Genomic DNA, 56,071 nt, shown 5'->3' on the forward strand with positions numbered 1-56,071 from the left:
GCGAAAGCGCGCTGGCGCGACCCGATGGTGCGCGCCGCGGTACCGACGGCGGCATAGCCGAACAGCCAGCCGAGCGCCCAGCCGAAGGCGGGCAGGGTGGTGGTGTCGATGCCGCGCCCCTGGAACCAGAAGGGGACGACGACGAAAAAGGCCATCTGGACGAGGAAGGCGAGCGCCACCCAGCGCGCGCGCACATCGATCAGGCTGGTCAGCCCGCCCGCCAGCACGACGAGCAGGGCGAGCGCCCACAGCAGCGCGCCCGGGATCGGCGTCGTCCACGCCCCGTCGAGCTGCTGCGCGAGCATATGCGCGTGCACCTCCAGCCCGATCATCGTTTCGTGCAGCCCGGTCAGCGGGTCGGTGAAGCGGCTCATCGGCGTATTGAACTGATCGTTGTCGATGATGTCGCCGCCGATCAGCACATAGCGTCCGCGCACCAGCTCCGACAGGCTGGCGCGCAGGTCGGCGTCCATGGGCATAGCGAAGGTGTCGATGGGCAGGTTGGCGAACACCGGCTCTTCCTGCCCCGCGGTCGCGCGCGCCGGGGTCAGGAAGCGGATATTGCCCTGGAAATCGGCATGCGCCGCGTCGACCGGCGCCAGCGCGTTCGCCATCAGCGGCGGCAGCGTCTTCGGCCGGTCGGGCCAGGTGCGGATCACCCCGTCGCCGTCGGTGCGGAACAGCACGCTCGTCGGCTTCGTCGTCGCGGTGGCGACGTCGGCGATGAAGGCCTGAAGGAACCTCTGCTGTTCGTAGAAGATCGTGTTCGGATTGCTCGCCTGCTCGGCATAGGCGAGCCACGTCGGCGTCCGCATCGCGCGAAGCTGGCTTTTCAGCAGCGGATCGTCGGGGCGCGGCGAATCGAAGGCGATGTCGATGCCGATCGCCTTCGCCCCCATCTGGTCGATGTTGGCGAGCGCGCGCGCGAGCAGGGTGCGGTCGAGCGGCGAGCGGATGCCGGTGTTGAACAGCGTCTCGTCATTGTAGGTGATCAGGACGATGCGCTTGTCCTGCGCGACCTTCGGCGCCATCAGCGTCGCGCGCGCATCGTAGAGCGCTCGCTCGGCATCGTTGATCAGCGGAATCTGCCAGCTCGTCCGCGCGATCAGCACGGCGAGCAACAGGAACAGCAGGGTCGCCGCCATGCGCGACGGCCCAAGCTGCGTCGCCAGCCGCCGCAGGCGCTTGCCCAGCGGAACGGTGGCGGGCCGTTCGGCCGCGTCGGGGGATGCCTGCGGTCGCGTCATCGGTTCAGCGCGCGGCGCGGCCTGCCGGGACGATCGGTGCCGGCGTCGGTGCCGCGCCATCGTGCAGCAGCGGCTGGCCGCCGTCGCCGACGATCGCGAAACCCGCCCAATAATAGGGGTGCGAGGTCTGTTTGTCGTCCATCAGCCGCATCTGCGTGGCGGCGAGCGCGTCGGCGATGCTTTCGCCCTGCGGTGCGGCGAACAGCCCGCCGATCAGCCGCTTGGTCGCGTCGAAATCGTCGGGCGCGGGCCAATGGCTCGCGATCACCGAACGGCCGCCGGCGCCGATGAAGGCGCGCACCAGCCCGTCGAGCGCGTTGCCGCCGCCGCTCGCGACCCCTGCCTCGCGCGTCGCCGACACCGACGCCGCGCCCGCGGTGTCGCAGGCCGACAGGATGACGAGGTCGGCGTCGAGCTTGAGGTCGAAAATCTCCTGAAAGGTCAGCAGCCCGTCCGAATCGCCGTCGCCGAACGAGGTCACCAGCGCCGGCCGCGCGGGGCAGGAGGGGCGCGGCGCCGTCACCAGCCCGTGGGTGGCGAAATGGATGATGCGATAATCGCCGAGATCGGTGCGGGTCTTGACCGCGGTGTCGGTGAAGGCGCTGCCGGTCAGCAGCATCGCCGCCTCGGGGCTCATCCGGCTTTTCGCGGCGACCAGTTCGTCGGCGGAGATCGGGCGGCCCCATTGGCCGATGTCCCAGCGGCACTCGGCGTCGCTGCCGATGGCGCCGCCTGCGCCGCGGGTGCCGAGCGACGGCAGCAGGCCGGCGACGGGCGCATTGTGGCCGAGCCCGAAATATTGCTTGGCGGCGCTCGACGGCGCGGTCTGGCGCGCATTGTGGAAGGCGAGAGCGGAGACGGCGGTGCTCGGCCGGACGGTGCGGCCCAGCCAGGCGATCCGGCGCATGTCGAACGCATCGGCATTGGGGTCGAGCAGTCGCTGTTCATAGTCGGCGAGCCCGGTGTCGGCGGTGACGAGCAGGGTGATCGGCAGGCGCAGCATCGCGCCGTCGGGTTCGAAGATCAGATGCGGGATTCCCGGCAGGCGATCCGCTACCGGTCCGAACAGCTGCGCATAAAGCTTGCGCGCCGTCGCGGCGTCGAAGGGATAGGTGACGCGGCGCCCGTTCTCGACCGTCGAGATGGTCGACCGGATCGCGTCGACCGCGCTTTCCAGTCCCCCGGCGCCGATATCGGCCTGCCACAGCCGCGCCGCGCCGCGATCGATCAGCATGGCATAGACGGCATCGCCGACGACGAGCATCTTCAGATAGGCCTCGTCGGACCGCAGCGTGCCTTGCAGGTCGGCGAGGTCGATCTTGCCCGGTGTCACCGCGCGATATTGCGGAAAGGCCGACAGGCGCGTGACCGTTTCGGCCTGCTGGGTCGACAGATTGTCGAGCTGGGTGCGCAGGTCGGCGCGCAGTGCGCCGATTTCCGGCGTTGCGGGCATCTGCGCGAGCCGCGCATCCTCGATCCGCGCGCGTTCGATATCGCGGCTTAGCGTCGTCGCCTGGCGGAACAGCGCCGCGCCCTCGTCGCTGCCGCTCGACAATTCGCGCGCCAGCACCGCCTGCGTATCGGCGACGCCGGGACGGACCTGGAGCTGGCTGGCGACGAAGAAATCGCCGACCGCCGCGGGATTGCTCGCGGCGCGCTCGGTTAGCAGCCGGTAATAGGGGGCCATCATATTGGCCATTCCCGCCGTCGAACGCTGCGAATTCGCCAGCGACGCCACCACGTCGCGATAGATGCCGAGCGCTTTGTCCGGTTGGCCGTTGCGCGTCAGGAAGGCAGCGTAGCGCGCGCGCGCCGAAGCGAGCGCGGTGGTTTCGGGATATTCGACCGCGAGCGCCTGCACCGATTGCTGGAAACGCGCGTCGGCGTCCGCGATCTCGCCCATCGCCTCTTCGCTCAGCGCCAGTTCGCCGAGCATCTGCGAGCGCAGGCGGACGATCGAGGTCACGCGGCCTTCGCGCACCGCGAGCGCCTCGTCGAGGCCGCGGAGCTGCGCGGTCTTCGCAGCGGCGGCATTGCCGCGCAGCCGCTCGACGGTGCCCAGCAGGTGCGTCGCCTGCGCGTCGATGATCCGCGCGCGCTCTGCCGGGGTCAGCCGTTCGCGGTCGGAGGTCTGGCGGATCGCGCGCGCGCTCGCGCCGCTGTTGATGCCGGCGGCGACCTCCGGAGTCAGCGTCACCGTGCCGTCGGCGGCCGCCGCGGCGGTGGCGAACGACGGCAACGGCGCCTGCAGCAATTCGGCGGCAGCGTCATACTGGTGGCGGTTGAGCGCGTCGATCGCGCGGAAATTGCGACGCAGGCGAAGCTGGACCGGGTCGCTGGTCGGGATCGCCTCGACCTCTGAGAACAGCCGCTCGGCCTCCGCGAATTCGCCGAGGTTCGATTTCTGCAGCGCGCGGTTCAGGATGAATTCGGTGGGATCGAGGTCGGCCGCCGCCTGTTCCTCCGCGGTGCGGCGCGACAGCGCCTCGAAGAATTCGGCCGCCTCGGCATAGTCGCCGCTGTGGTTGCGGCGGTATCCCTCGGCAAGAGCCTTGTCGATGTCGATCGCTCCCGCCAGCGTGCGCGCGAAGCCGTCGTTGCCGCCGATCGATGTCGTCGCGGCCCTGATGACCCCCGGGACGATCCGGCGGGTGCGGATCGATTCGAGCGCCAGCGTCAACGCGTCGTCATAGGCGGCGAAGCCCTCGACGGCATAGGCGGTGTTGCCGTCGGCCTCGATCCGCGTCCGCCACGCGATGGCGCTGTCCTTGACGGTACAAGCGTCGGGGGCGGTGCAGGCGATCGTCCCCGCGCGCGCCTTCTCGATTCGCGCCAGCGCTTCGGCGGGGGTGGCGCGCAGCATGCGGACATGGCCGACGGGCTGGCTCGCGTCGCGGCACAGGATCGTCCACGCGCGGTCGAACATGCCGTCGATCACCGGGTCGCGGACCGTCGCCTGCACCTCGCACAGCGACCCGCCCTGGCTGCCGATCGAGAAACTGTCGCGCAGCGTCGGATCGTCGCCCTGCGCCGCGACCGCGCACGGCGCCGCAAGCGTCGCGAGGGCGAGCGCCGGCAAGAGGTTGGAACGTCGCGCGGTCATGGTCAAATCCCCCATACAGGCCGGTTGTGCCCGGCCGTCGCTTTGCGACGAGGCGCAGTCTTCATCGCTGCGGTACGACCCCATTCCCGTCGCCGCGGACCCTAAACCCTTCGTTCGAAAAAAGGAAGTGATCTGCCGCACAGTCCGGCGGGGCGGGATAACCGTTCGTTGCCGCACAGGCGGCTTGCGCCCGGCACGGGGGCGACCTATCTGGGGCCGACAGGCTCTCAGGCTCTTTTCGTGAGGACAAGATGACGCAATTCGATGATCGCAAGCGTGCCTTTGAAGCGAAGTTCGCGCGCGACCAGGAAGTCCAGTTCCGCATCACCGCCCGCCGCAACCGGCTGGTCGGCGAATGGGCGGCCGAACGCATGGGGCTGACCCCCGAAGAGACCGACGCCTATGCGAAGGCGGTCGTGCAGGCCGATTTCGAGGAAGCGGGCGACGAGGACGTGATCCGCAAGCTCGCGGGCGATCTCACCGCCGCGGCGGTCGAGATCAGCGATGCGGAGATCCGTGCCGTGCTCAACGACAAGACGGCCGAGGCGCGCCGCCAGTTCATGGACAGTCTGGACGGCAGCCAGGGCTGAGGAGGGGCAGCGCGATGGCGATGCACGAGGCGGATTTGCGGGCGGCGATCACGACGGCCTTTCCGGGTGCCGAGGTGACGATCACCGACCTTGCCGGCGACGGCGATCATTTCGCGGCGCATGTCGTGTGCGAATCCTTTCGCGGCATGACGCGCGTCGCGCAGCACAAGGCCGTCTATGCCGCGCTCGGCGGCCGCATGGGCGGCGAACTTCATGCCTTGCAATTGACCACCGCCATCCCTTCATAAGGGGTATCCCGCGTATTTTTCGGCGCACCCGCGCCATCGGAGGCATATCATGAGCGACCCCACCGTCCACGACCGCATCGCGAAGCTGGTCGCCGATCATCCCGTGCTGCTGTTCATGAAGGGGACGCCGCTGTTTCCGCAGTGCGGCTTTTCCTCGCGGGCGGTCGCGATGCTCGACCGGCTCGGCGTCGCCTACGACTCGGTCGACGTGCTGCAGGACATGGAAATTCGCCAGGGCATCAAGGAATTCTCCGACTGGCCGACGATTCCGCAGCTTTATGTGAAGGGCGAATTCGTCGGCGGCAGCGACATCATGATGGAGATGTGGGAGGCCGGCGAACTGCATCAGCTGATGGACGACATCCCGGCGCGTGCGGAATAGGCGGCATCCGGGTCGGTGCGGCTTTCCCGGCTGGAAGGATCCGGCTAACGCATAGGTGACTCCATGCAGGCAGCGGAAGGTCGCTCCGTCGCCATTGACGAGATGGATCGCGAAATGGAGCGCGGGCTGCGGCGCCTGCGTTTTTCCGATCCCGTCGAAGCGGTCTTCCTGCGCGAATATCTGAAAAGCCGCGCCCGCATGGTGCCGCTGTGGGCCTTCCTCGGCACTCTGCTCTATCTGGTGGCGATCCTCGGCGACCTCAGCATGATGCCCGACGTCGCGCCGACGGTCATCGCCCTGCGCCTCGGCCTGTTCCTGCCCTACGCCGTCGCGGTGGTCTGGATCATGCGGAGGTGGCCTTCGCCCGCGACCTACGACCGGCTGGCGCTGGGGGTCGGCCTGCTCGGCCTGTCGCTGCCGATGGCGATGCTGGTCTTTTCGCGGAGCGACCATCTCTTCGTCTATCAGACGGGCAGCGTCGGCACGCTCGCCTTCTTCGTCATCGTGCTCCGCCCGCGCTTTCCGACCGTCCTCGCGGGGCTGGCGGCGATGGTCGCGATCCAGATCGCAACGACGGGCCTCAACGGCAGCTTCGACGCCGTGACCTATTCGGGTATCGTGTCCTTCCACATCACGCTCGGCATCTTCCTCGCGCTGTCGGCCTATTTCGCCGAGCGGGTCGACCGCCAGAATTTCCTCAACCGCCTGCGCGGGGAAGCGTTGCAGGCGCAGTTGACCGCCCTGTCGGAACGCGACCCGATGACCGGGCTTTACAACCGCCATTCGCTGCGCCGGTCGCGCCACGCGATCTGGGCGCCGGGGACGGCGCGTACCATCTCGCTGCTGATGCTCGATATCGACAGCTTCAAGCTCTACAACGACGTCCACGGCCACGTCGACGGCGATGCCTGCATCCAGCGGGTGAGCGACATCGTGCGCAAGCAGGTGGACGAACAGGGCACGGTGTTCCGCTATGGCGGAGAGGAGATACTGATCCTTCTGCCCGATACCGGCCAGGCGCCCGCCCTGTCGGTGGCCGAGGCCATTCGCCAGGCGATCGAGGGTGCGGCGATCCGTCACGATGGCTTGCCTGGCGGCGGGGTCGTCACGGTCAGCCTGGGCGTCGCGACGGGCCGCACCGACGCGGACGATCTGGAGGAGCTGCTGCGGCGCGCCGACACTGCACTCTATGCGGCGAAGGGGGCGGGGCGGAACCGGGTGCGCCTCGCCGATCCGGAAGCGCTGCTGCCCGCATCGGCGATCGGGCGGCCGTCGCCCTGAACGGTTCCGAAAAGCAACCGGGGGGCGGGGCCGTTCGGCCGCTCCGCCCCCCTTTTGCCTTTGGGGGTAAGTGGGGATGTCCCGGTGGGGGCAGGGGGTAGCGGGGACCAGACCGATACCCCCTGCCGCTCCATTGAGCGGAACACTCGGGAACGGAATATGCCATACAAGCGTCGTGCCAGATCGGCGAGTGCGCGGATTTGCAGGGGTTACGCTGGTTAGCGAAACCTTGCCGGCGTGCCGACCTGTCAAATTTTCCGACAGGCCTCGCGGCCGTGGGCGCCGCCGGGCGAGGGTGTCGCGCCCCCCTTTCTGTCGCCCCGGCCCTTTTCCTTTCGGTCCGGCGATGCCACATGGGCGCCGTGACCGACGAAAAGCCCTGGCCCGACACGATCCACGCCGGCGAGTGCGAGCAGCACGAGCCGCTGGTCCGGCGCGTGCTCGCGCCCAATCCCTCGCCCTATACCTTCACCGGCACCCAGACCTGGCTGGTCGGGGCGGGCCGCGACGTCGCGGTGATCGACCCCGGCCCGACCGGATCGGGAATGAGCATCGGCGATCCGCCCGACGCCAACGGCGCCGGTCATGTCGACGCGATCCTGCGCGCGGTGGAGGGGCGGCGCGTCGCCGCGATCCTGTGCACCCACACGCACCGCGACCACAGCCCGGCGGCGCGTCCGCTGAAGGAGGCGACCGGCGCGCCGATCGTCGGCTGCGCCCCGCTCGCGCTGTCCGACGACGGGCCGCGCGCCGATTCGGCCTTCGACCCCGATTATGCCCCCGACCGCGTCCTTGCCGACGGCGAGCGCGTGGCCGGCGACGGCTGGACGCTCGAAGCGGTGGCGACGCCGGGGCATACCTCCAACCATCTCTGCTTCGCGCTCGTCGAAAGCGGGGCGCTGTTCACCGGCGATCATGTCATGGCCTGGTCGACCAGCGTCGTCAGCCCGCCCGATGGCGACATGGCGGCCTATATGGCGAGCCTGCAGAAGCTCTACGAGCGCGATGACCGCGTCTATTATCCCGCGCACGGCCCCGCGGTTGCGAAGCCGAAGCAGCTTGTTCGCGGCATGCTCGGCCACCGCCGCCAGCGCGAGCGGCAGATATTGCGGGAACTCGAACAGGGCGTGCGCGTGGTGCCCGACATGGTGAGCCATATGTACAAGGGTCTCGACCCGCGCCTGACCGGCGCCGCCGGCCGTTCGGTGCTCGCGCACCTGCTCGACCTCGAGGCGCGCGGCCGCGTGCTGCGCGACGGCGACGTCTGGAGCCTCGCGGCATGAGCCGGGGCGCCTTCCGCATCCTGATCGTCGTCCTGCTGGCGGCCGCGATCTTCCTCGGCTGGCGCGCGTGGGACGGCTGGCAGAAGAGCTATGATCCCGAAACGGTCGTCGCGGCGAGCCTGCAAGGGCTTCAGGAACAGAATGTGCTGGTGCCCTTCACCGCGCGCTATGTAGCGGTGGTGACCTCGACACAAAGCCGCCTCGGGCTCAGCGCGAAGAAGACGCTGATCATGCCCGGCACGGTACGCTACGAGCTCGACCTCGGTAAACTCAAGCCGTCGGACCTCGACTGGGACGCGGCGGCCGGTACGCTCACCGTCGCGCTGCCACCGCTGCGCCTCGCGGGGCCGGAGATCGACATCGACGCAATCAGCGAGTTTCGCGACGGCGCGATCCTGCTGACGCTCACCGATGCCGAGGCGGTGCTCGACGCCGCCAACCGCAAGGCGGCACAGGAAGAATTGATCAAGCAGGCGAAGGGATCGACCCCGATGCGCCTCGCCGAAGGCGCGGCGCGCGCCGCGATCGAGCAGAGCTTCGCGATGCCGCTCAAGGCCGCGGGGATCGACGCGAAAGTGACGGCGCGCTTCGCCAATTGATCTCCCCTCCCGCTTGCGGGAGGGGCAGCGAGACTTGCGAGCTGGCTCGTTAGTCGCAGCGGGGTGGGTTAACCGCATCGCCGCCGGCACACCCCCGACCCCTCCCGCAAGCGGGAGGGGAGATATTGTGTCGACCGATCGCATGAATTGCCCTGTCGCGGGGCAGCGTGTAGGGGAACGCGGCCCCCGATGGCGAGGGGGCCAGGACCAGATAAGGATAAAGCCATGACTGCTCCCATCCGCGAAAATCTTTCGGGTCTCGACCTGCGTGCCGAGATCGACCGGCTGCGCAAGGAACGCAATGCCGTGATCCTCGCGCATTATTACCAGAAGCCCGAGATTCAGGATCTTGCTGATTTTGTGGGTGATTCGCTGGAATTGTCGCGCAAGGCCGCCGAGACCGACGCCGACGTCATCGCCTTTTGCGGCGTCAAGTTCATGGCGGAGACGGCGAAGATATTGTCGCCCGAAAAGATCGTCGTGCTGCCCGACATGGATGCGGGATGCAGTCTCGAGGACAGCTGTCCGCCCGAGCAGTTCGCGCGTTTCCGCGCCGCGCACCCCGACCATATCGCGCTGACCTACATCAACTGCTCGGCGGCGGTGAAGGCGCTCAGCGACATCATCGTCACTTCGTCGAGCGCCGAGACGATCATCGGCCAGCTTCCGCCCGAGCAGAAGATCATCTTCGGACCCGACCGGCACCTCGGCGGCTATATGAACCGCAAGTTCGGGCGCGACATGCTGCTGTGGCCGGGCGTGTGCATCGTCCACGAGGCGTTCAGCGAGACCGAACTGCTCAAGCTGAAGGCGCAGCACCCCGACGCGCCGGTCGCGGCGCACCCCGAATGCCCGCCCTATATCGTCGACCATGCCGATTATGTCGGATCGACGAGCGGCATCCTGCAATTCGCCAAGACCTTCCCCGGCGACACGCTGATCGTCGCGACCGAACCGCACATCATCCACCAGATGGAAAAGGCGCTGCCCGAAAAGAATTTCATCGGCGCGCCGGGCGCCGACGGCAATTGCAACTGCAACATCTGTCCGTACATGGCGCTCAACACGATGGAGAAGCTCTACCTCGCGCTGCGCGACCTTCAGCCGCGGATCGAGCTGGACGAGGAATTGCGCCTGGGCGCGAAGAAGAGCCTCGACCGCATGCTCGAAATGGCGTCGGGCACCATCGGCAAGGGGGATTTGGGGCGGGCGTAAGCCGTGAGGGCTACCCCGCCACCGCCCGCTTCGTCATCTCCGGTTCCGCCGCAATCACCTTGAGGTAGGCGCGTACCGCCGGGGGCGGCATGTGGCGGCCGATCTCATATTGGCGGATATTGGCGACCGGAATGCCATAGGCTTGCGCGAACTCGTCCTGGCTCATGCCCAGGCGATTGCGGAGCATGCGGATGCGGCGGCCCATCAATCCGCGTTCGAGCCCCGCAACGCTGACGTCGCGGTCTTCCGGGTCATTTCGATCCGCCGGGATCGCTATGATAGTCTCTTTGTTCACGTGCATTGCTCCGTCTGACCGAAATCAGCCTGACCACACCGCCGCGCCATACATGGACTGCGGTATGGAGTTTGCCGTCGACAAGACCGATTGCCTTGTACCGTTCTTCCTCATCCCGATTCGTATCGTGGGGACGATGACATGCGCCGGATCGTCGAAAATGCGCTTGCCGAACAGGAGCGGCAGTCGATGCTTGAATCGCTTTATGCTGTCCTTGTCGACGTCATAATCGAAATCCATGCGATACTATATGTGTTTTACACAGTGAAAGCAAGCGAGTCGCGTCGATCGAGTCGGGCTACGACATGAAACCCAAGGCGATCCGAATCCGAAAATGCTGCGCTCTTGTTACAAAAATGCTGCGCAGCAAAGCCAAGTTGCTAATGCCGGACTTATCCACAGGCGCGGGCGCTCGAAAGGGCGATTCCGCGCTTTTTCTGTTGGCGGCGGCGGCGCTTCGTGACAGCTTCCAATCATCGGACGACAGAGACGTCGGACCGCCGGGACGGAAAGACTGGTTGCAAGACCAGTCGGACGGAAACGGAAGGGTCGGACGACGAAACGACCGATAGCCCGATCACGGAACGCGGATATTCCCACGAGTTGAAGCGAACCCGATCAGGCGATTGGAAGGCAGACCATCGCTCGGGAAAGGCGACTGCTTCGGCAGATGCCGGACGAGATGACGAAGGGCCTTCCGGTGAGGCCGGCCCCCGCAAGGGGGCCGACCGAACCGTCGCCGGATTGTTCCGGCGCGCGTCACGGCGCCTCGTTTGGCGGTTTGCTGATCGCAAGACAGCGGACCGGGATGGGGCAGGCGGCAGCGCAGGACAAAACCGGATAGTGGGGGCTGGCAGCGATGCCGGCCCCCATTTCGTTTCGTCGCCGGCGTTGCGGCGGCATTTTCCATTCCTGTTCCGCGGGCGATCAGGCCTACCGCGACAAAGCGGAGTTGGAGGCGATGGAAACGCGCGATCCTGAGGCGATCGCGGCGCAGAGGCTTCTCGAAAGAGGTGTGGAACAGCATCGGCTCGACCAGATCCGGGCCGAGGAGGCAAAGGCGATGGAACGCGCTGTCGAGCATGCGTTATCGGCCACCAAGCCCGGGCCCGAGCGAATCTTCGAAGGACTGTTGAGCGCGGGAGGCGCTGCATGAGCGATCGGCCGGCCAATGGCGTGCGTACGCTGAGTTACCGCGCGGCGCTGCGCGAGGCGCTGATCGAGGAGATGCAGCGCGACGAGCGCGTTTTCATGATAGGGCAAGATTTGTCGTCACCCGCGAGCGGCGAAGCCGCGCGGCAATCCGGAGCGTGGGCGGGCCGCGCTGGATTGCTGCGCGCGGTTTAGGGTCAGGGCCCATTAATTTGCCGTTCGAGGTTTGAAGCGATTTTGCTCAGGGCGAGGAAGCAAGACGCGGGAATATGTCGATATTTCAAGACTTGCCGACGAAGCCATGGGCAAAATCGGTCAAATCCCGCAGGGACGCCGAAATGGCTTCGATCTCAGGCTCGTGCGGCCTTGCGGGTAGCGATGCTACCCGCTGCGTCCGCCCAAGCCCGATATCTTCGCCATTTCGACGCCTCGAACGGCAAATTAATGGGCCCTGACCCTAAGACCCGTGGGGATTCGGATTTCGGCACGGTTTCTCTTTTCCGTCACCCGAACTTGTCTGGCAATGATCCCTCGACAAGGAACTGTTCCCCGGCGAAAGCCGGGGTCCAGATGGCACAGCGCTGCCCCGCATGGACCCCGGCTTTCGCCGGGGAACAGTTCCTGACTTGCCTGAAGGACATATGTGCCAACCTGTTTCAGAGCCTGCCCCGGAGCCGATCCGGGGGGCCATGGTCCGCCCTCGTCCGAAAGGCGGCGGAAAAGGGAAGGTCCGGCCATGGATGCTGAAACGCGTTCAGCATGACGAACCGATGAGGCAGCGTGACCCATCGTCCCGTTCGTGTCGAGAGCAGTCGAGACACCTGTCAGCGCGGCGCAAGGCCGATGGGTGTCTCGACTGCGCTCGGCACGAACGGATATGGGGGGCGTCGCGGGTTTATGGCACGCCGCTCTATCCTGAGCGTCTGCAAGACAGTCGAAGGCTCGCGATGACCGGGGGCGGGGGGCGGACGCGGCCTGCACCGTGATGCCGCGTCGAACGGGCGATCCGCCCAACTGCGGCGTCGCGGTGTGATGGCTGTCACAACGCCGTCGCCATTCCTCCCCTATGCCTGCTCCTGCGACCCAGATCAGTTCCCCGATCCGGAATTGATCTCCCTTTCCCGGCCGGGCCTTTCGCGGTCCGGCCGGGAACCTTTTTCGCCCTTCTCGCATTATGTCCGCATCGTCGGGACGATGCCCGGATCGCCGGGCATCGGCATCATCTGCCGCCGTCGGCGGCTTCCCGAACCGACAGAGAAAGGGACGGACATGGGTATCATCATCACGTTGATCGTCGGCGGCATCATCGGCTGGCTGGCCAGCATCGTCATGCGGACCGATGCGCAACAGGGCATCCTCCTCAACATCGTCGTCGGCGTCGTCGGCGCATTCCTCGGCAACATCCTCGGCGGGATGTTCGGCATGGGCGCCTCGCTCGACGCGTTCAGCCCGATCGGCCTGCTGTGGTCGTTCATCGGCGCGGTCGTGCTGCTCGGCCTGATCAACCTCGTCCGCCGCGGCAGCGTTCGCTGATCCGAAACGGGGCTTTGTCCGGCGGCTGCCATTTCGCTAGAGCGGCGAGCATGAAATCTGCATCATCCACACGCGTTCGTGCTGAGCTTGTCGAAGCACCGTCCTTCTTCTTACGGCGCTGAAAGCAAGAACGACCCTTCGACAAGCTCAGGGCAAACGGTGCAGATTTGAAGCACGGCGCTCTAGGACATTGTTTTTCCGTGTTTTCCGAGGCGTCGGGCGAGTCCGCCCGACTGGAAAGCACTTCTAGGCGGCCGCGGATATTTACGTTACCACCATGTGCCTGCTGCGTCGGGCAGACCAATGATCGTAGGGGGTCAAATCATGATTGATTTCATCATTGCACTTGTCATGGGCGGCATCATCGGCTGGCTGGCCAGCATCGTGATGCGGACCGATGCCCAACAGGGCATCTTCCTGAATATCGTTGTCGGTTGTATCGGTTCGATCCTCGGTCGGCTGCTGCTGGGCGGCCTGATCGGCGGCGGGCATCTGCGCGGCGACGCGTTCGACTGGCGGACGCTGCTGACCGCGTTCGTCGGTGCGGTGATCCTGCTTGCGATCGTCAACCTCGTCCGGCGCGGCCGCGTGCGCTGAAATCCCGTGGCGGCCGGGCGCGACGCCCGGCCGACGCAAGGGCGGCCACCCGCAGGGGTGCGCCGCCCTTTCCGTTGTCCGAAGCCGCTGGAATCGGCCGTCCATCCCGTCTATGAGCGGGCGGCGGACGGAGCGATGGCGGCCGGCGTTTGCCTCTTGCCACTAGTGATGTAATACGGTAATACACCTACGAGGATTTGGGTCCTGTCATGCGGGCGGGGGCGTATCGCTGTCGGCGGTCGTCGCGTCGGCTGCCATGGGCAGCGGATGGGGATTTCGGCGTGAACTACGAGCGGAAAGTGGAAGCGATGGACAGCCTGGCGGGATCGACCCCGAGCTTTTATGACGAGGGCGAGAGCCGCCGCAAGCGCACGCGGCTGATCGTCGCGCTGGTGCTGATCGGGTTCGCGCTGGCCGCGACCTGGTATGCCTTCACGCACCGGGGCACCGGCGCCGCGACCGCCGAAGGGGCGGACGGCGCCGCCGCGCAGAGCGTCCCCAACGTCACCGTGGTGATCCCCGGGCGGGTGTCGGTGCAGGCGGCGATCGCCGCGAACGGCACGATTGCCGCGCGCCGCGAAATGCCCGTCGGGGTCGCGGGCGAGGGCGGCCAGGTGATCCGCGTCCTCGTCGAGCCCGGCCAGTGGGTCGGCGCCGGCCAGACGCTCGCGGTCATCGACCGTTCGGTGCAGACGCAGCAGGCGGCCAGCCTCTCCGCCTCGATCCGCGTCGCGCAGGCCGACGCGAGCCTCGCGCAGGCCGAACTCGAGCGTGCCGAGGCGCTGGTGTCGCGCGGCTTCATCTCGAAGGCCGACCTCGACCGCAAGCGCGCGACCCGCGACGCCGCCAACGCGCGCGTCCGCGTCGCGCAGGCGCAATATCAGGAAGCCGTCGCGCGCAACGGCCGCCTCAACATCGTCGCGCCCGCCGCGGGGCTGGTGCTGACGCGCGAGGTCGAACCCGGCCAGGTGGTCGGCGCGGGCAGCGGCGTGCTGTTCCGCATGGCGAAGGGCGGCGAGATGGAAATGCTCGCCCAGCTCGCCGAGGCCGACCTCCAGCGCGTCCGCGTCGGCACGCGCGCGACGATCACCCCGGTCGGCACCGACCTGCAGATCGCGGGGCAGGTGTGGCAGGTGTCGCCGATCGTCGACATGAACACGCGGCAGGGCACCGCGCGCATCGCCATCCCCTACAGCAGCGCGCTGCGCCCCGGCGGCTTTGCCGACGCGCGGCTGGTGTCGGGCACGGCGGAGGCCCCGCTGCTCCCCGAAAGCGCGGTGCAGAGCAGCGCCGACGGCAATTTCGTGCTGATCGTCGGCAAGGACGACAAGATCGAGCGGCGCGCCGTGAAGGTCGGGACCGTGACCGACGGCGGCGTATCGATCGCCTCCGGCCTGTCGGGCACCGAAAAGGTGGTCGTGCTTGCCGGCGCCTTCCTCAACCCCGGCGAAAAGGTGAAGCCGGTGATCCAGAAATCGGCGCAATAAGCGCACCCGGACCAGCACGTAAGGCGTTTGAATCATGAGCTTTCGCAACATCTCCGCCTGGTGCATCCGCAATCCGGTGCCGCCGGTCGTGCTGTTCATCCTGTTGCTGCTGGCGGGCCTCGTCAGCTTCAATCGGATGGACGTGAACGACAATCCGGACGTCGAGTTCCCGCTGGTCCAGGTCATCGTCGTGCAGCCCGGCGCCGCGCCGGCGGAGCTGGAGACGCAGGTGACGCAGCGCGTCGAGGCGGCGGTCCGCGGGGTCAGCGGCGTCGACGAAATGTCCTCCTATGTCAGCGAGGGCAACAGCCGGACGATGGTGCAGTTCGCGATCGGAACGCCGATCGACCGCGCCTATAACGACGTCAACCAGGCGGTTCAGCAGATCCGCAGCGACCTGCCCGACGGCATCCTCGAACCGCAGGTGGTGCGTATCGACGCGGCGGGCGGGCCGATCACCTATTTCGCGGTCGAGGCGACCGACATGACGCTGGAACAGCTCAGCTGGTTCGTCGACAACACGGTCGCCAAGGAACTGCTGTCGATCCCCGGCATGGCCAAGGTCAGCCGCGCCGGCGGCGTCGATCGCGAGATTCGCGTCATCCTCGATCCCGCGCGCATGCAAAGCTATGGCCTGACCGCGAGCCAGGTGAACCAGGAACTGCGGCAGGTGAACCTGAACGCCGCGGGCGGGCGGACCGAGATCGCGGGGGCCGAACAGGCGGTGCGCGTGCTCGGCAACGCCGCCAATGCCTTCCAGCTCGGCGAGACGCGCATCGCGATCGGCAACGGCCGCACCGTCCGCCTGGCCGACATCGCCAAGGTGACGGACGGCTATGCCGAACAGCGCAACCTCGCGATGATCCGCGGCAAGCAGGTGCTGTCCTTCTCGATCGAGAAGGCGAAGGGATCGTCGGACGTCACCGTCCACGACGAGACGATGAAGAAGCTCGCCGAGATCAAGAAGAACAACCCCAAGGTCGACTTCAAGATCCTCTTCACCAAGACCGAATATGTGAAGGAGCAGTATCGCAGCTCGATGGCCGCGATGATCGAGGGCGCGGTGCTCGCCGTCGTCGTCGTCTTCCTGTTCCTGCGCGACTGGCGCGCGACGCTGATCAGCGCGATGGCGATCCCGCTGTCGGCGATCCCGACCTTCTGGTTCATGGACATGATGGGCTTTTCGCTGAACAGCCTGTCGCTGCTCGCGCTCAGCCTCGTCGCCGGGGTGCTCGTCGACGACGCGATCGTCGAGATCGAGAATATCGTCCGACACATGCGAATGGGCAAGACGGCCTATCAGGCCGCGATCGACGCCGCCGACGAGATCGGCCTCGCCGTCGTCGCGACGACGTCGTCGATCGTCGCGGTCTTCCTGCCGGTGGCGCTGATGCCCGGCATATCCGGGCAGTTCTTCATCCAGTTCGGCATGACCGTCGTCTTCGCGGTGCTCGTCAGCCTGGCCGTCGCGCGCATGATCACGCCGATGATCGCCGCCTATTTCCTGTCGGCGCAAGGCGAGCAGGAGCATGCCGGCGGCCCGTGGATCGACCGCTACGAACGCATCCTTGCCTGGACGCTCGACAACAGCAAGCATCACGCGGTTCGCGCGCGTTACGACGCCATCGCGACGCGGCCGGCCTTCCTGTCGGTGCCGCTGATCGCCGCCGGCCTCGCCGTGCTGTTCATGGCCTTGCGCTATTTCCAGCCGGTGCCGGTGGGACAGGACGCGCCGAATCCCGCGATCCATTTCCTGCTGCTGACGCCGATCAGCTTCGTCGCCGCCTATCTGCTCGTCGGGCTGGTGCAGATCGTCGTGGGGGCGCTCGCCTATGCGGCGGGGATGCGGCAATGGGCCTTCACCCACTGGGCCATGTTCATGGCGCGGCGCTTCTGGGCGCGATTGTTCGACCATCGCGTGTGGATCGTCGGGATCGGCCTGTTCGCCTTCCTCGGCAGCATCCTGCTGTTCACGCAGCTGCCGAACCAGTTCCAGCCGACGATCAACAGCGATTACAGCCAGATCAAATATGAGCTGCCGCCGGGGTCGACGCTGGCGCAGAGCACGCATGTCTCGAACGAGATCAACGCGATCCTCGCGGACGACAAGGCGGTGGAGAATGCCTTCTACGACGTTCAGGTGGGCAGCGGCGGGGTCTATATCACGCTGAAGAAGCATCGCGAGGTCACCAGCGTCGAATGGGAACGCGGCCTGCAGCCGAAGCTGGCGGCGATCCCCGACGCGCGCGTCTCGTTCCAGAGCCAGGCGGGCGGCTTCTCGGGCCGCGACATCACCTTCATCATCGGCGGCGACGATCCGGTGCTGCTCGAACGCCATGCGCAGAAGATCGTCGCGGAGATGGGCAAGCTCAAGGAACTGCGCTCGGTGCGGATCGAGGGCGACATTCCGCGGCCGGAGATCATCGTGAAGCCGCGGCTCGACCTCGCGGCGGAACTCGGCGTCACCACCGCGGCGCTCAGCCAGACGATCCGCATCGCGACGATCGGCGACATCGACCAGAATGCCGCGAAATTCTCGCTGTCGGACCGCCAGATTCCGATCCGCGTCCTGCTGTCGGAGGATTCGCGCCGCAGCCTGGCGACGATCGAGACGCTGCCCGTGCCGACCTCGCGCGGGACCACCGTGCCGCTGAAGGCGGTGGCGGAAATCGGCTTCGGGGCCGGCCCGACCGAATTGCGCCGCTACAACCAGACGCGACGCATCGTGATCGGCGCCGACCTCGCGCCGGGGCTGGTGACGAGCGACGCGCAGACCAAGATCGACGCGCTGCCGGCGGTCAAGTCGATGCCGCAGGGCGTGCGCAAGATCATCCAGGGCGACGCCAAGTGGCAGGCCGAGCTGGCGACTAACTTCATGATCGCCGTGGTGGCGGGGCTGATGCTGGTCTTCTCGACGCTGGTGCTGCTCTATCGCCGCTTCCTGTCGCCGCTGGTCAACATGTCGTCGCTGCTGCTCGCGCCGCTCGGCGGTCTGCTGGGCCTGTGGATCACGGGCATGGAAATCTCCATGCCGGTCTATATCGGCCTGCTGATGCTGCTCGGCATCGTCGCGAAGAACTCGATCCTGCTCGTCGACTTCGCGATCGAGGAGATGGACCATGGCGTCGACAAGCTCGCGGCGCTCAAGGATGCGGGCCGCAAGCGCGCGCAGCCGATCGTGATGACGACGGTGGCGATGATCGCCGGCATGGTGCCGACCGCGCTGTCGCTGTCGGGCGACGGGGCGTGGCGCGCGCCGATGGGCGTCGTCGTGATCGGCGGGCTGGCGCTGTCGACGCTGCTCACGCTGCTGATCGTCCCGGCGGGCTTCAGCCTGGCCGACAGCATCGAAAAGCGCCTGGGCCGCTTCTTCTCGGCCAACCTGCTCACCTATCGCAAGGGCGACGACACGCGTCCGCACGGCGACCCGGCGCCGTCGCCGGCGGAGTGACGCGGGGGCGGCATCGGCGCGAGCGGACGCCGCGCCGGTTGCAACCTTTGGCGCGCTTCGCCATTTGTTGGGCATGACCGAGCCGACCCCAGCCCGCCCGAGCGCGCCCTCCGACCATTGGGGCGTCGCGGTTCCGACGGGCGGGCTCAACATCCGGGTCGTGGCGACCGGGCTGCTCGTCGTGATGGCGCTGATCTTCGTCAGCGCCAAATATTATCAGGACGTGCACCCCGCGATCGGCTTCGTGCGCGCCTTTGCGGAGGCGGCGATGGTCGGCGGGCTCGCCGACTGGTTCGCGGTCACCGCGCTGTTCCGCCACCCGATGGGGCTGCCGATCCCGCACACCGCGATCGTGCCGCGCAACAAGGACCGCATCGGCGACACGCTGGCGCGGTTCCTGCTCACCAATTTCCTGCTGCCGCGCCTGATCGCGCGCAAGATGCAGACGGTCGACGTCGCGGGCGCGGTCGGCAAGTTCCTGTCGGAACCGGCCGAGGGCGGCGGGCGGCTGAAGCTCGGTGCGTCGCGGATCATCGCCGACGCGCTCGGCGCGCTCGACCAGCAGCGGCTGGGCGGGATGGTCAAGTCGGCGATCGCCGACCGGCTGCGCGAACTCGACGTCGCGCCGCTGCTCGGCCAGGCGTTGCAGGCCGCGCTGGCGGAGGGGCGGCACCAGCCGCTGCTCGATGCGATGGTCGGGTGGGGATCGAAGACGCTCGAACTCAACGAGCATCTGATCCACCAGATGGTCCACGACAACAGCAACGCGATCGTCCGCTTCACCGGGCTCGACGAAAGCATCGCGAACCGCATCGTCGCCGGCCTGTCGAAGCTGCTCGCCGAGATGGCGGTCGACGAGACGCACCCGCTGCGCATCCGCGTCGAGGAGGGGCTCGCCAAGATGGCGCTCGACCTCCAGCACGACCCGGAGGTCAAGGCGAAGGTCGCGCGCGTGCGCGACGAACTGCTCGAGAACAAGGCGGTCAAGCGCTGGCTCGACGGCCTGTGGGAACAGGGCCGCGCTGCGCTGCTCAAGGCGGCGCGCGATCCCGAAACCATGCTCGCGGGGCGCATCGGCGAACTCATCACCCAGTTCGGCGCGATGCTCGGCGAGGACGAGGCGATCCGGCGCACGCTCAACCGCTACGCGCGCCGCGCGGTCGTCGGCACGGTCGACAGCTATGGCGAAACGGCGCTGCGGCTGGTGTCCGACACGATCCGCGGCTGGGACGCCAAGACGATCACCGACCGGCTGGAAAGCGCGGTCGGCGACGACCTGCAATATATCCGCATCAACGGCACGCTGGTCGGCGGGCTGGTCGGGGTGCTGATCCACGCGGTGGATGTGTTGCTGTAGCTGGGGCGGGTTTTCGGAAAAACTCACGCAAAGGCGCGAAGGCGCGAAGAAGATAATCCGGCGCGGCGTAGCGACAATCTCACACAAAGACACAAAGAGGGCGGAGGAAATATCGACCTCCGTTCATCATCCTGTCGAGTGCATGGAAAAGGACCGGACAAAGTCCGGTCAATTTATCTGCTGTGGCTGCGGATCAAAGGAGAGGTGGCGATATAGGCCGCCCTCTTTGTGTCTTTGTGTGAGATATTTTTCTTCGCGCCTTCGCGCCTTTGCGTGAGATCAATCGAGCATTGCCCTCAACCCCTCGCGCCACGTCGGATAGGTCGGCGCCCATCCCAGCAGCCGCTTCGCCTTGCCGTTCGCGACGCGCCGGTTCTCGGCATAGAAGGCGCGCGCGGCGGGCGACAGGGCCGCGTCGTCCAGCGATTGCAGCCGCGGCAGCGGCGCCCCCAGTATCGCGCAGCCCCATTCGACGAGTTGGTTCTGCGAACAGGGTTCTTCGTCGGCGAGGTTGTAGACGCCCGCCGGCCCGCGGAACGACGCGATGACGCCGCCTGCGATGTCGTCGACATGGATGCGACTGAAAACCTGTCCGGGCAGCGCGATGCGATGCGCGCGCCCGTCTCGTATCCGGTCGAGGATCGACCGGCCGGGGCCATAGATGCCGGGCAGGCGCAGGACGCGCACGTCGCCGCGCAGCGCCTGCCACGCGGCGTCGGCGGCGTTGCGGTCGGCGCGGCGGCCGTGGACGGGGGCGCTCTCGTCGACCCACGCGCCGCGCGCGTCGCCATAGACGCCGGTCGAGGACAGATACCCGACCCAGCGGGCGGGCGCGACGGCGATCGCCTCGCCATAGCGGGCGAGCACCGGATCGCCCCCGTCCGCCGGGGGCACCGACGACAGGATATGCGTCGCGTCGCGCAGCGCCGCCAGCACCGCCGGCGCGTCGGCGAAGGCGGTGCTGCCGCCGCGCCCGTCGCGCGTGGTGCCGATGACCTCCCACCCGCGCGCGCGCAGCCGTGCCGCGAGGTGCCCGGCCGCATAGCCCATTCCGAAAATCAGCATGTTGCTCATGGGTCGCCTTATTGCGCGGCGCAGCCGCCAAGCCTAGGACAATGACCGACAGTTTTTCCCGTTCGTGCCGAGCGTGTCGAAGCATCGTCCTTTCTTTCGGCGCCGAAACGAAGGACGGCCCTTTGGCAAGCCCAGGGCGAACGATTCCCGTTCGAGGTTTCTCCCGCACATGACCGACGCGTCCTCCTCTCCCGTCCCCCCCGTCACCATCCATCGCACCGCCTATCGCCCGCCCGAATGGCGGGTGCCGGAAGTGGCGCTCGATTTCGCGCTCGGGCTCGAAGAGACGCGTGTGACGGCGGCGCTGTCGGTGGTGCGCGATGCCGATGCCGCGGCGCCGCTCGTGCTGCGCGGCGACGCGCTGACGGCAGAAGCGGTGCGCGTCGACGGCGAGGCGTGGAACGGCTGGCGGATGGACGGGCCGGACCTGGTCGTCGACCTGGGCGACCGGACCGCCGCGGTGGTCGAGGTCGATACGCGGATCGACCCCGCCGCCAACAGCCAGCTGATGGGGCTCTATGCCTCGAACTCCATGCTCTGCACGCAGTGCGAGGCGGAAGGGTTCCGCCGCATCACCTTCCACCCCGACCGTCCCGACGTGCTCAGCCGCTACCGGGTGCGGATGGAGGGCGACAAGGCCGGCTTCCCGATCCTGCTGTCGAACGGCAATTGCGTCGCGACCGGCGAGGGAGAAGGCGGAACGCACTGGGCATTGTGGGAAGACCCGTGGCCGAAGCCTTCCTATCTGTTCGCGCTCGTCGCCGGCGACCTCGTCGTCAACCGCGATCATTTCACCACCCTGTCGGGACGCCGCGTCGAACTCGGCATCTGGGTGCGCGCGGGCGATCAGGACCGCACCCACCATGCGATGGCTTCGCTCAAGCACAGCATGGCGTGGGACGAACAGGTCTATGGCCGCGAATATGACCTCGACCTGTTCAACATCGTCGCGGTCAGCGATTTCAACATGGGGGCGATGGAGAACAAGGGGCTGAACGTCTTCAACACCCGCTATATCCTCGCCGACCCCGACACCGCGACCGATGCCGATTACGACGGGGTCGAGGGGGTCGTCGCGCACGAATATTTCCACAACTGGTCGGGCAACCGCGTCACCTGCCGCGACTGGTTCCAGCTCAGCCTGAAAGAGGGCTTCACCGTCTATCGCGACCAGAGCTTTTCGGCCGCGATGGGATCGGCGGCGGTCAAGCGGATCGAGGATGTGCGCGTGCTGCGCGCCGCGCAGTTCCCCGAGGACGCCGGACCGCTCGCGCACCCGATCCGCCCCGACAGCTATCAGGAAATCTCGAACTTCTATACGGCCACCGTCTATAACAAGGGGGCGGAGATCATCCGCATGATGGCGACGATGGTCGGCCCCGAACGCTTTCGGCGGGGCACCGACCTCTATTTCGACCGCCACGACGGCGAGGCGGCGACGTGCGAGGATTTCGTCCGCGCGATCGAGGACGGCGCCGGCATCGACCTGACGCAATTCCGCCTGTGGTACAGCCAGGCCGGAACGCCGCGGATCGCCGCGCGCCTCGAAGGCGACGCGGCGAGCGGCGAATGGGTGCTGCACCTCGCGCAGACCATCCCGCCGACGCCGGGGCAGCCCGACAAGGCGCCGATGCTGATCCCGCTGCGGATCAAGGCGTTCGACCGCGACGGCGCGGTACAGGACGCGGCGGAGCAACTCGTGCTGCTCGACCGCGCCGCCGCGACGGTGCCGCTCGGCCGTTGCGCCGGCCGGCCGATGCTGTCGATCAACCGCGGCTTCTCCGCCCCGGTGATCGTCGATTGCGCGCGCGCGCCAGACGAACTCGCGTGGCTCGCGGCGCACGACGACGATCCCTTTGCGCGCTACGAAGCGTTGCAGCAGCTGATGCTCGACACGCTCGTCGCGGCGGTGTCGGGGGAGGCGGCCGAGCGCGGCGCGGTGGTCGATGCGGTGCGCGAGACGCTGGCGGGCGCCGCCGCCGATCCCGCCTTCGTCGCGGAAGCGGTGCTGCTGCCGAGCGAGGCCTTCATCGGCGACCAGATGGTAACGGTCGATCCCGATGCGATCCGCCGCGAACGACTCGCGCTGCAGGCCGCGATCGGCGAGGCGCTCGAAAGCGAATGGCGCGCGATCCTGGCCGATCCCGCGCCGCCCGCGACCGACCTCTCTCCCGCCGCCAAGGGACGCCGCCGGCTGCGCGGGGTCGCGCTCGCCTATCTGGCGGCGACGGCAAGGGACGACGCGCCCGCGCTGGCCTTCGCCATCTTCTCCGACGCCGACGGCATGACCGAGCGGCAGGCGGCGCTCGCGACGCTCGCGCACGGCGACAGCGATGAGCGCGCCCATGCGCTCGACATCTTCTACCAGCGCTACCGCGACAATCCGCTCGTGCTCGACAAATGGTTCCAGGTGCAGGCGTGGTCGCTGCGCCCCGACACCGTCGATGCGGTGCGCGACCTCGCGCGCCATCCCGATTTCACGCTGGCGAACCCCAATCGCGTGCGCGCGCTCTATGGCGCCTTCACCGCCAATCAGGCGGCGTTCCACCGCGCCGACGGCGCCGGCTATCGCCTGCTCGCCGACCTCGTCATCGCGCTCGACCCGAAGAACCCGCAGACCGCCGCGCGCCTGATCCCGCCGCTCGGCCGCTGGAAGCGCTTCGACGAGGCGCGGGCGGCGCTGATGAAGGCGGAACTGGATCGCATCCTGGCGCAACCGGGCCTGTCGCGCGACGCGACCGAGCAGGCGAGCAAGAGTTTGCTGGGGTAGGGGTAGAAAGCCGTCGTTTGTGTCACATACCGGTTCCCCTCCCGCCTGCGGGAGGGGCAGCGAGACTTACGAACTTGTTCGTTAGTCGCAGCGGGGTGGGCCTTTGCGCCGCTGCTGCCCACCCCCGACCCCTCCCGCAAGCGGGAGGGGAGACAAATGGCGCCTTTCGGCCATTTCCCCGCTCTTCGTCACCCGGCCGAAAACAGCTTGGTGCCCACCACCCCGATCACGATCAGCGCCATGAAGCCGACCTGCACCGCGCCGACCTTTTCGCCGAACAGAAGGATGCCGCCGATGATCACGCCGACCGCGCCCAGCCCGGTCCAGATCGCATAGGCGGTCCCGGCCGAAATCTCGCGCATCGCGAAGGCGAGCAGCGCCATGTTGACGAAGCTCAGCGTCACCGGCACCGCCGACGCCTGCCACGTGCCGACCGTCGCCGCCCATTTCAGACTGAGCGCCCAGCAGATTTCGGTGAAAACGGCGATGGCGAGGATGATCCATCCCATGAAGAGTCCTTTCCGGTCGGCGGGCTCGGGGGAAGGGCGCGCGCCGGAAACCCGAAAGAGGCGCGCAAGCCGCAGCATGACTGCGCGGCGCGCTTAGATCGGAATGCCGTGAATTGGAACCGTCATTGCGAGCGAGGCGAACCGGAGCGGTGTACGTCAGAGCGGCGCGCCCTTGATCTGACCGATCTTCAGGTTCCACCTTCTACTCGGGTTGCTTCGTTTTGCCCGCGATGACGAGGCGGGATATCTCAGTTCCCCAGCCACCCCGCGACGTCGCTCGCGACCTTGTTCGCGGCGCGGGTCAGCGCTTCGCCCACCGGCTTGGCCTCGATCCGGCCGCCGACCGGCTCGCGCGCCTCAAAGCGGCGCTGGGTGACGGTCTTGCCGCCCGCGCCGACGCGCATCGCCTGATAGACGACGATCGCCTCGTTCGACCGCGCATCGACCCCGAACTCCATGAGCTGCCCGGCAAGCTGCTCGCCCGGCGCGGTCAGATACTGGCCTTCGTCGATCACCACGCGGTTCGTGCGCGCGGCGACGGTTTCGGACAGCAGGCGCTGGAACAGCCGCTGCGGCGCCTCGACCCATTGCGCGTCCTTGACATAGGCGACGCTGGCATCGTCCTGCTGCACCGGGATGCGCGTCGTGCGCAGCTTCTGCGGCGCGGCGGGAATCAGGATGGTCAGCGTCGCGGCGTCGCTGGCGGTGCGCGCCTCGCCCGCCGCCGGGGCGGCGTCGGCATCGAGCGTTAGCAGGAAGGGCGGCACCTTGCCGCCGAAACTGACGCACCCCGAAAGCAGCAGGGCGCCGAGCGCGAGGGTCAGGGGGGTACGAAGGCGGCTGGGCATCGGACGGGTCCTCATTTCTTGTAGTCGGGCAGCTTGCTGCCGCCGATCACGGCGCTGGCGCCCTGCTGGTCGAGCTTGTCGGTCAGGCTGGAGAGCGACGAGGAGGTGCGGCGCAGGTCGCGGATCAGCGCATTGGCTTCGGGAACGGTCGTCTCGCTGAAGGTGCGAAGGCCCGGCCGCGCGTCCGAGATCGCCTGTTCGAGCGTCTGCATCGACTGGTTGGCGGAGGCGAGCGTGTCGCGCAGATTGCGCATCGCCGGGTCGACGTTGCGGTCGATCGTGCCCTGCGTCGCGGCGGCGAGATTGCCGATCTGCTCGGCGGCGTTGCCCGTCTGCTGGATCGCGATGCGCGTGTCGGCGAGCGCCTTTTCGAGCGCGGGGCCGTTGCGCGCGAGGATCGCGGTCGATTGCTCGACATTGTTGAGGATGCCCTTGATGCTCGCCTGATTCTCGTCATCGACCAGTTCGGCGAGCCGTTCGGACAGCGTCGACAGGCGCTGGAGAAGCTGCGGCGCGGTGTTCAGCAGCTCGCCCAGCCCGCCGACGCGCGTCGGGATCACCGGCTTGCCCGCCGGCCCCTTGTCGCTGATCGGCGGCGCCCCCTTTACCGCGCCGTCGAGCGCGATCTGCGACACGCCGGTGAAGCCGACGCCCTCCAGCGCGGCGGTGGTGCCCTGCAGGATCGGCACGCTTTCCTCCACCTCAATGCGGACGCGGACGAACTGCGGATCGTCGGGCCACAGCGCGATCTGGCGCACCTGTCCCACCGGCACGCCGGAGAATTGCACCTGCGCGCCCTTGTTCAGCCCGTCGACCGACTGTTTGAAGAAGATGTCATATTCGCGCTTCGCGCCGCCGCTGTCGTTCGCCAGCCAGACCACGAAAAAGGCCAGCGCGACGGTGAAGAAGAGGACGAAGGCGCCCACCAGCACATTGTTCGAGCGTGTTTCCATCAGCTTTTCCTATCGCGCGGGACGCGCTCGTGCGATTCCGTCGCGGCGCGGCCGCGCGGTCCGTTGAAATAATCCTGTATCCAGGGGTGTTCGGTGGCAAGCAGTTCCGGGATCGTCCCGACAGCGATCACCGTCTTTTCGGCCAGCACCGCGACGCGGTCGCAGGTCGCATAGAGCGTGTCGAGGTCGTGGGTGATCAGGAAGACGGTCAGCCCCATCGTGTCGGCAAGCTCGCGGATCAGCGCGTCGAACTTGGCGGCGCCGATCGGGTCGAGCCCGGCGGTCGGCTCGTCGAGGAACAGCAGCGCCGGGTCGAGCGCGAGCGCGCGTGCCAGCCCGGCGCGCTTGACCATGCCCCCCGACAGCTCGGCCGGATATTTGGGCCCGGCATCGGGCGGCAGGCCGACCATCGCGACCTTGTAGGCGGCGATCTCGTCGAGAAGCTGCTGGTCGATGCGCGGATAATATTCGCGCAGCGGCACCTGGATATTCTCCGCAACGCTGAGCGTCGAGAAGAGCGCGCCGCCCTGGAACATCACCCCCCAGCGGCGGCGCAGGTCGCGCGATTCCTCTTCGTTGGCGATGGTGTCGAGCGAGGTGCCATAGACCTCGATCTCGCCCGCGGTCGGAATCTGCAGGCCGACGATCGACCGCATCAGCACCGACTTGCCGGTGCCCGACCCGCCGACCACCCCCAATATCTCGCCCGACCGCACGTCGAGGTCGAGGCCGTCGTGGACCACCGCGTCGCCGAACCGGTTGACGAGGCCGCGGACGCGGATCGCATATTCGAACTGCTCGGGCCGCACCGCCTCGGCAGCCGCGATCTCCTGCCGGATCTCCTCTTCCTGCTCGCCGGTGCTCATCAGTTCCACCCGATCGTCGAGAAGAAGACGGCGAAGAAGGCGTCGAGGACGATGACGAGGAAGATGGCGGCGACGACCGCAGAGGTCGTGCGGCGCCCGACCTCCTCGGCATTCTGGCGCACCTGCATCCCCTCGTAGCAGCCGGTGACGCCGATCAGGATGCCGAACACCGGCGCCTTGATCAGCATGATCCAGAAATCGGTCATCGGGATGATCTCGCGCAGCCGCTGGATATAGGTGAGCGGCGGCAGGTCGAGCCCGACCCAGCAGAAGGCGCCGCCGCCGACGATCGCGCAAATGCTGGCATAGAAGGCGAGCAGCGGCATGGTGATCGTCGACGCGGCGACGCGCGGCAGGATGATCGCCTCCATCGGGGAGACGCCGATCGTGCGCATCGCGTCGACCTCTTCGGTCAGCTTCATCGTGCCGATCTGCGCCGCGAAGGCGGAGCCCGACCGGCCCGCGACCATGATCGCGGTCATCAGCAGCCCCAGCTCGCGGATCGAGGCGCGGCCGACGAGGTTGATCGTGAACACCTCCAACCCGAACTGGCGCAACTGCACCGCGCCCTGCTGCGCGATGACGATGCCGATCAGGAAGCTCATCAGCCCGATGATCGGCAGCGCGTCGACGCCGACGGTCTGGAAGCGGGTGACGATCGCGTGCCAGCGGATGCGGCGCCGCGCGCGAATCTGGATGAACAGCGCGATGATCATCGCGCCGAAGAAATCGACGATGCCGACCAGCTCGCGCCATATGCTGACGCTCGCGGTGCCGATCTGCTCGAGCATGCGCGCCCACATCGGCCGCCGGTCGCGGTGGACGCGATATTCGCTCTTGTCGTCGGCCAGCGCCTTCAGCAGTCGCTGCGCCTCCTCACTGGCGCCGACCACCTTCGCGTCGTGCGCCTGCGCGGTGCGCGTCACGATCCAGGCGCCGACGGTGTCGATTCGCTCGATCGCGGAAAGGTCGAGCGTCGCGACCGGTCCCAGCGCGTCGAGCCGGGCGGGCAGGTCGCCGAGCCGCGCGAGCGTCAGACGCCCGGTAAAGCGCACATCGACGCCATCGGCTCCTTCGTCCGTCTCGAAATCCGCCCTGGCCGCCATCGTGCGGACGACCTTGGATTATTTGCCGAATGACGGCAAGCGAATCCGTGGCGCGGGCCGGGCTTGGCCGACGATGGCGGCGGGGGTAAGGAAGGCGCATGGATCGCCCGGCCGCCCCCGATTACGCCCACCGCATCGCGATGTACGACATGGATCGCACGATCACGCGCGCGGGCACCTACAGCGGCTTCCTGATGCACGTCGCGCGGCGGCGCCAGCCGTGGCGGCTGCTGCTGCTGCCGCTCGTCGCGCTTGCGGGGCTGGCCTATGCGCTGCGGCTGATCGACCGGTCGCGGCTCAAGGCGATCAACCTGCGGCTGCTGGTCGGCAAAAGCTTTCGCCGGTCGGAGATCGCGCCGCTCGCCGAAAGCTACGCCGACAAGGTCGTCGCGCGCGGGCTGCATCCGGCGGCGCTCGACCAGATCGCGGCCGACCGCGCGGCGGGCTATCGCCTGCTGCTCGCGACCGCTTCCTTCCACCTCTATGTCGATGCGATCGCGCGGCGGCTGGGGATCGACGACGTCCTCGCGACGCGGCTCGACGAACCCGACGGCGCCGATCATGTCCACGCCCGGCTGGCGGGCGACAATTGCTATGGCGAGGCGAAGTTCGCGCGCATCGGCGAATGGCTCGCCGACAACGCCATCACGCGCGAGGCGGCGCATATCCGCGCCTATTCGGACCATGTGTCCGACCGGCCGATGCTGCATTTCGCCGATCAGGCGGTGGCGACGACCCCGTCGCGCCGGCTGAAGAAGCTCGCGCCGACGATGGGCTGGCAGGTCGTCGACTGGCGGCGGAAATAGGGTGTCGACGTCGCCGCTGCGAATGCAGGGGCCGCTGTCGTCCTCCCGCCGTGAGTCATGAATTTTCGCGCAGAGGCGCAGAGTTCGCAGAGAAACATAGCTTTCGCGTTCGTGCTGAGCTTGTCGAAGCACCGTTCCTGACCTCTCGACCCCCAAAAGCAAGAGCGGCCCTTCGACAAGCTCAGGGCGAACGGCAGAAAACCTTTGTGAACGCTGCGAACTCTGCGCCTCTGCGCGAATATATCCTACGCTGCCTTTGCGGCTCAAACCGCCGCCAGCGCCTGGTCGAAATCGGCGATCAGGTCGTCGGCGTCCTCGATGCCGATCGACACGCGCACCAGATTGTCGGTGATGCCCAGCGCCTTCTTGCGCTCGTCGGGAACCGACAGGTGGGTCATCGCCGCGGGGTGACTGGCGAGCGTTTCGGTGCCGCCGAGGCTGACGGCGAGTTTTGCGATCTTCAGGGCGTCGAGGAAGCGGAAGCTTTCGGCCTCGCCGCCGCGGATGAACAGCGAGAAGGTCGACCCCGCGCCCGAACAGTGCCGGTCGAAGATGTCCTTCTGCCGCGGGTCGGCGATGAAGCCGAGGTAGCCGAGCCCCTCGACCTTCGGATGATCCTTCAGGAAGGTGCAGACCTTCAGCGCATTCTCCCCCGCGCGGCTCATCCTGAGTTCGAGCGTTTCGAGGCTGCGCAGCAACATCCACGCGGTGTTCGGGTCGCAGATGGTGCCGATGGTGTTGCGCATCGGTCGGATGATGTCGATCAGCCGCTGGTCGCCCGACACGCCCCCGGCGACGAGGTCCGAATGGCCCCCGGCATATTTGGTGAGGCTGTAGACGACGAGTTCGGCGCCCTGTTTCTGCGGCTGCTGCCACAGCGGGCCGAGGAAGGTGTTGTCGATCGCGATCGCGGGCTTCTGATCACCGGGGAAGGCGGCGTCGCGCGCCGCGCGCACCGCCTCGACATCGACCAGCGCATTGGTCGGGTTCGCCGGGCTTTCGAGATAGACGAGCGCGACCTTGCCGCCCTTTTCGTCGGCCAGCGCCCTGGCGCGCGCGAGCAGCGCGTCGAGCTCCTCGCGCGTCGCGCCGGCGGGGAAATCGACGAAGCTGACCCCGAAGCGCGACAGGATGCGCGCGATCAGCGTCTCGGTCGCGGCATAGAGCGGGCCCGAATGGACGACGACATCATTCTGGTTGACCAGCGACAGGAGCAGCGTGGCGATCGCCGACATGCCGCTGGAAAAGACGAGGCTGTCGTCGGCGCCGTCCCATATCGCGAGGCGGTCTTCGAGGATTTCCTGGTTCGGCCCGTTGAAGCGCGAATAGACGAGGCCGTCGGCCGGCCCCTGCCGCTTGCCGGTGATATGTTCGAAGAAGCGCTTGCCCGCCGCCGCATTCTCGAAGGCGAAGGTCGAGGTGAGGAAGATCGGCGGCTTCAGCGATCCTTCGGACAGCACCGGGTCGTAGCCATGCCCCATCATCAGCGTCGCGGGATTGAGCGTCCGGCCGCCGATCGTCTTGATGTCCGCCTTGGGTTTGCCGCGCATGGCCATGAAATGCTCCTTTGGATGAGGTGTTCCGTCTACAACAGCGCCGGTTGCAATTGAAACGAAATCCGCGCGCGGCGCGTGCCACGGCCGCCCCGCCCTACACCAGCATCGCGACGGTCCAGATCACCCCGATCAGCAGCGGCGCGCCGATGATGTCGAGGACCAGCCCGGCCTTCAGCATGCGCGGCAGCGCGATGTGGCCGGTCGACCAGGCGAGCGCGCTCGGCCCGGTGCCCGACGGCAGCATGAAGCCCCAGCTCGCCGCCATTGCGACGGGCAGGGCGAGCAGGATCGGATCGGCCCCCGTCGCCGCGATCAGCGCGGTCAGCACGGGCATGATGCCGCTCGCGGTCGCGACATTGCTCGCGAACTCGGTGACGAGGATGGTCAGCGCGACGATGATCAGCGCCAGCAGGATCGCGGGCATCGCGCCGAGCGGGGCGAGGATGGTGCCGAGCCACGCCGCGAGCCCGCTCTCGGTCATCGCCGCCGCCAGCGCCAGTCCGCCGCCGAACAGCATGATGACGCCCCACGGCGCCCGGTCGGCTTCCTTCCAGACCAGCAGCGGACGGCCCGTCCCGTCGGGAACGACGAACAGCAGCAGGCTGCCCGCCACCGCGATCGTGCCGTCGGTCAGCGCGCCCTTCGGAAACAGCGGCGCCAGCAGCGGCTGCGCGATCCACGCCGCGACGACCAGCAGCGCGACGGGCACGACGCGGCGCTCGGCGCGGCTCCACGTTGTCGCCTCGCCCAGCGCGCTCGCCGCGGCGGCGGCGTCGAAGGGATGGTCCTTCAATCGCTGGACGCGCGCGAGGACGAAGGTGACGATCGGCACGCTCAGGATCACGACCGGCAGGCCGAACATCAGCCAGTCGAGGAAGGAGATGTGCACGCCCAGCGTCCGCTCGATCAGCCCGGCGGCGATCGCGTTCGTCGGCGTCGCGACCAGCGTCCCGAACCCGCTGATCGTCGCGCCGAAGGCGGTGCCCATGATCACCGCACCGGCGAAACCCTCTGTCTCTCCTTCCGGGATGCCCGCCGCCTCGATCACCGCGAGCGCGATCGGGATCATGATCAGCGCGGTCGAGGTGTTGGAGACGAGCAGGCCGATCGCCGCGGTCGCCGCCATGAAGGCGAAGAGCAGCCCGGTCGCGGTCGGCGGCGCGCGCTTGAGCAGCGCCAGCGCGACCCGGCGGTGCAGGCCGACGCGCTCGATCGCCAGCGCCAGAAAGGCGCCGCCCAGGATCAGGAACAGGATCGGCGAATAATATTCCTTGGCGATGGCGTTGGAATCCATCACCCCGAAGCTGGGCACGAGCAGGAAGGGCAGCAGCGCGGTGACCGTCAGCGGCATCGCCTCGGTCATCCACCACACCGCCATCAGCAGCGTCATCGCCGCGACCGCCCAGGCGCCCGGCTCCATTCCCGCGGGCGCCGGCAGCATCCGCATCAGGGCGAACGCCAGCAGCCCGCCGACCAGCCCGAACAGCCGTGCCCCCGTCATCGCACCTCCCTCATCGCGTTCCCCTCATCGCGCCGCGATGCCGATCAGCGCCATCTGGCGTCCATAGCTGTCCTCGCCCCGGTGGCAGGCGCGGCGATAGCTGAAATACTCCGCGGCCTCGGCATAGGTGTCCTGCCCGTCGATCGCGATCCGCGCCACCCCCGCCGCGGCAAGGCGCGCGGCGACATAGGCGGCGATGTCGAACATCGCGTGGCCGGCGCGCGCGGCGGCGAAGAAGCGCTCGTTTTCGGGGTCATCGTCGACGAAGCGCTGCACGAAAGCCTCGTCGACCTCATAGGAGGCGCGGCCGATGCACGGGCCGATCGCGGCGGTGATGCGCGAGGCGTCGGCGCCCAGTCCCTGCATCGCGTCGAGCGTCGCGTCGGTGACGCCCGCGAGCGCGCCTTTCCACCCGGCATGTGCGGCGCCGACGACGCCGGCCTCGCGGTCGGCGAACAGCACCGGCACGCAGTCGGCGGTCAGGATCGACAGCAGGATGCCCGGGGTGCGGGTCGCAAGCGCGTCCGCCTCCGGCCGCGCGGCGGGGTCGCTTGCCGCATCGACGACGACGCAGCGGTTGCCGTGGACCTGATAGAGGCCGGCCAGCGCCGCGCCGGGCAACAGCGCGTCGGCGGCGCGGCGGCGGTTCTCGGCGATCAGCGCGGGATCGTCGCCCGACCCGAGCCCGCAGTTGAGCGAAGCGAGGTCGCCGCCCGACACCCCGCCGCGGCGTCCGAAGAAACCGTGCGGGACGCCCTCCAGCGGCGCGGCGGTGCGAAAGGGCGGGGTCACAGGTCGAGCCTCCAGATGCGATCTTCGTCGATATGGTTGCCGACCCGGAAAGCGTTGCGGCCGACGTCGACGAAACCATAGCGGCGATAGAAGGCCTGCGCGCGCGGATTTTCGGTGAACACCGACAGATAGAGGATGGCGGCGCGCTCGCGGGCCCAGGCGATGCTCCATTGCATCAGCGCGGCGGCGACCCCGGTGCCCTTCGCCGCCTCGCCGACATAGAGTTGGTGCAGTTCGGTCGCATCGTCGGCGGGCTGGCCTTCGGGCAGCGCGAAGTCGATCGGGCCGAGCTTCGCAAAGCCCGCGATCGCGCCCCCTGCATCGCGCACCAGCCCGATCGTCCAGGCGGGGTCGGCGATCTGCGCGCGGATGCGCGCGGGCGGGTTCCAGTCGGCGAGGAAGGCCGCGAGGTCGGCGGGGTCGTAGAGAGGGCCGAAGGTGTCGACGAAGGCCGCTTCGGCAAAGCGCGACAGCGCCTCGGCATCGTCGGCGCGGGCGGGGACGACGGCGGCGGTCATGCGGTCACTCCGGAAAGCCGGCGGGGCGCGGCCAGCCGGCCGCCGACACCGCGAGGCACTGGAACAGCTCGCCCATCTGGCCGGGCTCGACCAGCCGGTCGCGCTGGCCGCGCAGTTCGGCGGCGCGCGCGGGCGCCGCGGCGCTCAGCGTTTCGAGCCGCGCGTCGATTCCCATCGCGCTCAGCCAGATGCCCTGTCCGACGGGGCCGAGGACGTGGGTCGAGGGGCGCCGCGCGGCATGGGCGAGCGCGGCGAAATCGACATGCGCGGTCAGGTCGGCCTCGCCCGGATCGGCGAAGGGATCGGCGAAGCGATGCGCCTTCACCGCCTGCAGCGTGTCGCCCGCCGCCGGGCCGCTGTAGCCATAGTCGACGGCCAGCATCGCGCCGCCCTGCCGCGCGAGGCGGGCGCTGCACTTGTGCATGACCGCCGCCGCCGCCGGGGCGGTCTCGACGATCGTGCCCTCGCCGCGCACGCGCAGCGCCGGGGGGATGATCTCGTCCACCGGCGTGTCGCCGGGGACCGCGACGAGGCGGCCGTCGCGGCGCTCGACCATGCGCTCGCGCCAGCCGTCCGCCGTCCGCACATATTGATGGATCGGCAGCGCGTCGAAGAATTCATTGGCGACGACGATCAGCGGCAGGTCGTCGGGCAGGGCGTCGACCGCGTCGTGATGCTCGGCCGACGACAGGCGCGCCGCCTGCGCCGCGCGCAGCACCGGGCTCGCCTCGACCAGATGGATGCCCTGCGGCGCGCAGCCGAAGCGCGCGAGCGTGCGCAGCGCGTCGGCGGCCAGCGTGCCGCGGCCGGGGCCGATCTCGACATAGCGAATCGCGGGGCTGCCCGCGCGCCGCCACAGGTCGGCGATCCAGATGCCGATCATCTCGCCGAACATCTGGCTGATCTCGGGCGCGGTGGTGAAGTCGCCGGCGGTCCCCAGCGGGTCGCGCGTCGCATAATAATGCGCGTTGGCGGCCGCCATATAGTCGGCGACCGTCATCGGCCGTCCCGCCGCCACTTCCCTGATCAGCTGCGCCGGCGTGGGCGGGCCGTCACGCAATGCTGTCGGGCCCCGCGATCGGCTCGACGCGCTGGCGGCGGCCCCTGGCGGTCGCGACCAGCCAGATTCCGGCGATCAGCATCGGCACCGTCAGCGTCTGCCCCATCGTCAGCCCCCACGGCAGCGTGCCGAGCTGGACGTCGGGTTCGCGGACGAATTCGAGCGCGAAGCGGCTGAGGCCATAGAGGATCGCCGCCATGCCGAACAGGAAGCCGGGCTTGTAGCGCGCATCGGTGCGCCAGAAGATGAAGGCGAGGACGAGGAAGGTCACGACGCCCTCCAGCCCCGCCTCGTAGAGCTGGCTCGGGTGGCGCGGGTCCATCGTGCCGCTGCCCGGAAAGATGATCGCCCAGGGCACCGTCGTCGGGCGTCCCCACAGCTCGCCGTTGACGAAATTGGCGACGCGGCCGAAGAAGAGGCCGAAAGGCACGACGCACGCGATATAGTCGCAGAAGCGCAGGAAGCTCAGCTTTTCCTTGCGCGTGACGTACCAGATGGCGATCAGCACGCCGACCACGCCGCCGTGCAGCGACATGCCGCCGTCCCACAGGCGGAAGATGGCGATCGGGTCGGCCAGATAGGCGCCGAGATTGTAGAAGAGGACATAGCCGATGCGGCCGCCGAGGATGATGCCGAGCATTGCATAGAAGATCATGTCGTCGGCGTGGCGACGCGCCATCGGGGCGCCCGGCTGCGCGATTAGCCTCAGCAGATACCAATAGCCGACGAAGATGCCGGCGAGATAGGCGAGCGCGTACCAGCGGATCGGCAGGCCGAAGACGTGGAAGGCGATTTCGCTGTTTTCGCCCATCAGATCATGGAAGTTCAAATATTGCGTTGCTTCGGCTAGAAGCGCAGGAAATGTCATAAAGGCTCGGCCCTTCCCCAGGAGAGGCCTTTCCCCATAAGGGGTAAGCGCACCGAGACCAAGAGGAGAGATACTGATGCCATCCGCGCTCGACCTGCGCCTGGACGCCGCTTACGAACAGATCACCGGCCCCGGAGGGCTCATCCAGGTCGGATCGGTCGAACGCTTCGGGCGGGACCTGCCGTTCATCACCAATGCGCCGACCAACCTCGCCGACTATGTCGCCTTCTTCTGCGCGCAGCACGGCGACGCGACCTTCCTGGTCGAGGGCGACGAGCGCCTGTCGTTCCGGCAGACCTATGCGGCCGCGCGGCGGGTCGCGGCGGCGCTGGTCGAAGGGCACGGGGTGCAGCGCGGTGACCGCGTCGCGATCGCGATGCGCAACGCCAACGCCTGGTGCGTCGTCTATATCGGCGTGCTGCTGGCGGGCGGCTGTGCGACGCTGCTCAACGGCTGGTGGCAGGGCGGCGAGCTGGCGGCGGGGATCGCCGACAGCGAGGCGAAGCTGGTCATCGCCGACCCGCAGCGCGCCGAACGGCTCGCCGGAACCGCGCACGGCGCGACGGTGATCACGCTCGACATCGCCAGGCCGATCGACGAGGCGATCGCGCCGATCACCGACGCGGGCGGCAGCGCGGAGACCGAATTGCCGCGGCTGACCGGGCAGGACCTTGCGACCATCCTTTTCACCTCGGGATCGACCGGCCAGTCGAAGGGCGCCTATTCGCGGCACGAGGCGGTGGTGCAGGCGGTCTTCAACTATGTGACCCAGACCGCCAGCATCGTCCATCTGCTGACCCAGGACGGGCTGATGTCGGACATCCAGCCCGCGACGCTGATCTGCACGCCGCTGTTCCACGTCACCGCCGAGATTCCGGTGTTCCTGCAAAGCTTCGCGCTGGGGCGCAAGCTGGTGCTGATGCCGAAATGGAACGCCGAAGAGGCGATGCGGCTGATCCAGGACGAACAGGTCAATTATTTCGTCGGCGTGCCGCTGATGAGCTACGAGATCCTCGTCCATCCGAACCGGTCGAAATACGACCTGTCGACCTGCAAGAGCTATGCGGGCGGCGGTTCGCCGCGTCCGCCCGAGCACGTCAAGCGCCTCGCCACCGAGATGGGCGACGGCAAGCCGCTGCTCGGCTACGGCCTGACCGAGACCAACGCCGTCGGCTGCGGCATCATCAACGAGAATTATCTCGAAAAGCCGCTGTCGACCGGCCCGGCGTCGAAGCCGCTCGTCGACCTCGCGATCCTCGACGACGACGGCAACGCGCTGCCGCAGGGACAGGTCGGCGAAATCTGCATCCGCTCGGTCTGCAATTTCGAAGGCTATTGGAACAATCCCGAGGCGACGAAGGCGGCGATCTTCGCCAACGGCTATTTCCGCTCGGGCGACCTCGGCTATCTCGACGCGGACGGCTATCTGTTCATCGTCGACCGCAAGAAGGACATCATCATCCGCGGCGGCGAGAACATCAGCTGCCAGGAGGTCGAGGCGGCGATCTACGAACATGACGACGTGAACGAATGCGCGGTGTTCGGCCTGCCCGACGAGCGGCTGGGCGAGGTGCCGGGCGCCGTGTTGTGGACGAAGCCGGGCAGCGCGCTCGATGCCGCGGGGCTGGCCGATTTCCTGAAGGCGCGCCTCGCGCCCTTCAAGGTGCCGCAGCGCATCTGGATCGCGCGCGATCCGCTGCCCAAGCTCGGCACCGAAAAGATCGACAAGGTGACGCTGCGCACCCGCTACCGCGAGGAATATGCGGCGGAGGCGGCCGCCTAAGGTCTGTGGGATTCAGATTGCGGCTTGTTCCGGGTCGTGTGTCCCCGCGAAGGCGGGGACCCATCTCCGGTCGGCGCAAGATGGAACCGGTGGGAGATGGACCCCCGCCTTCGCGGGGGAACACGACTTTTACAAATCAACGCGATATGATCTGAATTCCCGCAGTTCTTAGACTGTCCCGCCGTAGCGCTTCGAGGTCGTCCGGCCCCGAACGTCGTGCCGGCTTTCGCTGGGATGACGGACAATCGGGCATTGCGTGCACGACGCGGGCTCCGCGCCGCGACCGGGACGACATCGGCGATCCTGCATGCTATGCCGGCAACCGAGCGCAACCAAATGCCGCCACGGGGGTTCTGAACCGAGACCTATGTCGATCCTGCGTCCCTTCCTTACCCGCGTCGTGCGCCGCGGCAGGTTGACCGTCGTCATGCCCGACGGTCGCGAAGAGCGTTTCGGCGAGCCCGAATCCGGTTTTCCGGAGGTCACCGTCCGCTTCCGGAACCGGCGCGCGATGCGCCGGATCATCTTCGATCCGCGCCTCGGCGCCGGCGAAACCTTCATGGACGGCGACCTCCAGATCGTCGAGGGCGACATCATGGAGCTGATCGCGCTGCTGCGCATGAACACGCCGTGGGACCGCGGGGCGAAGCTCAAGGACAAGACCGTCTTCGGCGAATGGCTGGAAGGGGTGCGGACGCGATTCAACTCGATCAACCGCCGCCGCAGCGCGCGCGCCCACGTCCATCATCACTACGACATCGGCAACGATCTCTATCGCCTCTTCCTCGACGACGACATGCAATATAGCTGCGCCTACTGGCCGCGGCCGGACATGACGCTGGAGCAGGCGCAGGCGGCGAAGAAGGCGCATATCGCGGCAAAGCTCGCGCTCGCGCCCGGGCAGCGCGTGCTCGACATCGGCTGCGGCTGGGGCGGGATGGCGATCACGCTGGCGAAGCTGGAGCAGGTCGAGGTGCTGGGCATCACCCTGTCGGACGAGCAGCTCGCCCTCGCGCGCCAGCGTGCGGAGGCGGCGGGGGTCGCCGACCGCGTGCGCTTCGAACTGATCGATTATCGCGACCTTGCGGCGCGCGAGCCGGGGCGCTTCGACCGCATCGTTTCGGTCGGCATGTTCGAACATGTCGGCGCGCGCAATTTCGAGGCCTTCTTCCGCGCCTGCGCGAACCTGATGACGGCGGACGGGGTGATGCTGCTCCACACCATCGGCCGCTTCGGGGGGGCGGGATCGACCGACGCCTTCACGCGCAAATATATCTTCCCCGGAGGCTATATCCCCGCGCTCAGCGAGACGGTGGCGGCGAGCGAGAAATGCCGGCTGATCGCCACCGACGTCGAGACGCTGCGCCTCCACTATGCGCTGACGCTGCGCCAATGGTATGCGCGCACCGTCGCGCACGAGGCACAGATCGTGGCGATGATGGGCGAGCGCTTCTTTCGCATGTGGACCTTCTACCTCGCCGGCGCGACCGCGGCGTTCGAGAGCGGCAGCATGGGCAATTACCAGATCCAGTTCGCCCGCAGCCGCCGCGCGCTGCCGCTGACGCGGGATTATATGGGCGAGGCGGAAGCGCAATATGGCGCGATGTAATCCGTAGTTGACACGTCTGACCGTGTAATCTATAGTTCACATATGATCGAAATTCGGCGCACGGACGATTTCATCCAGTGGATTGCCGGACTTCCGGGACGTTGCAGCACGCGCTCGTATCGCAAAGCGCCTCAATCGTCTTGCGACGGGTAACTCGGGGGATGTCAAATCGGTCGGCGGCGGAGTCAGCGAACTGCGCTTCACGTTCGGGCCCGGATATCGCGTTTATTTTACGAGGCGGGGCGATGTCGTGGTGATCCTGCTGTGCGGTGGCGACAAGGGATCGCAATCGCGCGACATCGAAAAGGCCAAGGCGATGGCGAAGGAGATCGAATGATGGCTATTGAAACCAAAATCTGGGATCCGGCAGAACTTCTTCGCACGCCCGAGGATATCGCCGCCTATCTCGACACCTATCTGGAAGACGGCGACAGCGAGGAAATCCGCGAGGCGTTGAGGACCATCGCTCGCTCGCAAGGCATGACGGCGCTGGCCCGCAAGACCGGTCTGACGCGGGAAGCCCTCTACAAGGCGCTGGGTGAGAACGGCAATCCGACCCTCGATACGCTGGTCAGGATATGCAGGGCATTGGGGCTGCGACTCTCGCTGGCGGCGTGAAAAGGCGGAAACGGGTTCGGCATGGCGAGGGCGTAGGTCAGCCTGCGGAAGTCGGCGGAATTTGACACCGGCGCGCGGGGCGTGCGATGTTTTGATATCCCGTCCATAGCCAAAGGAGACAGGCCTGCGCGCCAGCAGGCACGATGTCATGCATTCCATCACGACCGAAACCCTCTCGATCGCTGCTGTTTTTCCCTTCCTTGCCGACCTGCCGCCCTGGGCCGAGACCTTGATCGGCCTGGGCCTGCTCCTCACCATCGCCTGGGTCGTCAACTTCATCGTCAAGCATGTCGTGTTGCGCGTCGCGCTGCGCTGGCTGCCGCAGGGCGGGCCGACGCCGGTTCCCGTCGCGGCAAGGCTTGCCAATGTCTTTCCCGCGCTTGTCATCTCGTCGGGCATCGGAGCGGTGCCGCATTTGCCCGCGGGCGTCGTCACCGTGGTCGGCAATGTCGTCGCCGCCTCCATCATCCTCTTCATCGCCATGGCGATCAGCCGGGCCTTCAGCCTGGGGAACGAGATATACGAGCGGCGGCCCGACGCCGCGAGCCGGCCGATCAAGGGCTATATGCAGGTGCTGAAGATCATCCTCTATGCCGGGGCGGCGATCCTGATCGTCGCGGCATTGATGGAGCAATCGCCCCTGCTGCTGCTGTCCGGCCTCGGCGCGATGGCCGCGGTGCTGATGCTGGTGTTCAAGGATACGATACTCTCGCTCGTCGCGTCGGTGCAGCTCACCTCGAACGACATGCTGCGCGTCGGCGACTGGATCGAAATGCCGCAGCTCAACGCCGATGGCGACGTGATCGACATCGCGCTGCACACGATCAAGGTGCAGAATTGGGACAAGACGATCACCACCATCCCGACGCATCGCCTGATCGCGGAGAGCTTCAAGAACTGGCGCGGCATGTCGGAATCGGGCGGGCGCCGGATCAAGCGGTCGCTGCTGATCGACCAGAACTGCATCCGTTTTCTGACCGCGGACGAAAAGCAGCAATTGCGCCGCCTGCGGCTGATCGACGATTATCTGGAGAGCAAGCAGGGCGAGCTGGGCGAATGGAATGCCCGGGTCGAACGGGCCGGGCACGATCCGGTCAACAGCCGCCGCGTCACCAACGTCGGCACCTTCCGCGCCTATGTCCTCGCCTATCTGCGGGCGAACGGTCGCATATCGAAGGACATGACGTTGCTGGTCCGGCAGCTGGCGCCGACGGCGCAGGGCCTTCCCATCGAAATCTATTGTTTCACCAGCACGACCGCGTGGGCGGAATATGAGGATATCCAGTCGGATATCTTCGATCATCTGTTCGCGATCATGCCCGAATTCGGACTGCGGCCCTTTCAGGACCCGAGCGGCGTCGACTTCCGGCTTCTGCGCGCCGCCTGACGTGCTGTTCCTACGCTCCGTGCGCTCGCGGTACGGTCAGAGCGCGATGACATCGAATGGACTCGTCATTGCGGGCGGCGAAGCCGCGCGGCAATCCAGAGCTTGCGTAAACCGCCCTGGATTGCTTTCCCCGGATCAGGTCCATCCTTCGTCATGCTGAACTTGTTTCAGCATCCATGGCCGGACCCTCCCTTTTACGCCGCTTTTCATTCGAGGGCAGGCTATGGACCCCCGGATCGGGTCCGGGGCAGGCTCTGAAACAGGTTGGCGTTTATACCCTTGAGACAGGGACGCTGGTGATCCCCGGCGAAAGCCGGGGTCCATGCGAGGCAGGCGCACGTAGCTGGACCCCGGCTTTCGCCGGGGAACGCTCACCTGTCGGAAGGGGATAATTGCCAAACAAGTTCAGGGTGACGAAAGGGAAAGTTCCGCATGACGAAGGATGTGGCCGCGCCCTTTTCCGCCCCTTCGCCCGATCAGGCCGTTGCGCCGCGCGGGCTGGCCTGCTAGCCGCGCCCGCGTCGTTTCCCGCCAGAAGGTGCCATCATGTCCGAGTCCATCAAGCGCGTCGTCCTCGCCTATTCGGGGGGGCTCGACACCAGCGTCATCCTCAAGTGGCTGCAGACCCGCTATGGCTGCGAGGTCGTGACCTTCACCGCCGATCTGGGGCAGGGCGAGGAACTGGAGCCCGCGCGCGCCAAGGCCGAGCTGATGGGGATCAAGCCCGAGCATATCTTCATCGACGACCTGCGCGAGGAGTTCGTCCGCGACTTCGTCTTCCCGATGATGCGCGCCAACGCCCGCTACGAGGGCGACTATCTGCTCGGCACCTCGATCGCGCGGCCGCTGATCTCGAAGCGGCTGGTCGAGATCGCGAAGCAGACCGGCGCCGACGCGGTCGCGCACGGGGCGACGGGCAAGGGCAACGACCAGGTGCGCTTCGAGTTGTCCTGCTATGCGCTGAATCCCGACATCAAGGTGATCGCGCCGTGGCGCGAGTGGGACCTGACAAGCCGCACCGCGCTGATCGACTTCGCCGAAAAGCATCAGATTCCGGTGCCGAAGGACAAGCGCGGCGAAAGCCCCTTCTCGACCGACGCGAACCTCCTCCACACCTCGTCGGAGGGCAAGGTGCTCGAGGACCCGTGGGAAGAGACCCCCGACTATGTCTATTCGCGCACGGTGAACCCCGAGGATGCGCCCGACGCGCCCGAATATGTCACCATCGATTTCGAGCGCGGCGACGGCGTCGCGCTGAACGGGCAGGCGATGTCGCCCGCCACGCTGCTCGCGGCGCTCAACGACCTCGGCCGCAAGCATGGCATCGGCCGCCTCGACCTCGTCGAGAACCGCTTCGTCGGCATGAAGTCGCGCGGCATGTACGAGACGCCGGGCGGCGAAATCTATGCCCGCGCGCATCGCGGGATCGAAAGCATCACGCTCGACCGCGGCGCGGCGCACCTGAAGGACGAGCTGATGCCGAAATATGCCGAGCTCATCTACAACGGCTTCTGGTTCGCGCCCGAGCGCGAGATGCTGCAGGCGGCGATCGACCACAGCCAGGAAAAGGTGTCGGGCACGGTGCGGATCAAGCTCTACAAGGGCAGTGCCGCCGTTGTCGGCCGCAAGTCGCCGCACAGCCTGTACAGCGAGCGCCACGTCACCTTCGAGGACGACGCCGGCGCCTATGACCAGAAGGACGCGGCGGGCTTCATCAAGCTGAACGCGCTGCGGCTCAAGCTGCTGGCGAAGCGCGACCGCTGATCACGCGGCGCGGCGCGGTTTTCGGCTGGCCGCGCTCGCGCGGCCGAAGCCGGTCGGTCCGGTCGTTTCATGCGCCGTGCCGTCCGCCCCTGCCACCACCATGCAACCGAATCGCGGTAAGGACGTTCCGGGTCCGATGGAGTCTCCCGCCATCGGAACGGGGCGATTTTGCTCGGGAGCGGAGTGGTCCGCCATGGAGAATCCTGCCGCGCCGAACGACGGCGTCTACGAATGGCACAGCCGTTCGATCCTGCTGCCCCGTTTCGGTCTGCTGCTCGACCGCAACGGCACGCACTTCCGCCTGCTGATGCCGGGCGAATATCTGGTGCGCCGGTCGCGGACCAAGGGCAAATGGCTCTACCGTCCGCGCTCGCCCGACCGGGACGGCGCGCCGGACGCGTGGAGCAAATAACGGCTTAGCAGGATGCCCGTCCTGCGCTAAGGGCGGCGGCATGACCGCCCTGCGCTTCTTTTCCGACAATGCCGCCGCGGTCCATCCCGCGGTCATGAACGCCTTGGCCGCGGCGAACCATGTCGACACCGCCTATGACGGCGACGCGCTCAGCCGGTCGCTCGACGCGGCCTTTTCGGACCTGTTCGAAACGGAGTGCGAGGTCGTCTGGATTTCGACCGGAACCGCGGCGAACAGCATCATCCTCGCCCATTTCGTGCGGCCGTGGCAGGGCATCCTCTGCTATGAGGAAGCGCATATAGAGGTCGACGAATGCGGCGCCCCGACCTTCTATTCGGGCGGGGCCAAGCTGATGCCGCTGCCCGGCACGGGGGCGAAGATCGACGCCGACGCGCTGAAGGCGCGAATCGCCGGCATCCGCGCCGACGTCCACCAGGTCCAGCCGGCGGCGATCAGCATCACCAACGCGACCGAATACGGCCTGTCCTGGCGTCCCGACGAGGTCGCCGAGATCAGCGAGATCGCGAAGGCCAGCGGCATGAAGCTGCACATGGACGGCGCGCGCTTCGCCAATGCGGTCGCCTTTCTCGGCTGCACGCCGGCCGACGTCACCTGGCGCGCCGGGGTCGACGCGCTGTCGTTCGGCTTCACCAAGAACGGCGCGATGATAGCCGAGGCGCTGGTGTTCTTCGGCGGCAGCGGCGGCGCGGGCGTGCGCGAACTCAAGAAGCGCGGCGGGCACCTGCTCAGCAAGGGGCGCTTCGTCGCGGCGCAGATCCGCGCGATGCTGAAGGACGATCTGTGGCTCGCCAACGCGCGCGCCGCCAACGCCGGGGCGGCGGCGCTCGCCGCGGCCTGCGGCGACCGGCTGATGTATCCGGTCGAGGCGAACGAGCTGTTCGTGCGGCTGACCGCCGAAGAGGCGGCCGATCTGCGCGCACAGGGATTCGATTTCTACGACTGGGGCGAAGGCGCCGCGCGCCTCGTCACCAGCTGGGATCAGGACGCCGCCTCGACGGCGCCGCTCGCGGCGGCGATCGCCGCGCTATGAGCCAGCCCGGCGCATCGCTCCTCCATCCGCGCGTCCTTATCCCCTTCGCTCTGGTGACGCTGATCTGGGGATCGACGTGGATCGTCATCAAGGGGCAGCTCGGCATCGTCCCGCCGAGCTGGTCGGTGACCTATCGCTTCATCGTCGCGGCCGCCGCGATGTTCCTGTTCGCCGCGGTGCGGGGCGAACGGCTGTGGCTCGACCGCCGGGCCTTCGCCTTCGTCGTGCTGCTCGGCATCGCGCAGTTCACCTTCAACTTCAATTTCGTCTACCGCGCCGAACAGCATATCACGTCGGGGCTGGTCGCGGTGCTGTTCGCGCTGCTCATCGTGCCGAACACGCTGTTCGGGCGGCTGTTCCTGAAGACTCCGCTCGAAGGGCGCTTCCTGGCGGGCGCCGGAATCGCGATCGTCGGCGTCGGGCTGATGATCCTGCACGAATATCGCGCCGCGGCGCTCGGTCCGCAGGCGGTGGTCGCGGGCACGCTGCTGACGCTGACGGGGGTTCTCTCGGCCTCGATCGCCAACGTCATGCAGGGGACGAAGATCGCCCGCGCGCAGTCGATGACGGTGATGATCGCATGGGCGATGCTCTTCGGCGCGCTCGCCGACGGCGGCTTTGCATGGATCACGACCGGGCCGCCGACGATCGAGGCGACGCCCGTCTATCTGCTGGGCGTCCTCTATCTGGGCATCGTCGCCAGCGCGGTGTCCTTTCCGCTCTATTTCAGCGTGATCCGCGCCGTCGGCCCGGGGCAGGCGGCGTGGTCGAGCGTGTTGATCCCGATCATCGCGATGGGGTTTTCGACCGTCTTCGAAGACTATCACTGGGCGCCGCTGTCGATCGCGGGCGGCGCGGTGGCGCTCGCCGGGCTGATCATCGCGGTGGCGAAGCGGCCCGAGCGCCCCTCGGTCAGCGGAAACATGGTATCGGTCGCGGTCGATGCCCCCGAATGCTCGGCCATGGCGAGCGAGAACCCGCGCGACTGACGCCGGAGCGACCTACGAAAGGCTTTCCTACGTTATCGCGCCGTGCCGGCCTTCGACGCATGACTGCTTCAATTTGTGCATACACGCGTCTCCCCTCCCGCTTGCGGGAGGGGTCGGGGGTGGGCCAGCGGCGTTGCATTTGCCCACCCCGCTGCGGCTAGCGAACAAGTTCGCAAGCCTCGCTGCCCCTCCCGCAAGCGGGAGGGGAGGTCGAATGGACGCACGACCCCTCGAACAAAGGGGCGTACCGTGTGCTCTGTATGCCTTGAAATGATGTTGCGCGCTTTTCGCACGCCGCGTCAGTCGTCGCTGACCCGCTCGATATCGGCGCCGACCGCCTGCAATTTTTCTTCCAGCCGCTCATAGCCGCGGTCGAGGTGATAGACGCGGTTGACCTGCGTCTCGCCCTCGGCGGCGAGCCCGGCGATGATCAGGCTCATCGAGGCGCGCAGGTCGGTCGCCATCACCGGCGCGCCGACCAGCTTTTCGACGCCGCGGACGACTGCGGTGCGGCCCTTGACCTGGATGTCGCAGCCCATGCGCGCGAGTTCGGGAACGTGCATGTAGCGATTCTCGAAAATCGTCTCGGTGAACAGCGAAGCGCCGGTGCCCAGCGTCGCCATCGCCATGAACTGCGCCTGCATGTCGGTCGCGAAGCCGGGGTAGGGCGCGGTCGACAGCGTCACGGGTTCGGCGCGGCCCGACATGGCGACGCGGATGCCGCCCTTGACCTCCTCCACCGTCGCGCCCGCCTCGCGCAGCGCGGCGAGCGTCGCCTCCATCTCGGCCGCCTTCGCGCCGACCAGTTCGACGTCGCCTTCGGTGATGACCGCGGCGCAGGCATAGCTTCCCGCCTCGATGCGGTCGGCCATGACGCGATAGGTCGCGCCGTGCAGCCGGTCGACGCCCTCGATGGTCAGCGTCTCGCTGCCGATGCCGTCGATCTCGGCGCCCATCGCGGCGAGGCAGTTGCACAGGTCGACGATCTCGGGCTCGCGCGCCGCATTTTCGAGCACGCACGTCCCCTTGGCGAGCACCGCCGCCATCACCGCATTCTCGGTCGCGCCGACCGACACGACGGGAAAGGTGAACCTGCCGCCGGCCAGCCGTCCGCCCGGCGCACTCGCCTTCACATAGCCCGAGGCGAGCTCGATCTCCGCCCCGAAGGCTTCGAGCGCCTTCAGGTGCAGGTCGATCGGCCGGTTGCCGATCGCGCAGCCGCCGGGCAGGCTGACCGTCGCCTCGCCCGCGCGCGCGAGCAGCGGGCCGAGGACGAGGATCGACGCGCGCATCTTGCGCACGATGTCATAGGGGGCGACGGTCGAGGTCAGCGTCGTCGCGCGCGCGGTCATCACGCGCCCGAAATCCTCCGGCCGCGACCCTTCGATCGTCGTCGAGCAGCCGAGCTGGTTGAGCAGGTGGCCGAAACCGTCGACGTCGGCGAGTCGCGGCAGGTTGCGCAGCGTCAGCGGCTCGTCGGTGAGCAGCGCGCAGGGGAGCAGGGTGAGCGCGGCATTCTTGGCGCCGGAAATGGGGATACGGCCCTTGAGTCGCTGGCCGCCGCGAATGACGATTTGATCCATCGAGCGTGTTTAGCGGATGCGCGGGAGCGCGCAAGCGGTTGCCTCCGGATGCCTGGCACGGCACGGAGGCGCGATGAACGACGGAACAGGCATGGAAGAATCGGTGCACGCGGCTCCGGGGGCGGGGCTGGCGGGATTGTGTGCGCGGCCCTATCTGCTGCTGACGCTGACCGCGGCGTGCTGGGCGGGCAATTCGATCGTCGGGCGGGCCGCGCGCGATTTCGTGCCGCCGATCGCCTTGTCCTTCTGGCGCTGGGCGCTCGCATTGCTGCTGTTGCTGCCGCTCGCCTGGCCGCACCTTCGGCGCGACTGGCCGGTGCTGCGCGCGCACTGGCCGATCATGATCCTGCTGGGGATGCTGGGGATCGGGTCGTTCAATACCCTGCTCTACAGCGGGCTCCAGACCACGACCGCGCTCAATGCGATGCTGATGCAGTCGGCGCAGCCGGCGCTGATCCTGCTGATCGGCGCGCTGCTGATGAAGGAGCGCACGACCGCGCGGCAGATCGCGGGCGTGGCCGTCTCGCTGGCCGGGGTATTGACCATCATCTCGCGCGGCGACCTGCAGGCGCTGCTCGCGCTGCGGCTCAACGGCGGCGATGCGATCATCGGCTTCGCAGTGGTGCTGTGGGCGGTCTATTCGGTGCTGCTGCGCCGCCGCCCGCCGGTTCATCCGCTCAGCCTGCTGGCGGGTTCGATCCTGATCGGGATCGTGGCGATCGCGCCCTTCTATGCCGGCGAACTGGTGCAGGGGCGGCGGATCATCGTCGCGCGCGAAAGCGTGCTGGCCATCGCCTATGTCGCGATCTTCCCCTCGTTCCTCGCCTATCTCTTCTTCAACCGCGGCGTCGAACTGATCGGGTCGGCGGCGACGGGGCAGTATATGAACGTCATGCCGCTGATCGGCGCCGGGCTGGCGATCGCGTTCCTGGGGGAGGAACTGCATCTCTTCCACGTCGCCGGGCTGTTTCTGGTGATCGCGGGAATTTTCGTGGCCGGGCGCAGCATGCAGGCGCCGGTTACGGCGGCCGATGCGGTGGTCCCGGCGCGGCCGTCCGATGGCGGCAGATTCTAGCCCAGCAGTGCCTCTTCGACCTGGGCCAGGCGATCCTTGCCGAAGAACATCGCGTCGCCGACGAAGAAGGTCGGGATGCCGAACACTCCGCGCGCGACGGCGGCCTCGGTATTGGCGGCGAGCTTTTCCTTGATGGCGGGCTCCTGCGTCCGGGCGAGCAGCGCCGGGCCGTCGAAACCGTTGGCCGACAGGAAGGCGGCGGCGACGGCGGGGTCGTCCATCTTCAGCCCTTCTTCCCACATCGCGCGGTTCACCGCCTCGACATAAGCGTCAAGCCGCCCTTCGTCCGCGGCGACGATCGCGCCGCGCATGATCAGCAGGGTGTTGACCGGGAAATGGGGGTTGAGCCGGAAGCGGGTCAGCCCATGCCGTTCGATGAAGCGGCGCATTTCCAGATTCTCGTAGGCGAGCTTTGCCGGCACCCCGGCATATTGCACCATCGGCGCCTTGTTGCCCGTCGCCTTGAAGATGCCGCCGAGCAGGCAGGGAATGACCACCAGTTCGGCGCCGGTGCGATCGAGGATGCCCGGCAGGACCTTCAACGTCAGATAAGCGTTGGGGCTGCCGAAATCGAAGATGAGTTCGAGGGTCTTGGTCATGCTTCAAATCCTTTCCCTTCTCCCCTTGCGGGAGAAGGATAGGGAGCCTTATCGCGAAGCGATTAGGCGGACTTGGATGAGGGGTTGCGAGCGAAGCTCGCGCGATCCTTTGGATCGCATACCCCTCACCCAGCTATGACTAGGCGGCCGAGCCGCCAAGTCTCCGCAACCCTCTCCCGCAAGGGGAGAGGGAATTTCCGTCACCATTTTTCTCCCCATGGGCGAAGGTCGAGTTCGTGCGTCCACGCGCTTCGCGGTTGCTTGTGCAGCGCCACATATTGGGCGGCGATCGCGTCGGGGTTCAGGATCAGGTCCTGCGCCCTGGCATTGTCGAAATCGGGGTGGCGGTCGCGGATGAATTCGGTGTCGATCGCGCCGTCGATCACGACATGCGCGACGTGAATGCCCTGCGGCCCCAACTCGCGCGCCATTGACTGGGCGAGCATCCGCAGCGCCGCCTTCGCCCCCGAAAAGGCGGCGAAGCCCGACCCGCCGCGCAAGCTGGCGGTCGCGCCGGTGAATATTATGGTGCCGCGACGGCGCGGCGTCATGCGTTTCGCGGCCTCGCGCCCCATCAGGAACCCGGCCAGGCACGCCATTTCCCAGACCTTGCTGTAGACGCGCACCGTCGTCTCGCCGATCGGGAAATTCACATTGGCGCCGATGTTGAACACCGCGACCTCGACCGGCCCGACCTCTGCCTCGACCTGATCGAACAGGGCGATCATCGCGTCCTCGTCGCGGGCGTCGGCGGGGAAGGCGCGCGCCTGATGCCCCGCGTCGTGGATCGACTGCGCGAGCCTTTCGAGCGCGTCGGCATTGCGCTCGCGCCGGTTGACGCAGGCGGTCAGCCCTTCGGCGGCGAAGGCGCGCGCAATGGCGCCGCCCGTCGCATCGCCAGCGCCGACGATGACGGCCGCGCGAGTGGATGCTGGATCGGTCACGGGCGAATCTCCTCTTGCGGGTGATAGTAACTATGATAATCATAGTAACAAGAGTAAAAGTCATTCGTCATTCCCGCGAAAGCGGGAATCCAGCGAACCGGCGTTGGAACTGGATTCCCGCTTTCGCGGGAATGACGAACGAAGGAGGGGCTAGAGTTTGCCCAAACGCACCGACCTGTCGAACACCTTCTGCCCGCTCGGCCGCTCGGCCGAGCTGCTCGGCGACCGGGCGGTGCTGCTGATCCTGCGCGAGCTGTTCTTCGGGCGGCGGCGGTTCGAGACGATCGTCGCGACCACCGGCCTTGGGCCGCAGCTCGTCTCGGCGCGGCTCAAGCGGTTGCTTTCGGAAGGGGTGATCGAGCGCCATGCCTATCGCGACCGGCCGCCGCGCCACGAATATCGGCTGACCGCCAAGGGCAGGGATCTGTTCGACGTGCTCTATGCCCTGCGCGGCTGGGCCGAGCGCTGGGCCTATACGCCCGGCGAGACGGGCGGCGGGCCGGCGATGCGCTATGTGCACCGCGCGTGCGGCGCCGATGTCGGGACGGCGACGATCTGTCCGGGGTGCGGCGAGCCGCTGCGCTATGGCGAGCTGAAAGGCGAGCCGTCGCCCGCGCTCCGGGCCGAACAGGCGGCGCGTTCGGGCGGTTGATTTCCCCTTCGGCTTGCCGCTAGAGCGGCGTGCCATGAATCTGCAACGCCCCTTATTCGTTCGTGTCGAGCGAAGTCGAGACACTCACCGGCCTTGCGCCACGCTGATGGGTGTCTCGACTGCGCTCGACACGAACGGGACGATGGGTCAGATTTAACGCTCGATGCTCTAGTCGCAGTGGAGAGGGTAATGGTGCGCGCATTGCAGCCCATCCCGCTGCGAGTAGCGAGCAAGCTCGCAACCCTCGCTGCCCCTCCCGCATGCGGGAGGGGATGAACAGTTTACGCCTTCTCCAGCGTGCACTGCAGCGGGTGCTGGTTCTGCCGTGCCGCGTCCATCACCTGGTTGACCTTGGTCTCGGCGACCTCGTAGCTGAAGACGCCGCAGACGCCGACGCCCTGCTGGTGGACGTGCAGCATCACCTGCGTCGCGCGCTCGATGTCCATGTTGAAGAAGCGCTGGAGCACCATCACGACGAATTCCATCGGCGTGTAGTCGTCGTTGAGCAGCAGCACCTTGTACATCGACGGCTTCTTGGGCTTCGCGCGCGTGCGCGTCGCGATGCCGACGCCGGGGGTGCCGGGCGCGCCATCGTCCTTGTCCGCCATCGCGTGGACCAGATGCGGGATCGAAGCGGGAAGCATCATCGGGGGAATATCGCAAGCCCAGCCGGAATCGCAAGAGGGAGGGGTGGTTAATTCGCCGCGCCGCAAGGGCCGGCGAAAGCAAGAACCGCCCGCTTCCGAAAAGGAAGCGAGCGGTCTTGGGAGTGTCGGCGCGGGCGGGGAGAGGAGGGGGAGTGCCCGCACCAACCGGGAAGAAAAAGGCCCTTAGGCTGCCTTCATCTTCGAGCTGATGACCGAAACGCGGTTCGAGATCGGCGCAAAGCTGTCGTTCGCCAGCTTGACGACCAGCTCGCTGGTCTTCGAGGTCTGCGCGACGGCGGCGTCGAACGCCTTCTTGCTGTTCTCGGCATAGAGCTTCAGGAACTCGGCCGGCGACTTGACGGTGGTGTAGCCCTTCAGCGCGGCGGTGGTGTCCTCGAAGCTCTTGCGGGCGAAGGCAACGCCTTCCTGGCCCAGCGTTTCGAAGCCCTTGGCCGCGATCTTGCCCGATTCGACGATCGCTTCGATGTTCGCCTTGTTGAACTCGGCGGCCTCTTCGGCGATCTTGCCCGACTTCGCCATCGCATCCTTGGCGCGCTGGTTGAAATCGGCGGTCAGGGTCTCGACGCGGGTCTTGGCTTCGTCGGCGAACTTCTTGACGGTGTCGTTCATGGTCTTGAATCCTTTGGTGGCGGCGGCGACCGGCTTCGGCGCGGCCTTGGGGGCGGTCTTCCTGGCAGCCGCCTTCTTGGGGGCGACCTTCTTGACGGCCGGCTTCGCGGCCTTCTTTTGGACCGGCTTGGCCTTCGCCTTCACGGTCGGGGTCTTGGGCGCTTCGGCCTTCGCGGGCGCCGGGGCGGCGTCTGCGGTCACGGCCGGGGCAACCGGAGTCGCCGGCTTGGCGGCGGTTTCCAGCGTCGCGGCTTCGAAAGCCTTTTCAGCACTGTCCATCTTGGTAGCCATCGAAACAACTCCTTTATGTTGCAGTGCACAATATAGGAGGGAGTCGTCGATTTCAAGAGATTTTTTGTGCGCTGCACAAAAAATTCGTGGCGCCCGTCGGGGGCCGCTATATTCGCGCGATATTACCGCTGCTTGACATAGCGGCCGGGGGCATCCTCGATCGCCTTTTTCTTGCCCTTGCCGGGGATGCGCGCGCCCTTGGCGGCCGTTTTCTTGCCGTCCTGCGCCGAGATCCAGCCGATCCAGTGCGGCCACCAGCTTCCCTTGGTCTCGGTCGCGCCGGCCTCGAACTCGGCGAGCGATTTGGCGTCGTTGTCGCCGGTCCAATATTGATATTTGTGCGCCGCAGGCGGGTTGACGACGCCCGCGATATGCCCCGATCCGGCGAGCACGAAGGTCCTGGGACCCGACAGATGGTCCATCAGCCGCCAGACGCTGGCGAGCGGCGCGATATGATCCTCCCGTCCCGCCTGGATATAGGCGGGGGTCTCTATCTTGCGGAGGTCGACGGGCGTGCCGCACACCGACAGGCTGCCGGGAAGGACGAGGCGGTTGTCGCGATAGAGATCGACCAGATATTGCCGGTGCCACTTCGCGGGCAGGTTGGTCGTGTCGCCGTTCCAGTAGAGCAGGTCGAAGGGCGGATAGTCGTTGCCGAGCAGATAATTGTTGACGACATAGTTCCAGATCAGGTCGCGGCCGCGCAGGCTGTTGAAGGTCGCCGCCATGTAGCGCCCATCGAGGAAGCCCGGCGCCGACAACTGCTGGAGCAGCGCGAGATAGCTATCGTCGACGAACAGCTTGAGGTCGCCCGCGAGCTCAAAATCGACCTGCGCGGTGAAAAAGGTCACCGACCTGACCTTGTCCGCCTCGCCCCGCGCCGCGAGCATCGCCAGCGTCGCGGCGAGCGTCGTCCCGGCGACGCAATAGCCGATCGTATGGACGTGCGGCACGCCGAGCAGGTCGCGCACCGTGTCGATCGCATCGACCTGCGCCGCGACATAATCGTCCCACACCACGTCCTTCATCGAGGCGTCGGCCGATTTCCACGACACCATGAACACCGACAATCCCTGATCGACAGCCCAGCGCACGAAGCTTTTCTGCGGGTTGAGGTCGAGGATGTAGAAGCGGTTGATCCATGGCGGGAAGATGACGAGCGGGACGGTGAAGACCTCCGCGGTCGTCGGGGCATAATGGATGAGCTGGTAGAGTTCGGTTTCGTGGATGACCCTGCCGGGAGTCGTCGCGATATTGACCCCGACCTCGAACGCGTCGGTATCGACATGGCTCAATTGCCCGCGCGCGAGGTCCGCGAGCATGTGCTTCAGCCCCTTGAGCAGGCTTTCGCCGCGCGTCTCGACCGCGCGCTTGATGACCTCGGGATTGGTGATCGCAAGGTTGGTCGGCGACAGCGCCTCGGCGGTCGCCTTCGCCGCGAACTCCAGCTTCGCGCGCGCTTCGGGGTCGAGGCCCGAAAGCTGGCGGGTGGTGGCGAGCATCTGGTCGGATAGCAGGCCGTAGGTCTGGCGAATCAGCGCGAACACCGGGTTCTGTGTCCAGTCGGGATCGGTAAAGCGCCGGTCCTTCGGTGCGTCGGCCGGTGCCGCGGGCGCAAAGGGCGGTTGCAGCGTCGCGAGCGACGACCAGAACTGCACCCCCTGTTCCCACATCCTGGCGCTCTGTTCGGCCCACATCTGCGCCGCGGGGTTTGCCAGCCAGGTGGCGGGGTCGAACGGCGACGCCGCGCCCGCGCTTCCATCCTTGTCGGTCTGCCTGTCAGCCCCGGCCTGCCCCATCGCATGGTCGAGCATCATCTGCTGCGCGCGGGCCATCACGCTCGCCCAATGCTGCATGTCGTCGGGGGAGGGGATGAAGGGGTTCGGCGTCGTGCCGTTGTCGTCCCCGCCCGTATTGCCGCCCGCGTCGCTCATGCTCGTTCCTGCTGGTCAGTGCCGATATTATGCCTATAACAAGCCGCGATGCGGCTGGCGAGATTGCCGCTCGCGTCAAGGCCGAACTTAACGAAAAGGAGTTGTTCCAGTTCCCATGTCCGAGGATGAATTCTATCGCATCAAGCGCTTGCCGCCCTATGTCATCGCCGAAGTCAACGCGATGCGAGCGGCAGCACGCGCGGCGGGCGAGGACATCATCGATCTGGGGATGGGCAACCCCGACCTGCCGCCGCCGCAGCACGTCATCGACAAGCTGTGCGAGGTCGCGCAGAAACCGGACGCTCACGGCTATTCGCAGTCGAAGGGGATTCCGGGGCTGCGCCGCGCGCAGGCCAATTATTATGCGCGCCGCTTCAACGTCGAACTCGACCCCGAAAGCGAGGTCGTGGTGACGATGGGGTCGAAGGAAGGGCTCGCGAGCCTCGCCACCGCGATCACCGGGCCCGGCGACGTCGTGCTCGCGCCGAACCCCAGCTATCCGATCCACACCTTCGGCTTCATCATCGCCGGGGCGACGATCCGCAGCGTGCCGACGACCCCCGACGAGAATTACTGGCGGGCGCTCGACCGCGCGATGGCCTTCACCGTGCCGCGTCCGTCGATCCTGGTCGTCAACTACCCGTCGAACCCGACGGCCGAAGCGGTCGACCTCGCCTTCTACGAACGGCTCGTCGCCTGGGCGAAGGAAAACAAGGTCTGGGTGCTCAGCGACCTCGCCTATTCGGAGCTGTATTACGACGGCAACCCGACGCCCTCGATCCTTCAGGTGCCGGGGGCGAAGGATGTCGCGATCGAATTCACCTCGATGTCCAAGACATACTCGATGGCGGGCTGGCGTATGGGGTTCGCGGTCGGCAACAAGCGGCTGATCGCGGCGATGACGCGCGTCAAATCCTATCTCGACTATGGCGCCTTCACGCCGATCCAGGCAGCCGCCTGCGCGGCGCTCAACGGCCCGCAGGACATCGTCGCGCGCAACCGCGACCTGTATCAGAAGCGCCGCGACGTGATGGTCGAAAGCTTCGGCCGCGCGGGTTGGGAGATTCCCAGTCCGCCGGCATCGATGTTCGCCTGGGCGCCGCTGCCCCCCGCGCTGCGGGACATGGGCAGCCTCGAATTCTCGAAACAGCTTCTGACCCACGCCAAGGTCGCGGTCGCGCCGGGCGTCGGCTATGGCGAGGACGGCGAGGGCTTCGTCCGCATCGCGATGGTCGAGAATGAGCAGCGCATCCGGCAGGCGGCGCGCAACATCCGCAAGTTCCTGCAGATGCACGGCGTCAATACGCCGTCGGTTGCGGCGGGCGGCTGACCGGTGACCGGGCGGGCGGGTCGCGGCCCATGAACGGACGGGACTACCGGTTCGCGGCGGAGCGGCCGGCTTGACGATGGCGGCGGACGCGAGCGCGATTGCGCAGACGATCCAGTTGTCGGTGACGCCGGTATTCCTGCTGGTGGCGACCGGCAGCCTGCTCAACGTGCTCGCGGGCCGGCTGTCGCGCGTCGTCGACCGTTCGCGGGTGCTGATGGCGCGCTGGCCGGAAACCGAGGGTGATGAGCATGCGCGCGTCGTCGCCGAACTGCGCGCCGCCGACCGCCGGATGCGGGTCATCAACAATTCGATCCTCGCCGCCGTCGCCTGCGGCATCGTCGTCTGCCTGCTCGTCGCGCTGCTGTTCACCCAGGCGTTCACCGGCCTGAACCTGGGGGTCGCGGCGTCGTGGGCCTTTGCGCTGGCGATGCTGCTGCTGCTCGCGTCGCTGCTGCTGTTCCTCCTCGAGGTGCGCCTTGCCATTCGGGCCATTCAGGTGCCGATGGATTTGCTCGAGGGCGAGGAAGCCGGGTGGCTGCGCCGGTCGCGGCGCTAGACCGTGATGACATCGAATGGAATCGTCATTGCGAGCGGCGGAGCCGCGCGGCAATCCAGAGTGTGCGGTAACCGCTCTGGATTGCTTCCCCCGGATCAGGTCCGGGGTCGCAATGACGAAGTGGGTCAATCTAAAGTCATCAGAGTCTTGAGCGCCGTGTCCTAAGTCCGAACCCTTTGCCCTGAGCCTATCGAAGGGCTTGTTCTTTCCTTTGGCGCCGCAAGAAGAAGCACGGTGCTTCGACAAGCTCAGCACAAACGGACGAGCGGTTCGGATTTAGTACTCGCTGCTCCGGCACTTTTCATGCCGGTTCGGGCGGCGCCCCGGGGCCAGCGAAATTTTCGGCGCATCTCCGTCGATACATGGAGCGGTTCCGGTTCCCCGGCGACAGATGGCCATGCCCGATGGCGCCGCCTCGTCTGGACCCCGGCTTTGGCCGGGGAGCGGATATGGCGGATGAAGCATCCCCATTTTTTTTGCTGCACGCGGGCCCGGTCGCCGTAACGGCAAAGCCGGCGCGGTCTTTCGCACCGCTTTCAGCGCCATTGACACGCTCGTTTGGCCTCTGCACCCATGGCGGCGGAGAGACGAATGAACGATAAATCTGCCCTTGCACCGGGGCTCGGGTCGCCGCCCACGGACGGCATGGGCACGGGGACGCGCGCGACGCTGTGGCTCCTGCTGATCGTCTATATCTTCAATTTCCTCGACCGGCAGATCGTCAACATCCTTGCCGAACCGATCAAGGGCGACCTCGGCTTGACCGATACCGAACTCGGGCTGCTCGCCGGCCCGGCCTTCGCGGTCTTCTATGCGCTGCTCGGCATCCCGATCGCGCGCCATGCCGACAAAGCCGGGACGAACCGCGTCCGGCTGATCGCGCTGGCGCTCGCCATCTGGTCGGTGATGACTGCGGTGTGCGGGCTAGCGCAGAATTTCGTGCAGCTTCTCCTCGCGCGGATCGGCGTCGGCGTCGGCGAGGCGGGCTGCACCCCGGCGGCGCATTCGCTGATCACCGACAGCGTGCCGGCGGCGAAGCGTTCGTCGGCGATCGCCTTCTACGGCCTCGGCGTCCCGGTCGGCTCGCTGCTCGGATTGATCCTCGGCGGCGTGGTCAACGACCTTTATGGCTGGCGCATCGCGCTGATGCTCGTGGGCCTGCCGGGATTG

The 56,071-nt window shown here is 67.2% G+C and carries 52 protein-coding genes (2 of these 52 cut by a window edge); 30 read left to right on the forward strand and 22 right to left on the reverse strand.

Annotated elements, in window-relative coordinates:
• Window positions 1-1,247, reverse strand: the 5' portion of a protein-coding gene (locus AC2S9W_RS07750) for a CHASE2 domain-containing protein (RefSeq protein ID WP_486571833.1). The gene continues 823 nt to the left of window position 1, outside the view; the window shows 1,247 of its 2,070 coding nt (coding positions 1-1,247); its start codon is at window positions 1,245-1,247; its stop codon lies beyond the left edge, outside the window.
• Window positions 1,248-1,251: 4 nt separating this feature from the next.
• Entirely contained in the window at window positions 1,252-4,350 is a 3,099-nt protein-coding gene (locus tag AC2S9W_RS07755) for a CHAT domain-containing protein (protein ID WP_486571834.1), read from the reverse strand.
• Between the two features lie 251 nt (window positions 4,351-4,601).
• Between AC2S9W_RS07755 and AC2S9W_RS07760 the strand changes: the two genes are divergently transcribed.
• From AC2S9W_RS07760 to nadA, 7 genes are all read left to right on the forward strand, one after another.
• Window positions 4,602-4,940 (forward strand): DUF1476 domain-containing protein, encoded by a 339-nt coding sequence (locus AC2S9W_RS07760; RefSeq protein ID WP_067111309.1) that lies wholly within the window; start codon window positions 4,602-4,604, stop codon window positions 4,938-4,940.
• 14 nt (window positions 4,941-4,954) lie between these two features.
• The gene (locus AC2S9W_RS07765) at window positions 4,955-5,188 is read left to right on the forward strand and encodes a BolA/IbaG family iron-sulfur metabolism protein (protein WP_067111308.1); all 234 of its coding nucleotides are present in this window, start codon (window positions 4,955-4,957) and stop codon (window positions 5,186-5,188) included.
• Between the two features lie 49 nt (window positions 5,189-5,237).
• Complete coding sequence (grxD, locus tag AC2S9W_RS07770; protein WP_067111307.1) at window positions 5,238-5,570, forward strand: Grx4 family monothiol glutaredoxin; 333 nt, start codon at window positions 5,238-5,240, stop codon at window positions 5,568-5,570.
• A gap of 102 nt (window positions 5,571-5,672) precedes the next feature.
• A complete protein-coding gene (locus AC2S9W_RS07775) occupies window positions 5,673-6,851 on the forward strand; it encodes a GGDEF domain-containing protein (protein WP_486571835.1) in 1,179 nt (392 codons plus the stop codon).
• Window positions 6,852-7,204: 353 nt separating this feature from the next.
• Complete coding sequence (locus tag AC2S9W_RS07780) at window positions 7,205-8,134, forward strand: MBL fold metallo-hydrolase (RefSeq protein ID WP_244857943.1); 930 nt, start codon at window positions 7,205-7,207, stop codon at window positions 8,132-8,134.
• On the forward strand, window positions 8,131-8,733 hold the full coding sequence (locus tag AC2S9W_RS07785; RefSeq protein WP_104959359.1) for a DUF4230 domain-containing protein: 603 nt from the start codon (window positions 8,131-8,133) through the stop codon (window positions 8,731-8,733). Before AC2S9W_RS07780 ends, AC2S9W_RS07785 begins: the two co-directional genes overlap by 4 nt.
• Before the next feature lie 225 nt (window positions 8,734-8,958).
• Window positions 8,959-9,948, forward strand: coding sequence for a quinolinate synthase NadA (gene nadA / locus AC2S9W_RS07790; RefSeq protein WP_104959360.1), 990 nt, complete (start codon window positions 8,959-8,961; stop codon window positions 9,946-9,948).
• 10 nt (window positions 9,949-9,958) lie between these two features.
• Here the strand turns inward: nadA and AC2S9W_RS07795 are convergent, their stop codons facing one another.
• Both AC2S9W_RS07795 and AC2S9W_RS07800 read right to left on the reverse strand, forming a co-directional pair.
• Complete coding sequence (locus AC2S9W_RS07795) at window positions 9,959-10,243, reverse strand: helix-turn-helix domain-containing protein (RefSeq protein WP_104959361.1); 285 nt, start codon at window positions 10,241-10,243, stop codon at window positions 9,959-9,961.
• Window positions 10,200-10,442 (reverse strand): BrnT family toxin, encoded by a 243-nt coding sequence (locus tag AC2S9W_RS07800; RefSeq protein ID WP_234002702.1) that lies wholly within the window; start codon window positions 10,440-10,442, stop codon window positions 10,200-10,202. The genes AC2S9W_RS07795 and AC2S9W_RS07800 overlap by 44 nt, the downstream gene beginning before the upstream one ends.
• A 660-nt stretch (window positions 10,443-11,102) precedes the next feature.
• Here AC2S9W_RS07800 and AC2S9W_RS07805 point away from each other — a divergent pair.
• The 7 genes from AC2S9W_RS07805 to AC2S9W_RS07835 all read left to right on the forward strand — a co-directional run bounded on the left by AC2S9W_RS07805 (window position 11,103) and on the right by AC2S9W_RS07835 (window position 19,820).
• The gene (locus AC2S9W_RS07805; protein ID WP_104959362.1) at window positions 11,103-11,399 is read left to right on the forward strand and encodes a hypothetical protein; all 297 of its coding nucleotides are present in this window, start codon (window positions 11,103-11,105) and stop codon (window positions 11,397-11,399) included.
• Window positions 11,396-11,590 (forward strand): hypothetical protein, encoded by a 195-nt coding sequence (locus tag AC2S9W_RS07810; protein WP_076074310.1) that lies wholly within the window; start codon window positions 11,396-11,398, stop codon window positions 11,588-11,590. The genes AC2S9W_RS07805 and AC2S9W_RS07810 overlap by 4 nt, the downstream gene beginning before the upstream one ends.
• A 1,074-nt stretch (window positions 11,591-12,664) precedes the next feature.
• Window positions 12,665-12,928 (forward strand): GlsB/YeaQ/YmgE family stress response membrane protein, encoded by a 264-nt coding sequence (locus AC2S9W_RS07815; protein ID WP_067110264.1) that lies wholly within the window; start codon window positions 12,665-12,667, stop codon window positions 12,926-12,928.
• A 324-nt stretch (window positions 12,929-13,252) separates the two neighbouring features.
• Complete coding sequence (locus AC2S9W_RS07820) at window positions 13,253-13,525, forward strand: GlsB/YeaQ/YmgE family stress response membrane protein (RefSeq protein ID WP_174521660.1); 273 nt, start codon at window positions 13,253-13,255, stop codon at window positions 13,523-13,525.
• A gap of 308 nt (window positions 13,526-13,833) precedes the next feature.
• Window positions 13,834-15,012: an efflux RND transporter periplasmic adaptor subunit gene (locus AC2S9W_RS07825; RefSeq protein WP_486571836.1), complete on the forward strand. Its 1,179-nt coding sequence runs from the start codon at window positions 13,834-13,836 to the stop codon at window positions 15,010-15,012.
• Between the two features lie 34 nt (window positions 15,013-15,046).
• A complete protein-coding gene (locus AC2S9W_RS07830; protein ID WP_486571837.1) occupies window positions 15,047-18,463 on the forward strand; it encodes an efflux RND transporter permease subunit in 3,417 nt (1,138 codons plus the stop codon).
• Between the two features lie 73 nt (window positions 18,464-18,536).
• Window positions 18,537-19,820 (forward strand): DUF445 domain-containing protein, encoded by a 1,284-nt coding sequence (locus AC2S9W_RS07835; RefSeq protein ID WP_419964890.1) that lies wholly within the window; start codon window positions 18,537-18,539, stop codon window positions 19,818-19,820.
• Between the two features lie 279 nt (window positions 19,821-20,099).
• Here AC2S9W_RS07835 and AC2S9W_RS07840 read toward each other — a convergent pair whose 3' ends face one another.
• Window positions 20,100-20,894 carry a Rossmann-fold NAD(P)-binding domain-containing protein gene (locus AC2S9W_RS07840; RefSeq protein ID WP_486571838.1) on the reverse strand — a complete coding sequence of 265 codons (795 nt, stop codon included), beginning with the start codon at window positions 20,892-20,894 and terminating at the stop codon, window positions 20,100-20,102.
• A gap of 169 nt (window positions 20,895-21,063) precedes the next feature.
• Here AC2S9W_RS07840 and pepN point away from each other — a divergent pair, with 169 nt between their 5' ends.
• The gene (pepN, locus tag AC2S9W_RS07845) at window positions 21,064-23,664 is read left to right on the forward strand and encodes an aminopeptidase N (RefSeq protein ID WP_486571839.1); all 2,601 of its coding nucleotides are present in this window, start codon (window positions 21,064-21,066) and stop codon (window positions 23,662-23,664) included.
• Between the two features lie 188 nt (window positions 23,665-23,852).
• Here the strand turns inward: pepN and AC2S9W_RS07850 are convergent, their stop codons facing one another.
• The 5 genes from AC2S9W_RS07850 to AC2S9W_RS07870 form a co-directional block, all read right to left on the reverse strand.
• Window positions 23,853-24,173, reverse strand: a complete 321-nt coding sequence (locus AC2S9W_RS07850) for a DMT family transporter (RefSeq protein WP_067110216.1) — start codon at window positions 24,171-24,173, stop codon at window positions 23,853-23,855.
• A gap of 248 nt (window positions 24,174-24,421) precedes the next feature.
• Window positions 24,422-25,021 (reverse strand): ABC-type transport auxiliary lipoprotein family protein, encoded by a 600-nt coding sequence (locus AC2S9W_RS07855; RefSeq protein ID WP_212597569.1) that lies wholly within the window; start codon window positions 25,019-25,021, stop codon window positions 24,422-24,424.
• Between the two features lie 11 nt (window positions 25,022-25,032).
• Entirely contained in the window at window positions 25,033-25,974 is a 942-nt protein-coding gene (locus tag AC2S9W_RS07860; protein WP_212597568.1) for an MlaD family protein, read from the reverse strand.
• A complete protein-coding gene (locus AC2S9W_RS07865) occupies window positions 25,974-26,840 on the reverse strand; it encodes an ABC transporter ATP-binding protein (protein WP_486571840.1) in 867 nt (288 codons plus the stop codon). The genes AC2S9W_RS07860 and AC2S9W_RS07865 overlap by 1 nt, the downstream gene beginning before the upstream one ends.
• Window positions 26,840-27,946 carry an ABC transporter permease gene (locus tag AC2S9W_RS07870; protein WP_067110229.1) on the reverse strand — a complete coding sequence of 369 codons (1,107 nt, stop codon included), beginning with the start codon at window positions 27,944-27,946 and terminating at the stop codon, window positions 26,840-26,842. Before AC2S9W_RS07870 ends, AC2S9W_RS07865 begins: the two co-directional genes overlap by 1 nt.
• Before the next feature lie 98 nt (window positions 27,947-28,044).
• Here AC2S9W_RS07870 and AC2S9W_RS07875 point away from each other — a divergent pair, with 98 nt between their 5' ends.
• Window positions 28,045-28,752, forward strand: a complete 708-nt coding sequence (locus AC2S9W_RS07875; RefSeq protein WP_082797126.1) for an HAD family hydrolase — start codon at window positions 28,045-28,047, stop codon at window positions 28,750-28,752.
• A 263-nt stretch (window positions 28,753-29,015) separates the two neighbouring features.
• On the opposite strand, the gene AC2S9W_RS07880 is transcribed toward AC2S9W_RS07875, so the two are convergent.
• From AC2S9W_RS07880 to lgt, 6 genes are all read right to left on the reverse strand, one after another.
• On the reverse strand, window positions 29,016-30,308 hold the full coding sequence (locus AC2S9W_RS07880; protein WP_486571841.1) for a cystathionine gamma-synthase family protein: 1,293 nt from the start codon (window positions 30,306-30,308) through the stop codon (window positions 29,016-29,018).
• 94 nt (window positions 30,309-30,402) lie between these two features.
• Window positions 30,403-31,809: an SLC13 family permease gene (locus AC2S9W_RS07885; protein WP_076074329.1), complete on the reverse strand. Its 1,407-nt coding sequence runs from the start codon at window positions 31,807-31,809 to the stop codon at window positions 30,403-30,405.
• Between the two features lie 24 nt (window positions 31,810-31,833).
• Complete coding sequence (pgeF, locus tag AC2S9W_RS07890; protein WP_076074332.1) at window positions 31,834-32,601, reverse strand: peptidoglycan editing factor PgeF; 768 nt, start codon at window positions 32,599-32,601, stop codon at window positions 31,834-31,836.
• Window positions 32,598-33,119 (reverse strand): GNAT family N-acetyltransferase, encoded by a 522-nt coding sequence (locus AC2S9W_RS07895; protein ID WP_076074334.1) that lies wholly within the window; start codon window positions 33,117-33,119, stop codon window positions 32,598-32,600. The genes pgeF and AC2S9W_RS07895 overlap by 4 nt, the downstream gene beginning before the upstream one ends.
• A 4-nt stretch (window positions 33,120-33,123) precedes the next feature.
• Window positions 33,124-34,119, reverse strand: coding sequence for a class I SAM-dependent methyltransferase (locus AC2S9W_RS07900; RefSeq protein ID WP_234002572.1), 996 nt, complete (start codon window positions 34,117-34,119; stop codon window positions 33,124-33,126).
• A gap of 52 nt (window positions 34,120-34,171) precedes the next feature.
• Window positions 34,172-35,047: a prolipoprotein diacylglyceryl transferase gene (gene lgt, locus AC2S9W_RS07905; RefSeq protein ID WP_076074339.1), complete on the reverse strand. Its 876-nt coding sequence runs from the start codon at window positions 35,045-35,047 to the stop codon at window positions 34,172-34,174.
• A gap of 76 nt (window positions 35,048-35,123) precedes the next feature.
• Here lgt and AC2S9W_RS07910 point away from each other — a divergent pair, with 76 nt between their 5' ends.
• The 9 genes from AC2S9W_RS07910 (at window position 35,124) to AC2S9W_RS07950 (ending at window position 44,660) form a co-directional block, all read left to right on the forward strand.
• The gene (locus tag AC2S9W_RS07910) at window positions 35,124-36,830 is read left to right on the forward strand and encodes a class I adenylate-forming enzyme family protein (RefSeq protein WP_076074341.1); all 1,707 of its coding nucleotides are present in this window, start codon (window positions 35,124-35,126) and stop codon (window positions 36,828-36,830) included.
• A 367-nt stretch (window positions 36,831-37,197) separates the two neighbouring features.
• A complete protein-coding gene (locus AC2S9W_RS07915) occupies window positions 37,198-38,439 on the forward strand; it encodes an SAM-dependent methyltransferase (protein WP_076074344.1) in 1,242 nt (413 codons plus the stop codon).
• Between the two features lie 82 nt (window positions 38,440-38,521).
• Window positions 38,522-38,776, forward strand: coding sequence for a type II toxin-antitoxin system RelE/ParE family toxin (locus tag AC2S9W_RS07920; RefSeq protein ID WP_324787703.1), 255 nt, complete (start codon window positions 38,522-38,524; stop codon window positions 38,774-38,776).
• The gene (locus tag AC2S9W_RS07925) at window positions 38,776-39,057 is read left to right on the forward strand and encodes an addiction module antidote protein (protein WP_067181747.1); all 282 of its coding nucleotides are present in this window, start codon (window positions 38,776-38,778) and stop codon (window positions 39,055-39,057) included. The genes AC2S9W_RS07920 and AC2S9W_RS07925 overlap by 1 nt, the downstream gene beginning before the upstream one ends.
• A gap of 148 nt (window positions 39,058-39,205) precedes the next feature.
• Entirely contained in the window at window positions 39,206-40,444 is a 1,239-nt protein-coding gene (locus tag AC2S9W_RS07930; protein WP_486571842.1) for a mechanosensitive ion channel family protein, read from the forward strand.
• 546 nt (window positions 40,445-40,990) lie between these two features.
• Window positions 40,991-42,208 carry an argininosuccinate synthase gene (locus tag AC2S9W_RS07935; protein WP_486571843.1) on the forward strand — a complete coding sequence of 406 codons (1,218 nt, stop codon included), beginning with the start codon at window positions 40,991-40,993 and terminating at the stop codon, window positions 42,206-42,208.
• A 193-nt stretch (window positions 42,209-42,401) separates the two neighbouring features.
• The gene (locus tag AC2S9W_RS07940) at window positions 42,402-42,620 is read left to right on the forward strand and encodes a hypothetical protein (RefSeq protein ID WP_067113206.1); all 219 of its coding nucleotides are present in this window, start codon (window positions 42,402-42,404) and stop codon (window positions 42,618-42,620) included.
• Window positions 42,621-42,669: 49 nt separating this feature from the next.
• Entirely contained in the window at window positions 42,670-43,671 is a 1,002-nt protein-coding gene (locus tag AC2S9W_RS07945) for a threonine aldolase family protein (protein WP_486572067.1), read from the forward strand.
• Window positions 43,668-44,660: a DMT family transporter gene (locus AC2S9W_RS07950; protein ID WP_486571844.1), complete on the forward strand. Its 993-nt coding sequence runs from the start codon at window positions 43,668-43,670 to the stop codon at window positions 44,658-44,660. The genes AC2S9W_RS07945 and AC2S9W_RS07950 overlap by 4 nt, the downstream gene beginning before the upstream one ends.
• A gap of 299 nt (window positions 44,661-44,959) precedes the next feature.
• On the opposite strand, the gene murA is transcribed toward AC2S9W_RS07950, so the two are convergent.
• Complete coding sequence (murA, locus tag AC2S9W_RS07955; RefSeq protein ID WP_067113200.1) at window positions 44,960-46,243, reverse strand: UDP-N-acetylglucosamine 1-carboxyvinyltransferase; 1,284 nt, start codon at window positions 46,241-46,243, stop codon at window positions 44,960-44,962.
• A 73-nt stretch (window positions 46,244-46,316) separates the two neighbouring features.
• Here murA and AC2S9W_RS07960 point away from each other — a divergent pair, with 73 nt between their 5' ends.
• A complete protein-coding gene (locus tag AC2S9W_RS07960) occupies window positions 46,317-47,318 on the forward strand; it encodes a DMT family transporter (RefSeq protein ID WP_486571845.1) in 1,002 nt (333 codons plus the stop codon).
• Here AC2S9W_RS07960 and AC2S9W_RS07965 read toward each other — a convergent pair.
• Both AC2S9W_RS07965 and AC2S9W_RS07970 read right to left on the reverse strand, forming a co-directional pair.
• Window positions 47,315-47,917, reverse strand: a complete 603-nt coding sequence (locus AC2S9W_RS07965; RefSeq protein WP_486571846.1) for a DsbA family protein — start codon at window positions 47,915-47,917, stop codon at window positions 47,315-47,317. The genes AC2S9W_RS07960 and AC2S9W_RS07965 overlap by 4 nt on opposite strands.
• Window positions 47,918-48,117: 200 nt before the next feature.
• Window positions 48,118-48,861: an SDR family oxidoreductase gene (locus tag AC2S9W_RS07970; protein WP_104959365.1), complete on the reverse strand. Its 744-nt coding sequence runs from the start codon at window positions 48,859-48,861 to the stop codon at window positions 48,118-48,120.
• 157 nt (window positions 48,862-49,018) lie between these two features.
• Here AC2S9W_RS07970 and AC2S9W_RS07975 point away from each other — a divergent pair, with 157 nt between their 5' ends.
• Window positions 49,019-49,513: a winged helix-turn-helix transcriptional regulator gene (locus AC2S9W_RS07975; RefSeq protein WP_076077627.1), complete on the forward strand. Its 495-nt coding sequence runs from the start codon at window positions 49,019-49,021 to the stop codon at window positions 49,511-49,513.
• Between the two features lie 281 nt (window positions 49,514-49,794).
• Here the strand turns inward: AC2S9W_RS07975 and clpS are convergent, their stop codons facing one another.
• The 3 genes from clpS to AC2S9W_RS07990 all read right to left on the reverse strand — a co-directional run bounded on the left by clpS (window position 49,795) and on the right by AC2S9W_RS07990 (window position 53,015).
• Entirely contained in the window at window positions 49,795-50,160 is a 366-nt protein-coding gene (clpS, locus tag AC2S9W_RS07980) for an ATP-dependent Clp protease adapter ClpS (RefSeq protein ID WP_067113696.1), read from the reverse strand.
• A 183-nt stretch (window positions 50,161-50,343) separates the two neighbouring features.
• Window positions 50,344-51,081, reverse strand: coding sequence for a phasin family protein (locus AC2S9W_RS07985; RefSeq protein ID WP_104959390.1), 738 nt, complete (start codon window positions 51,079-51,081; stop codon window positions 50,344-50,346).
• A gap of 122 nt (window positions 51,082-51,203) precedes the next feature.
• Window positions 51,204-53,015, reverse strand: a complete 1,812-nt coding sequence (locus tag AC2S9W_RS07990) for a PHA/PHB synthase family protein (RefSeq protein ID WP_076074366.1) — start codon at window positions 53,013-53,015, stop codon at window positions 51,204-51,206.
• Window positions 53,016-53,130: 115 nt separating this feature from the next.
• Here AC2S9W_RS07990 and AC2S9W_RS07995 point away from each other — a divergent pair, with 115 nt between their 5' ends.
• The 3 genes from AC2S9W_RS07995 to AC2S9W_RS08005 all read left to right on the forward strand — a co-directional run.
• On the forward strand, window positions 53,131-54,345 hold the full coding sequence (locus AC2S9W_RS07995; RefSeq protein WP_067113702.1) for an LL-diaminopimelate aminotransferase: 1,215 nt from the start codon (window positions 53,131-53,133) through the stop codon (window positions 54,343-54,345).
• Between the two features lie 76 nt (window positions 54,346-54,421).
• Entirely contained in the window at window positions 54,422-54,901 is a 480-nt protein-coding gene (locus AC2S9W_RS08000) for a DUF2721 domain-containing protein (protein ID WP_067113704.1), read from the forward strand.
• 591 nt (window positions 54,902-55,492) lie between these two features.
• On the forward strand, window positions 55,493-56,071 hold the 5' end (the start) of the coding sequence (locus tag AC2S9W_RS08005; RefSeq protein WP_486571847.1) for a spinster family MFS transporter. The gene runs 735 nt beyond the window's last position; the window shows 579 of its 1,314 coding nt (coding positions 1-579); its start codon is at window positions 55,493-55,495; its stop codon lies beyond the right edge, outside the window.

It is taken from the genome of Sphingopyxis sp. 550B (assembly GCF_057401805.1).

Bases quoted from the DNA above. Each gene is read 5' to 3' on its own strand.
- AC2S9W_RS07935 (WP_486571843.1), top strand. From the start codon at position 40,991: ATGTCCGAGTCCATCAAGCGCGTCGTCCTCGCCTATTCGGGGGGGCTC.
- AC2S9W_RS07780 (WP_244857943.1), top strand. From the start codon at position 7,205: ATGGGCGCCGTGACCGACGAAAAGCCCTGGCCCGACACGATCCACGCC.
- pepN (WP_486571839.1), top strand. From the start codon at position 21,064: ATGACCGACGCGTCCTCCTCTCCCGTCCCCCCCGTCACCATCCATCGC.
- AC2S9W_RS07815 (WP_067110264.1), top strand. From the start codon at position 12,665: ATGGGTATCATCATCACGTTGATCGTCGGCGGCATCATCGGCTGGCTG.
- AC2S9W_RS07950 (WP_486571844.1), top strand. From the start codon at position 43,668: ATGAGCCAGCCCGGCGCATCGCTCCTCCATCCGCGCGTCCTTATCCCC.
- AC2S9W_RS07850 (WP_067110216.1), bottom strand. From the start codon at position 24,173: ATGGGATGGATCATCCTCGCCATCGCCGTTTTCACCGAAATCTGCTGG.
- AC2S9W_RS07755 (WP_486571834.1), bottom strand. From the start codon at position 4,350: ATGACCGCGCGACGTTCCAACCTCTTGCCGGCGCTCGCCCTCGCGACG.
- AC2S9W_RS07885 (WP_076074329.1), bottom strand. From the start codon at position 31,809: ATGACGGGGGCACGGCTGTTCGGGCTGGTCGGCGGGCTGCTGGCGTTC.
- AC2S9W_RS07985 (WP_104959390.1), bottom strand. From the start codon at position 51,081: ATGGCTACCAAGATGGACAGTGCTGAAAAGGCTTTCGAAGCCGCGACG.
- AC2S9W_RS07825 (WP_486571836.1), top strand. From the start codon at position 13,834: ATGGACAGCCTGGCGGGATCGACCCCGAGCTTTTATGACGAGGGCGAG.
- AC2S9W_RS07765 (WP_067111308.1), top strand. From the start codon at position 4,955: ATGGCGATGCACGAGGCGGATTTGCGGGCGGCGATCACGACGGCCTTT.
- AC2S9W_RS07865 (WP_486571840.1), bottom strand. From the start codon at position 26,840: ATGAGCACCGGCGAGCAGGAAGAGGAGATCCGGCAGGAGATCGCGGCT.
- AC2S9W_RS07880 (WP_486571841.1), bottom strand. From the start codon at position 30,308: ATGGCCATGCGCGGCAAACCCAAGGCGGACATCAAGACGATCGGCGGC.
- AC2S9W_RS07830 (WP_486571837.1), top strand. From the start codon at position 15,047: ATGAGCTTTCGCAACATCTCCGCCTGGTGCATCCGCAATCCGGTGCCG.
- lgt (WP_076074339.1), bottom strand. From the start codon at position 35,047: ATGACATTTCCTGCGCTTCTAGCCGAAGCAACGCAATATTTGAACTTC.
- AC2S9W_RS07965 (WP_486571846.1), bottom strand. From the start codon at position 47,917: ATGACCAAGACCCTCGAACTCATCTTCGATTTCGGCAGCCCCAACGCT.
- AC2S9W_RS07925 (WP_067181747.1), top strand. From the start codon at position 38,776: ATGGCTATTGAAACCAAAATCTGGGATCCGGCAGAACTTCTTCGCACG.
- clpS (WP_067113696.1), bottom strand. From the start codon at position 50,160: ATGATGCTTCCCGCTTCGATCCCGCATCTGGTCCACGCGATGGCGGAC.
- AC2S9W_RS07915 (WP_076074344.1), top strand. From the start codon at position 37,198: ATGTCGATCCTGCGTCCCTTCCTTACCCGCGTCGTGCGCCGCGGCAGG.
- grxD (WP_067111307.1), top strand. From the start codon at position 5,238: ATGAGCGACCCCACCGTCCACGACCGCATCGCGAAGCTGGTCGCCGAT.
- AC2S9W_RS07860 (WP_212597568.1), bottom strand. From the start codon at position 25,974: ATGGAAACACGCTCGAACAATGTGCTGGTGGGCGCCTTCGTCCTCTTC.
- AC2S9W_RS07785 (WP_104959359.1), top strand. From the start codon at position 8,131: ATGAGCCGGGGCGCCTTCCGCATCCTGATCGTCGTCCTGCTGGCGGCC.
- AC2S9W_RS07840 (WP_486571838.1), bottom strand. From the start codon at position 20,894: ATGAGCAACATGCTGATTTTCGGAATGGGCTATGCGGCCGGGCACCTC.
- AC2S9W_RS07870 (WP_067110229.1), bottom strand. From the start codon at position 27,946: ATGGCGGCCAGGGCGGATTTCGAGACGGACGAAGGAGCCGATGGCGTC.
- AC2S9W_RS07995 (WP_067113702.1), top strand. From the start codon at position 53,131: ATGTCCGAGGATGAATTCTATCGCATCAAGCGCTTGCCGCCCTATGTC.
- AC2S9W_RS07895 (WP_076074334.1), bottom strand. From the start codon at position 33,119: ATGACCGCCGCCGTCGTCCCCGCCCGCGCCGACGATGCCGAGGCGCTG.
- AC2S9W_RS07875 (WP_082797126.1), top strand. From the start codon at position 28,045: ATGGATCGCCCGGCCGCCCCCGATTACGCCCACCGCATCGCGATGTAC.
- AC2S9W_RS07855 (WP_212597569.1), bottom strand. From the start codon at position 25,021: ATGCCCAGCCGCCTTCGTACCCCCCTGACCCTCGCGCTCGGCGCCCTG.
- AC2S9W_RS07810 (WP_076074310.1), top strand. From the start codon at position 11,396: ATGAGCGATCGGCCGGCCAATGGCGTGCGTACGCTGAGTTACCGCGCG.
- AC2S9W_RS07835 (WP_419964890.1), top strand. From the start codon at position 18,537: ATGACCGAGCCGACCCCAGCCCGCCCGAGCGCGCCCTCCGACCATTGG.
- AC2S9W_RS07805 (WP_104959362.1), top strand. From the start codon at position 11,103: ATGCCGGCCCCCATTTCGTTTCGTCGCCGGCGTTGCGGCGGCATTTTC.
- nadA (WP_104959360.1), top strand. From the start codon at position 8,959: ATGACTGCTCCCATCCGCGAAAATCTTTCGGGTCTCGACCTGCGTGCC.
- AC2S9W_RS07990 (WP_076074366.1), bottom strand. From the start codon at position 53,015: ATGAGCGACGCGGGCGGCAATACGGGCGGGGACGACAACGGCACGACG.
- AC2S9W_RS07960 (WP_486571845.1), top strand. From the start codon at position 46,317: ATGAACGACGGAACAGGCATGGAAGAATCGGTGCACGCGGCTCCGGGG.
- AC2S9W_RS07900 (WP_234002572.1), bottom strand. From the start codon at position 34,119: ATGACGGTCGCCGACTATATGGCGGCCGCCAACGCGCATTATTATGCG.
- AC2S9W_RS07760 (WP_067111309.1), top strand. From the start codon at position 4,602: ATGACGCAATTCGATGATCGCAAGCGTGCCTTTGAAGCGAAGTTCGCG.
- murA (WP_067113200.1), bottom strand. From the start codon at position 46,243: ATGGATCAAATCGTCATTCGCGGCGGCCAGCGACTCAAGGGCCGTATC.
- AC2S9W_RS08000 (WP_067113704.1), top strand. From the start codon at position 54,422: ATGGCGGCGGACGCGAGCGCGATTGCGCAGACGATCCAGTTGTCGGTG.
- AC2S9W_RS07820 (WP_174521660.1), top strand. From the start codon at position 13,253: ATGATTGATTTCATCATTGCACTTGTCATGGGCGGCATCATCGGCTGG.
- AC2S9W_RS07940 (WP_067113206.1), top strand. From the start codon at position 42,402: ATGGAGAATCCTGCCGCGCCGAACGACGGCGTCTACGAATGGCACAGC.
- AC2S9W_RS07775 (WP_486571835.1), top strand. From the start codon at position 5,673: ATGGATCGCGAAATGGAGCGCGGGCTGCGGCGCCTGCGTTTTTCCGAT.
- AC2S9W_RS07930 (WP_486571842.1), top strand. From the start codon at position 39,206: ATGCATTCCATCACGACCGAAACCCTCTCGATCGCTGCTGTTTTTCCC.
- AC2S9W_RS07910 (WP_076074341.1), top strand. From the start codon at position 35,124: ATGCCATCCGCGCTCGACCTGCGCCTGGACGCCGCTTACGAACAGATC.